The sequence below is a fragment of the Pseudomonas pergaminensis genome (assembly GCF_024112395.2).
Classification (GTDB): Bacteria; Pseudomonadota; Gammaproteobacteria; order Pseudomonadales; family Pseudomonadaceae; genus Aquipseudomonas; species Aquipseudomonas pergaminensis.
This window is the reverse complement of the sequence record NZ_CP078013.2, coordinates 3,498,389-3,554,702: the sequence shown is the minus strand read 5'-3', so window position 1 is coordinate 3,554,702 and position 56,314 is coordinate 3,498,389. Positions and strand designations below refer to the sequence as shown.

Sequence of the window (56,314 nt, the reverse complement as noted above, 5' to 3'; positions counted from 1 at the left end):
CTGTTGAGCAGCCTGCAAGCCCGCGCCGCCAGCGAGCCGGATGCACCGGTACGCATCGGCTACCTGCCGATCACCGACGCCACGCCTCTGCTGGTTGCGCACAACAATGGCCTGTTCGAAGCCGAAGGCATCAAGGCCGAGCGCCCGGTGCTGCTGCGCAGTTGGGCGCAGGTGATCGAGGCGTTTATCTCGGGCCAGGTCAACGTGATTCACCTGTTGTCACCGATGACCGTGTGGGCGCGGTATGGCAGCAAGGTACCGGCCAAAGTGGTGGCCTGGAACCATGTGGGCGGCTCGGGCTTGACCGTGTCGCCGGGCATTACTGATGTGAAGCAACTGGGCGGCAAATCGGTGGCCATTCCGTTCTGGTATTCGATCCATAACGTGGTGGTGCAGCAACTGTTCCGCGACAACGGCCTGACCCCGGTCGCGCGAGCAGCGGGCAGCGCGATGGCGGCCAATGAGGTCAACCTGATCGTGTTGCCACCGTCGGACATGCCACCGGCCTTGGCCAGCAAGCGCATCGACGGCTACATCGTCGCCGAGCCGTTCAATGCCCTGGCAGAAAACCTCAAGGTTGGCCGGGTACAGCGCTTTACCGGCGACGTGTGGCGCAACCATGCGTGCTGCGTGGTGTTTATGCACGAGCACGATTTGGCCAACCGCCCGGAGTGGTCGCAGAAGGTGGTGAATGCCATCGTCAAGGCACAGGTCTGGACCCGCGACAACCGTGAAGAGGCGGTGAAGCTGTTGTCCAAGGACGGCCCGAACCGCTACACCCCGCATGCCGAGCCGGTGTTGAGCAAGGTGCTGGCGCCTGCCGCCGCTGACCGTGCTGCCTACCTGGCCGACGGTGCGATCCAGCATGGGAACTGGGATGAGCACCGTATCGACTTCCAGCCCTATCCCTTCCCGAGCTACACCGAGGAACTGGTGCGCCGCCTGAAGGACACCCTGATCGAGGGCGACAAGAAATTCCTCGTCGACCTTGACCCGGCGTTCGTCGCTAAGGACCTAGTGGATGACCGCTTTGTGCGCAACGCCATCGAGGCGGTGGGCGGCATGCGGACCTTTGGTTTGCCGGACGGCTATGCGCGACGCGAGGAGATCGGCGTTTGAAAAACCGTGAAATCCCGGGCTGGTTGCTTGGGTTGAGTGGCCTGGCGGGGTTGCTGCTGCTGTGGTGGCTGGGGGTGAAGGTGTTTGGCGCATCTGATGGGTTGTCCGTGCGTTTCTCCCTGGCCGCCACCTTCAGTAGCCTGTGGGAATTGCTCGGGCGCGGTGAGCTGTACCTGCACATTGCAGTAAGCCTCAAGCGCATTGTTGTCGGGCTGTTCCTGGCCTTGCTGGTCGGTGTCCCGCTGGGCTTGCTGGTCGGCAGTTCGCGCAAGCTGGAGGCGGCGACCACGCCGGCCTTCCAGTTCCTGCGCATGATCTCGCCGTTGTCGTGGATGCCCATCGTGGTGATGCTGATGGGGGTAGGGGACCAGCCGATCTATTTCCTGCTGGCCTTTGCCGCCGTGTGGCCGATCATGCTCAACACCGCCGCAGGCGTGCGCCAATTGGACCCGCGCTGGTTGCAGTTGAGCAGCAGCTTGAGTGCGACCCGCTGGGAAACCTTGCGCCGGGTGATTATGCCTGGCGTTGTCGGGCATGTGCTGACGGGCGTGCGCCTGGCGATTGGTATCGTGTGGATCGTGTTGGTGCCGTGCGAGATGCTCGGGGTCAGCGCCGGGCTGGGTTATTACATCCTCGACACCCGTGATCGCCTGGCCTATTCGGAGCTGATGGCGATGGTGCTGCTGATCGGGCTGTTGGGCTTTGCCCTGGATGCGTTTGCGCGCTGGTTGCACCGGCGTTGGGTGCATGCCGGCTGACTCATCAAACGACGGCCAGAGACCCTCCTCGAGCCGTCGTGTGCGAAAGGGCGGTGAGCAAGTCTACGGTTGTACGTAAATTTGCAGATCGCCCGGAACACCGCCGTCGAAACCTACTGGTTTTTTTTTGTTCTGGGGGCGACCCACTACTTTCGTCCCGTACGCTCCTTGGATACCTGCTTTGTTAGACACAGCGATGCCGATAGCGCCTGTCAATTCAGCGAGGCCTGGTACGTTCTCGGAAGTATTCATATGCGAATTCCCCACCAGCGCGACCCACTTCTCAGTCCCGGAATTCGCCAGGATGGTCTCTGAGGCAAAGTAGTTGAATTCTTCGAGGCGGGTTTTCGTGCCTATGGGCGTTGTCAGCTGCGGCCGCAGGTGGCGGGGAAGATCTTTGTGCCGTGTGAGGTAGAAGTGATCCAGGGGAATGACTTGTATGTCATTGGCCTGTAGTTCCTCGCACAGCTCTTTAAACGTCGGGTCAGTGCGTTTCGTTTTGCCATCTCCGAGAAAGCCAATACCGTCATCCAAAAAACTTTTCGGACACGGAAATTCGATAAACCCTTCGAAATACACTTTCTTGACGCCTTGCTTCTTTAATGTGTCTATGTTTTCAAACAGCACCTTAAAACTGGCCATCTCTTTATGTGACTCTCCCAAGACTACGCCATTTGAGGCCTTGAAAGACTTTACGAACGTTTCTTGCACCGTGATGGGTTCGGGCACTGATGGGATAACAGGACGCGGCGGCAATCCTGTTTCGTCAAGGGCCTCATAGCTTTCTCTCATTTCCTTGTTGAACTTTTCCTTGGTTGCCATCTTGGTGTGAGGTTTGAAATGGTCAGGTTCGAATGTGCCTTTCAGGCTTTCTACGTAGGCGCCCTTGGGTAAGGGTTCTGCGAGGCGAATTGGACGAGCGTCGGTATTCATGGGGTTGTATCGATGGCGCCTGTTCGACTGTCTGGGGGAGTGCGTGTCTGGAGACTTGGGGCTCAAGGTGTCCAGTACGTCGGGTTGTGCCAGGGGGGAGCCATAAGGCCTCCTCTTGACCGGGTCGTACGCATAAGTTTTACCATTCACCAGAACGGTGCTGGTCTCCAGAGTACGGTCCCCGACCTTGAAAGAACTCCAAGTGACAGTGCCGTAGGTGGGGCTGGTCAACCCTGCTGCGATCTTGGCCTTCGTAATGCCTTTACTCACGAGGCGAGTGCCTCCCACTAATAGATCGCCTACCCCGCTGAGCGGGTTGAGCTCACTGATCACCGTGGTCCCGACAATTTTCGACAGATGCAAAGCCTTGTTCGACAGGCTGACAGCCTTGGTGGCGATTTTGGCGGCTTTCGCAGCAGCCCCTAAGCCGGCCGTGACGAAGCTGAAGATGTCCATCACCAGGTCTATCGCGCCATCCAGGTAGTCACCGTTGCGTAAGTTGCGAATCGCCGATCTGAGGGGAATGAAGTCCAGGAAAAAATGGGTCACGCCCCATTCGGCGTCCATCTGCCTATCGAAGGTGGAGGCGCCCTTGGCCTGCTTGATCACGTACCGGTTATCAATATCAAGGTGTTCAACGAAGGCATCTGCGATGGCCTTGGTTCGAGCGCTTGTGAAGCTGGAGGGGGTAGGCAGTGGCACTTCGGCTTGTGTGTTCTGGCTGAAGTCGGCATGAGCAGGCGGTGTGAATTTTTGAATGGGATAGACCAGACTGCCATTACGTTGGCGCTCGCGGGTCAGGTCGTTGTCATCGACCTGGGTGATGGATTGCCGCTTCAGGTCCAGCTCATACACGGCGTCGCCATTCGCGCCCGAGGCTTTAACGTACAGTTTTTCATTCTTTGTCTCGAGAGTCCGGCCGGTGAAACCCGTGCCAAGCCGATAGGTGTCGAGTTGATAGAATTCAAGCTGCCCGTACTCGAGGTTCTGCCTGTCTGCCAGTGGAAGCTGGGCAATCATATGTTTGATCGCTACGCCAATGCCCTTTTTCTTGTCGTCGATGGCTTGAGCCAGTTGGTAGTCAAATTCGGCCTTTACATCGAATTTGAGCGACTTGCCCTGCAACGCAGTGTTGATGCGTTTATCTTGGCTTATCCAGTCGTAGTTGTGTAACCCGCTCATGGCGATGTCCAGCAGCGAGAACAGGCCGGCAGGGGCTCGATTAGGGTCGTAGACCGGCTGGGCGAAGGGTTGCTTGGTGTCATAGACCTTCAGCAGTTTTTCTTCAAACGGCACGTCTTCGCCAAACCGCTCTTTAAGACGAGCGAGGGCGATATCCTTACGGCTGGGCATTTCAGCCTGGATCAGACTGGAGGCCTCTACCTGATCAAGGGTCTGTTGATTGAACGCGTTTCTGGCCACCTCGATATCGGCTGTGTTGTACCGCCCGGCCTGCGCCGGAGAAAGAATGCCGTTGGCCAAACCCCATACCCGCAGGGCCGCAATCTGCGCGTTTTGAGTGGCGCTTAGATCGGCGAGGCCGGCACTATCAGCCTCGGCCATGACCTGGGCAAAGGTCATGTTTTGTACTTTTCCAGGTGTCTGGGCTTCTATCGATGCTGCAGCGACCGCCAGCCTGACCCAAGCTGCGCTGCCGTATACCACCGTGCCTGGAACATCCTTTATCAGGAGTTCGGGGGCCTTCATTGACAGCAGGAGGTGTGCAGCCGTTTTGGCCATCTCGGTCGACGTTTTGTCGATATCGCTCAGGTAAGTGCTCAAGTCGTCCACAATGGTCGACAAGGGTTTGCCCCAATGTGCGTCGCTGGACACATCGAAACCAGCCACTTTATTGGGGTGAGTTTCGGTGAAGTATTGCGGGTCCAACTGCAGAATCATGGCCGCCATGAGGTAATCGTTCGCACTGTCTTCAGTGCGAGCCCCGTTCATGCGTTGCTGCAGGGCTGCTCCCATCAATTGCCCTTGGGCCGAACCGACCAGGGCCTCCAACACTTTGATGGGATCATTCAGTACGCCTTCAAGAAGTGGCGCCTCATAGCGCAAAAACTCCAGCAACCCCCCTTTGGATTGCACGACCGAGCGCTTATCCCCGAGGTGGTGCTTGTGGTACATGGCATTCAGGCGCAGGCGCTGTTGTTCATCTGTGTTTAAGGGCAGGGGCCAGCTCAAGGCACCACCAAAATTGCCCAGAGGATGTTCCAGAGCTCTGTCGATCAAGGCATTGGCCAATTCGGTCAAGGAAGAACGGCTGTCAGGTAGGGGTAGGCCGTTGGTGGCAATGTAGTTTTCCAGCGTGGTGCTGCTACCCGCCTCATCCGAGGAGGTCGAGCCGGGGGCGACACTCATCGGCGTGGCCTTGAGCGCAGTCAGGATCGCATGTGGGGGCACGGTTTCATCCAGGCACCTGGCCAGCTCAATGAGTTCGCGTGCCAGGGTCCTGAAGTTTTGCTGGTCTGCCAGTTGTTGTTTAAAGCCCCCGGTACCTGGGCTTTCATTCGGATTCGGATGGAGTGGGGCGCCTGCTGAGTCGACGCCATTGGTGGCAGTGCCTTGCAGGGTGGATAGGGAGCGCTCCGGTTGGAGAGAAGGGTGATAGCTGTAAGGGGTGGGAGGCAGTTGTCCAGAAGGGCGAGTATCAAGATTAGTCAACTTCGGGTACCTATTCAGACGTGCTGAGAGTAAGCGCCTGTTAACGGGGGGCTTTCCCTTGGCGCATTGCTAGGTGCGGAAAACGCCCGTTCACGTTCCGTCTGTAGGTACCGTGGTTTGCAAGATCTGATGTAGATGAGAGCCGATGAAGCGGTTGTATGCAGTGAGTCCCGTGCCCGCTACAGCGTCAGCGTTGTAGTGTGAGGGAATATTTTCAGCTTTACCGGAGGGGAAGGTTTATCGAGGTGCGTGTCAGACGCGCCAAAGTTTTTCATCGTCTGTAATATGGGCGCCTATTTATCCCGATCCATGCCACGTCTACAGGACCCCGTCATGACACAAAAGCAGCGCTTGAAATATTCGATTCTGATTGCCCTGGCCGTACTGGCGACGATGTTTGGCCTGTCCTACTTGCAGAACACCGGGGTTATCAGTGAGAAGACATTCCAGACCATCGCCATCGCTGTCGCAGTGGTTGTGGTGGTGATCAACGGCATCATGCGCCGCAAGGTCAAGCTCTAAGCGACAGGTCGCCCCTCAGGCGCGACCGTCGAGCACCTTGGCAGCCTCTTCATGGAGGCTGTAGCTTTTATCCGTATTGAGGGTGATCACGCCCTCGCTGCACAGGCGCTTGAGCACTTCGCGCACGCTCAGAAACGACAACGGGATGCCCAGCTCCATCAAATGGCTGTGCACACCGCGCACGCCGAGGGTGCGCTGGTTGTCGGCAGCGGTGAGCAGGGCGTCGATGACCTTCAGCCGGATCAGGCTGGTGCGCAAGCCAAAACACTTGAGCAGGTGGCGAATACGCTGGTTGCCTTGTTGTTCGGGCGCTTTGCCGAACGCTTGTGTGCCGTTGCCAAAATTGGCCTCGGCAGCCGATGAATGTCCATCCGTGGGCACTTGCGGGTTGTACATGCAAAAACTCCTTTTCAGAGCCTGATCAGGAAAAAATGAGCGCTCTTACTTAATAAGACGAACGAGCGTGCAAAATCATGAAGTGCCGGATGTAGAAATTTTGTCGGTATCGGTTTTGTCACATTCGCGCTGCCTTAAATAATCCTGCCCTCGCGCTAAATTATTCCCGGTGATTTGCGTTCTTACGGTGGGGTTGTTACCCCTTGTGAGACGGTTAAATCTGACGGTGGAGTCTGCGTGATTATTTCCAATGGGTTGTCCAGGGTGTGTGTGGCCGGGGTGTTGCTGGGGGTGAGCCTGGCCGCCTCGGCGCGGGAACACGTGACGCAAGCGTCGGCCGACATCCGTCGTACCAGTTACGGCGTACCGCATATCCGCGCCAATGATGAGCGTGGCCTGGGCTTTGGCATTGGCTACGCCTACGCCCAAGACAACCTGTGTCTGCTGGCCAACGAAGTGGTTACGGTGAATGGCCAGCGCGCGAAGTATTTCGGCCCTGAGCAGGCGACCCTGGAAGAGCGCAATAACCTGGCCAGTGATGTGTTTTTCACGTGGCTCAATACGCCGGAATCGGTCGCCGCGTTCTGGAAAGCGCAAAGCCCGCAGATCCAACAGCGTATCGAAGGTTACGTGGCCGGCTACAACCGCTACCTGAAAGAGCAGGGCGCTCCCGCACAGTGCCAGGCGGCCTGGGTGCGACCACTGGTGGCGGCGGATTTGGTCAAATTGACCCGTCGGCTTTTGGTAGAAGGCGGGGTAGGGCAATTCGCCGAAGCCCTGGTCGGCGCGACGCCGCCTCAAGCGAACGCCCGTGTGGAAACCAACGCCAAGGCTTTTGAGCTTGCCGCCGCCAACCAACAGCGCTTCGCCTTTGATCGCGGCAGTAATGCGGTGGCGGTGGGCCGTGATCGCTCGTTCAATGGGCGCGGCATGCTGCTGGCCAATCCGCATTTCCCTTGGGTGGGGGGCATGCGTTTTTATCAGATGCACCTGACCATCCCCGGTCAGTTGGATGTAATGGGCGCTGCGTTGCCGGGCCTGCCGGTGATCAATATCGGCTTTAACACGCATGTGGCGTGGACCCATACGGTGGATACGTCCAAACACTTCACGCTTTATCGCCTGACCCTGGACCCCAAGGATCCCACGCGCTACCTGCTCGACGGCAAATCGGTGCCGTTGGATAAAACCACGGTGACCGTGCAGGTCAAACAAGCGGATGGCAGCCTCAAGGACCAGTCGCGCGCGGTGTACAGCTCGCAATTCGGTCCGGTGGTGCAATGGCCGGGCAAACTCGACTGGGACAGCCAGTACGCCTTCAGCCTGCGTGACGCCAACCTGGGCAACGACCGCGTGCTGCAACAGTGGTACGCGATGAACCGCGCCTCCAGCCTCGAACAGCTGAAAACCTCGGTGCACACCCTGCAAGGCATTCCGTGGGTCAACACCCTGGCCGCCGATGACCAGGGCCAGAGCCTGTATATGAACCAGTCGGTGGTGCCCAACGTCAGCGCGGCCAAACTGGCGCAGTGCAGCGACCCACGCGCCGGCCTGCAGCTGATCATGCTCGACGGCGCCCGCAGTGCCTGTGCCTGGGACATCGACCCGCGCGCCGCCCAGCCCGGCATCGTTGCGGCTGACCAGTTGCCGCAACTGCAACGCATCGACTACGTCCAGCACTCCAACGATTCGGCGTGGCTGGCCAACCCCGAGGCGCCGCTCACCGGGTTCTCCCCGGTGATCAGCCAAGACCACATCGGCCTCGGCCCGCGCGCGCGTTTCGCCCTGCAGCGCCTGCAATCGTTGACAAAACCGATCAGCGTCACCGACCTGCAAAACATGGTGATGGACAACGAGGTGTACCTGGCGGGCCAAGTCCTGCCCGACCTACTGCAGTTCTGCGCCAAACACCTCGGTGCCGACGCCGCCACCCTGCAACCGCTGTGCAGCAGCCTGAAACACTGGGACCAGCACGCCAACCTCGACAGCGGCATTGGCCTGGTGCACTTCATCAACCTGGTGGAGCACCTGCAGCAGATCCCCGACGCCTGGCGTGTCGCCTTCGACCCGGCCCAGCCCCTCACCACCCCACGCGGCCTGGCCATCGACCGTACCGATGTCGCCAAGGCCCTGCGCGAAGCCATGTTGGCCTCCACCGCCGACGTCGCCAAACGCGGCTTGACCGCCAGCAGCACCTGGGGTGAGGTCCAAGTCGCCGGGCAAACCCCGATCCACGGCGGCCCGCAGGAACTCGGCATCTACAACGCCATGCAAACCGTGCCCCGCGCCGACGGCAAGCGCGAAGTGGTCAGCGGCACCAGCTACCTGCAAATCGTCACCTTCGACGACCAAGGCCCGCATGCCCAGGGCGTCCTCGCATTTTCCGAGTCCGCTAACCCGGCTTCCGCGCATTCTAAGGACCAGACCCAAGCGTTCTCCCAGAAAAAACTCAGCCCATTGCCCTTCACCGAAGCCCAAATCAAGGCCGACCCGCAGTACCAACAACTGCGCATCAAGGAGTAGGGCAGGCGCGCAACCCCTTGATGCCAATACGAAATATTTTTGAAATCAAGGGGTTGCACGCATACGTAAATACGTACATAATGGCGCCCATCGAACGCAACGAAGCATTAAAAACTTCAATGTATTCAATGAGTTAGAGTAGAGGCAGGGTTATACAGCCCACTCAAGTTTTTATGCGGTGAGTGTCAGCAGTCGGGACATTGATCGTTTGAGGCCGAGTAGCAAAATGGTTATGCAGCGGATTGCAAATCCGCCTACGCCGGTTCGATTCCGACCTCGGCCTCCACTCTTGAAAACCCCGTAGATTAACGTCTACGGGTTTTTTTATTGCCTGGGCGAAAGTACGGGCGTGCCGATCAAGGTTTTTGCATTGTCCGTCCCGCAGGCGTAGAAAAGCCCGCAATTGCGGGCCTCTCGCACACGACTTTCCGGCTTATTTAAACAGCCCACCGATTGCATTGATCGCATCCGCTGCCTTGTTCACGTTTTGTTGGTGCTGCGGGTTGGTATCCACTTGGGCCTGGGTGTTGTAACTGGCGTTACTGCAGCTCTTGTTTGTCTGGGTCAGCGCAGCTTGATAGGCGGTTGCGCGCAAGGTATCGCCCTTGGCATTGGCTGCATTGATGTTCGCCTGCAGGTCGCGGACCTGTTGCTGGCAGGAGGAGGCGTTATTGGAGTAATTGGTGTTATTGGTGGTGTTGTTTGCACCACCCAGAGCAGAGGACAGAGCTCCCGTCAGGGCACTCAAGTCAGCGGCTTGTGCGGATAGGGCGATCAGACTGAACAGGGCGGCGGATGGAGCGAGCTTGGAAAGACGCATGGCAAACCTCAATGTTTTATTGTCTGCACGCGCGTGGCTCCCGAGCTGGTGCAGAGCAATATCCGTATAAAGGTGTGTGCTCGGTTGCGGCAAAATACTATTTGGTCAAATTTTGAGCTTCAATGTTCAATGTCAATAAATGTGAATTCTTTCACGTTGTTCGTCGGCGGCGCGCCATTGGGATATGCCCCCTGTGATTACAGGATGTCAGACCTGGCGATGCGCTGGTCTTTCACCTCACCTGCATAAGCGTGAAGCCTTTCCTGTTGCGCTGCCAGCAACGCGCAGATTTTCATCAGCGCCAGCGCCTCATCCGGCGTGCGACCGCTGGCGGCCAAAGCGGTCAACTCAACCACCGACCACCCAATCACAGCGGCGGCGTCCTCAAGGTCGTAGAACAATTCCTGCTGTGCCGTTCTGGGGCCGTCGAGCCCCTGGATCAATTCTTTCATTTATTGCCCCTCCCGCTTCAGGTCAAACCCCATGATATCCATCCCGATCTCCGCCAGATCGGTCTTGAATGGAATTGCTCCCATCAAACGCCTGATATTTCACAACGTCCAGCCCAGCCCCAATGCCTTGTGCAGTGAAGCAAAATCCTTGAGTAACTCCGCGTCCCCGGAAATCCGGCTCTCCTGGGCCTGGTAGCGGGTACGCTCCGCATCCAGCCAATCCAAGGTGCTGGCGGTGCCCGCACGGTAGCGCTGGCGAGTCAGGTCCGCCGCGCGTACCGCCGAGGACTCCACACTGCGCAACAGCACTACGTTCTGGCGTTGATGGCCGTACCGCGCCAGGGCCACATCGGCGTCGCGCAGCGCACTCAGTACCACACTTTTGTACTGCGCGAGCGCTTCGTCGCGACCGGCTTCGGCGCCTTTGACGCTGGCGGCCACGCGGCCGAAGTCCAGCGCGTTCCAGGTCAGGCGCGGCAGGATCAGCCAGGTGCCGTTGTCCTTGCGGGCGAGGTGGCCGGGGTCGCCGGCGGAGAATGACAGGTCGCCCATCAGGCTGAGCTTGGGAAACCAGTCGGCGGTTTTCTCGCCGATCTGCGCGTTGCTGGAGGCCAGTTTGCGTTCGGCGACGCGGATGTCGGGGCGGGCCTTGAGCAGGGCGGCGGGGTCGGCCACGGGCACTACGCCGGGGATGGCGGGCAGGGCCTTGGCGATGGCGAGGCGGCTGTCCAGTTCACCGGGTTCCTGGCCGCAGAGCAGACCGAGCTGATCCAGGGATTCGACGATGGCGGCTTGTAAGGGCAGGCGTTGGGCCTGAGTGTTTTCGGCCTGGGTGAGGACTTGTTCGAGTTGCAGCTGTGAGGCCACGCCGCGACTGCGGCGTTGCTGGGTCAGGTCAAGGGCCTGGTTTTCGATGTCGACACTGGCGTCGACCAAGGCCAGTCGCGCTTGCTGGTCGCGCAGGTCGGTGTAGGCCTGCACCACTTCGGCCGCCAGTTGCACCTGGGCGTCGGCCAGTTGTGCCTGGGCCGCATCGGCTTCGGCCTGCGCCGCTTCGACTGCGCGGCGCGTGCCGCCGAACAGGTCGGCTTCCCAGCTGGCGTCGAAGCCGGCGAGGTAGAGCGTCAGTGGACCTCGTCCGCCACCACCGCCGCCGAGTGCGGAGGTGTCGGGTGAGCGCAGTTTTAGCATCGCCGCGTCGCCGGTGACTTTGGGCATGGCGTCGGCACGCGCACCGCTGAGGCTCGCGCGGGATTGCTTCAAGCGTGCCTGGGCGGTGGCGATATCCGGGCTGTTTTTGAGTGCCATGTCGACCAGCTCATTGAGTTGCGGGTCATTCAGTGTTCGCCACCACTGCGCCACAGCCGGCGTGCTGGGGGCTTGGCTGTCGGCATGGGGCAAGCGCCCGGCGGCCAGGGTTTTGGGCGCGGTATCGGGCGCGCCTTGGTAATCCGGGCCTACGGTGCAGGCGGACAGCAGGCCGACGGTCAGGAGCGGGAGCAGAGAGCGAGCAAGAATCATGGCTGTACCGTGCGCTTTTTCAGGATGAAGATCAGGGGCAGGCACGCCAGCATTGCGAGTCCCAGTACATAAAACGAGTCGTTATAGGCCATCACTGACGCTTGCCGCGCGATGTCATTGGCCAGTTGAGCCATGGCTTGCAAAGAGGCGGTGGAGGCATCGCCGGTTTGTGCCAGGTAGCTGGCGGTGTTGCTGGCCATGTGGTCCTGGGTCAATTGGCTGTTGGCCAGGATGCCTTCGCGCAGCCGGTCGTCATGGAAGTGGCTGCGCCGGTCCATCAACACGCCGAGTAACGCCAGGCCGATGGTGCCGCCGAGGTTGCGCGACATGTTGTAGAGCCCGGCCGCGTCGCCGGCGTCCTGGGTGTCGACCGAACGCATGGACAGTTGGCTGAGGGGCATCATCACCAGGATCTGCCCGAAGCCGCGCAGCAGTTGTGACCAGATAAAGTCATGGCCGACGCTGTCGGCGGTCAACAGGGTGTCTACAAAGCAACTGGCCCAGTACAGCAGCAGGCCTGCGCCGACCATCCAGCGCAGGTCGTAGCGGCCGAGCATCCTGGGCAGGATCGGCATCAGCAGGAATGCAGGAATGCCCGACAACAACATGATCGAGCCGGACTGTTGCGCGTTGTAGCCGGACAGAATCCCGAGAAATTGCGGCACCAGATACGCCGTGCCATACAGCCCCGCACCCACCGCCGTACCGATCAGCAACACGCTGCCAAAGCTTTTGTTGAGCACCAGTGGCAGGCGCAGGATCGGGGTACTGGAGCGCAATTGCCCCACGGCAATCAGGAAAAAACCGGTGACCGTGGCAATGCTCAGCCACACGATCAGCAGCGAATCGAACCAGTGCTCGCGCTGGCCTTCTTCGAGTACCACGGTCAGCGAACTCAAGCCCATGGCCAGCCCCAGAATGCCCAGCCAATCCGCGCTGATAAAGCGTTGCAGGTTCATGCGCTCGCTGGGCAGGCCGGTGATCAGCAGGGTAATCAGCGCGATGCTGATGGGCAGGTTGAGAAAGAAGCACCAGCGCCAGTTGATGTTTTCCGTCAGCCAGCCGCCGATCACTGGACCGAGCAATGGGCCGAGGATCACGGTCATGCCGAACATCGTGGTGCCAATGGCGAGTTGATGCGGTGGCAGGCGCGTGCGCACGATGGTCTGGGCGGTGGGGATCATCGCGCCACCGGCGAAGCCCTGGCCGATGCGCCCGGCGATCATCGCGCCGAGGCTGGTGGACAGGCCGCAGAACATCGAGAACAGGGTGAACATCAACGCGGTGCCGATCAGGAACCGGCGCAGGCCGAACACCCGGGTCAGCCAGGCGGCGAGGGGGATCATGACGATTTCCGACATCAGGTAGCCGGTAGCGATCCAGGTGCCCTCGGTACCGGTGGCGCCGATCTGGCCCTGGATCTGTGGCAGGGCCGAGTTGGTGATCGACACATCCAGGGTGGCCAGCAGTGCGCCCAATGCACCGGCGGCGACGGCAATCCAGTCGGTCAGCGAGGCGTTGCGCGGTTTCTCGGCGGCCACCCCGGCCATGATCGCCTCAGCCATGGTTGGCGTCCGCAGCGTGGGTGCGGGTGTCGACTTCGACGGTGGCCGACAGGCCAGGCATCAACGCGGCCCGCAGGTCATCCGGCACGTCCAGGGCGATGCGCACCGGTACGCGCTGCACGATCTTGGTGAAGTTACCGGTGGCGTTCGACGGCGGCAGCAAGGCGAACTGCGCGCCGGTGCCGGGGGCCAGGCTGTCGATGTGACCTTGCAGGTCGCGGCCGGGCAGGGCGTCCACGTGCACGGTGACGGTCTGGCCGGGGCGCATGCCACCGATCTGGGTTTCCTTGTAGTTGGCGGTCAGGTAGATCGCGCTGATCGGCACCACCGTCAGCAACCGGGTGCCGGGTTGCACGTACTGGCCCACGCGCACGCCCCGGTCGGCCGCGCGACCGTCCAGCGGGCTGCGGATGACGGCGTCGTCCACGTCCAATTGGCTTTGCGCCTCGCTGGCCTTGGCCACGCCCAATTGCGCCTGGGCCTGCTTGAGCTGGGCCTGGAGCGTGCCGTAGCGGGTCTGGCTGGAGCGCAGCGCCGCCTGTTTGGCCGCCACCGTGCTGCGCGCTTGTGCCAGTTGGTTGTTCAGTTGCGCCAGGCGTTCTTCTGGTTCGGCGCCGGAGCGGGCCAGTGGCGCGTAGCGCGCGACTTCGGTCTGCGCATGCCGCGCATCGGCTTCGGCGCCCTGCAACTGGGCACGGGCTTCGGCGATGGTCGAGTCCTGCTGCACCAGGTCGGCTTGGGCCTTGGCGTAGTCGGCGTTGCGCGCGGCAATGGTTGCGGACGCTTCGTCACTCACCGCCTGGTATTTGCGCGCATCCAGGCGCACCAGCACGTCGCCGCGCTTGACGTTCTGGTTGTCGCTCACCAGCACTTCGGCCACGTAGCCATTGATCTTGGGCGCCACGCTGATGCTGTCGGCTTGCAGGTAGGCATCGTCGGTGGTCTCGATGAAGCGCCCGGTGATCCACCACCAAGCGGCCCATGACACACCGACCAATAGAGCAATGCCGGCCAGGCTGAGCAGGATGCGTCGGGCTTTACCGCGCTGACCGTTGACGGTTTCTTCAGGCATGACCTGAGGGGAGGGAGGTGCAGCCGACATCGAGGTCACTCCAGATTTATAGCAGGTGGAATAAATTCCTTTTTTCGCGAATTTTTGTCAACTGGTATATTTTGGTCCGGTATTCGAATGGAGCTGCACATGGCACGACACAAACCTGCCGCCGAGGGTGGCTATCAGCGCGGCGAAGAAACCCGCGCCCGCATTATCGAGGCGGCCGTCGAGGTATTCGGCGCGCGTGGCTACGATGGCGCGTCCACGCGTGATATCGCCACGGCTGCGGGCGTCAACGCACCTGCGATCCAGTACTACTTCGATGGCAAGGAAGGCGTGTACCTGGCGTGCGTCGAGCACTTGATCACGCTGCTGTGGCGCAAGATGTCGCCGCCGGTGGAGGCGGCGGAAAGCGTGCTGGCCGATGCCGATTCCGGCGACAACGCGCTGATTGACGCCTCGCTGGGCATCCTGGGCACCGTGGTTTCAACCATCCAGGACAGCCCGCAAACCACGGCATGGCGTGCGTTCATGGATCGCCACCAGGCCGGCTTGTGCCCGCAAAGCGCAACGATGGCGTTCGAGGAGCGTTTCAAGGCGCGTATTGCGCGGGTCATCCGCCAACTGATCGCACGCGTGGCCGGCCTGGCGCTGGAGGATGAGCGCACGGTGATCCATTCCATGGCGCTGTTTACCCAGGGCCTGGCGTTCCGCATCCAGAAGCCCAAGCTGCTGGAGGCGTTGAAGTGGAGCGAAGTGAACCAGAAGGAAATGGAACAAGTGCGGGAGGTGGTGCTGATGCAAGCGCGGTTCACCCTGGAAGGGCTGGCCCGGCACCGGGACCAGCACGCCTCCCGTTAATCGGCGGTTACCGCCTACTTGCCGCCTGTCACATCCAGAAAGGTCCCGGTGATGAACGACGCTTCCTTACCGGCCAGCCACAGGATAGCGCGGGCCACCTCTTCGGGTTCGCCGCCACGGCCCATGGGAATGCTGTCCTTGACCCGATCCACACGCCCTGGTTCGCCGCCGCTGGCGTGCATGTCGGTGTAGATGTGCCCAGGCCGTACGCAGTTGACGCGTATGCCTTCGCGCGCGACTTCCTTGGACAGCCCGGTGGTGAACGTCTCCAGGGCACCCTTGGAGGCGGCGTAATCGACATACTCGTTCGGGCTGCCCAGCCGGGCGGAGGCCGAGGACACGTTGATCACGCTGCCACCCTTGCCATTATGGCGCAGCGACATGCGTTTCACCGCGTGCTGCGCGCACAGCATCGGGCCGATGGCATTGATCGCGAAGATGCGCTGCATGCGGGCAAAGTCGAGGTCTTCAAAGCGTGACTGCAGGGCAATGATCGCGGCATTGTTGACCAGCACATCGATACGGCCAAACGTCTGGTCAATGGCTGCGAACAGCTGCGCGACCTGTCCGGGGTCCGCACTGTCGGCGCGGATGGCCAGGGCGCGGCGCCCCAACGCTTGCACATCCGCCACCACGCCGAGCGCGGCCGCCTCGTTGCTGACGTAGCTGATCGCGACATCGTAGCCTTGCGCCGCTGCAAGGCGCGCGGTTGCCGCGCCGACACCGCGGCTGCCGCCGGTAATCAGAATCAGCGGTGTCGAAGACACAGTACTCATTGCTTGAACCTCCTTTGAGGGGTGAACGATCAGCCTATCAGCATCGTGCCGGTCGCAATGACCACGCACGCCAGGACTTTGCGGACAGTCAGCGACTCGCCCAAAAACAAATAACCGATCAATGCCGCGAACAGCACGCTGGTTTCGCGCAGGGCCGAAACGGCGCCCATCGGCGCGTGGGACATGGCGTAAATGACGATGCCGTAGGCCAGGAGGGACACAAGCCCCCCGATCAAGGCTGTGATGACACCGGGGCGCGGGGCGAAGAGGCTGCGTGTATCGCGCAGGCCGATATACACCAGGGGCATCAATACGCCCCAGAGCGCACACATCCATACGGTGTAGGCCATCGGTGCGCCGGACAGCCTCGCGCCAACACCGTCCGTGACGCTGTAGGCCGCGATGAAAAAACCCGTGCCCAGGGCGTAGGGCAGGCTGGGCACCGCCAGTCTGCGCTGTCTGAAGGCCAGAGAAATAATGCCGCCGGAGACCAGCACGATGCCGATGAGAGCGTTCGTGCTGACCGTTTCACCGGCAAACACCAAGGCGCAAAGCGTGATCAGAATGGGTGAGGAGCCGCGGGCGATCGGGTACGTCTGCCCCAGGTCGCCCACCTTGTAGCTTCGCACCAGGAACAGGTTATAGCCCACGTGCAACACGCCCGACAGGACAGCGTAGGGCCAGCTGGCTGGCGCGGGAGGGGCGAGAAACACGGCGATGACACTGCTGGCGATGGCGACCGCCACGCACATCACGGTCATTGACCACAGCCTGTCGGCGCCGACACGCAACAATGCGTTCCAGCTGGCATGCAAGAGGGCGGCGAAGAGGATGAGTAGAACGATGGGTAAAGGCATGCGCCATGTTAAACACCGCAAGGGCGTGTTTAACAGCGAAGTCCTTTCATCCTGTCATGAGTGATTGTTCATGTATCACTGATAATTTTGCTGTGCCTGCATCGACTCGGCCAACAGCCAGTTACGAAAGCTGATGATGTGTGGCTGGGTTTCAATCCCTTTGGGGCAGACAAAGTAGTAGCCGACCGGCGACGCGAACGGCAGCTCAAACAGCCTGATCAGGCGACCGTCATTGATTTCAGCTTCAACGTGGCCGCTTCGCGCCAGCGCAACACCTTGGCCCAGCAGCGCCGCCTCGATGGTCATGTTGGTATCCGCGAACCTGACGCTTTCCTTGAGTGGCGCAATGCTGACGCCGATATGTTCGAACCAGGCTTCCCACTTGGGCACCAGGTCTGCGCCGTCGCGCGTCAGCAACGGGTAACGCAGCAGCTCAGCGGGCTCGTGGGGCGCGCCGAAACGGTTGAGCAGATCCGGGCTGGCCACCGGGAAGATCTGCTCGCGGAGCATGACTTCCGAGTGCAGGCCGGGATAATTGCCGTTGCCCAGCCGGATGGCCACATCCGGGTCTGAGCTGGAGAACTTGATGGCCTTGTCGCTGGTCTCCAGCGTAATCAGGATTTCCGGATGTTGCTGCGACAGGCTGGGCAACCTGGGCAGCAGCCATTTCAAGGCAAACGAATACGTGGTGCTGACCTTCAGGCGAACCCGGCCTTTTTGTTCCCTGAGGTCAGCCAGCGTGACCTCAAGGTTCATGAAAAACTCGCGCACAATGGGCGCCAGTGCGGCCCCGGCCGGGGTCAGCCGCAACGCCTTGCCACGCTGGAACAGCTGCAGGCCCCACAGGTCCTCGAGGTGCTTGAGTTGGTGGCTGACGGCGCTCTGGGTCACATGCAGTTCTTCTGAGGCCGATGTGAACGTCGCGTGCCGGGTCGCTACTTCGAAAGCTCGCAGCGTGGCGGTGGGCGGTAGATCTCTCATGACTGGGGTCCGGGTCGGGGGCTGGCAATTAATCAGCATGAATACAGGTTCATGGTAATGGATTGGCAGGCTTTCACAGAAGCCGCAGATCATGGCCTTGTGAATTGTTGTGAAGCACAGATTAATGGCCCATTGCCCATGCTAACGTCGGCGCCAGGCTATCGTCAGCACGACGATTTCATTCGTACCTTCAGGGGAGCAGCGCCGATGTCTACTACCGTAACGCCCGCCGGCAGCGGGGCAAACACGCCTAAAGCGTCACCTTCGGCGTTCGATGACAAGTTGAACATTGCCAAGTCCAGCAAAGTGATTGCCGACTATATGCGCCAGACCGGCAAGTCGGCCATCACCAAGCAGGAGCTGACCCAGCTGGCCAACAATGCCTCGGGCAAAGTGCCTGCCGAGGTGTCCGATGCTGCCAAGTACATGGAGCGTCACCCCGATGTGTTCACCGCCATCGAAACCCACGACGTGGCCGGTGCCGATAACCTGTCGGGCGTGTGGAACTTCGACTGGGCGGCCAACGGTGGGCTGAAAGGCACCGCCACCGATGCCATTGCCAAGATGCAGGATACATTCGATTTTGCGATCGCCAAGTCGGCGCAAATCACCGAAATCAGCACTGCCAAAAAAGCCGAGCTGGACTCGACCAAACAGCGGCCGCAGAACTGACGGCAGCTTGTACCGCCGGGCTTACAAACCTTACCAACAGGTTACACGATAGCCGTGACGCATTTGAGTTGGCACTGTCATACCCAGCGAGAAGTCAATCTCGTCAAGTAAGAGAGTGTGGTCATGAAGTTGAGTTATGTAACCAAGGCGGCAGTGGTTGTCGCGCTGTTGTCGACCTTGTCGGGCTGCTGGATGTTCATGCCTCCCGGTGGTGGCGGCGGCGGTGGTCATGGTGGCGGGCACGGTCAGGGCGGCGGCCCTGGCGGTGGCGGCCCGCGCTGACGGGTAGAAACTGGAGGCAAGCCTTGATGAAGGGCTTGCCTCTTTTTTTGCCTGCGATAAACCCCAGGCAAAGAAAAGCCCGCGTGGGGAGCGCGGGCTAAAAGGATGTTCATTAGGAGCTGGATTCACCATAGGCCTTCATCTGTGAAAGGTTTGTGAAAGCCTTGGTAAAAAAGTGTATGCCTCAATCTGCCCATGGCTGTACGGGGCAGGGCGGTCGTTAACCCTCTACTGTCGCAGGCATACCACCCCGTTCGGATGCCGCTTCATGATCATGTCTACCAGCCTGTTGTCAGCCTTTGTACTGTTCGCTTTTGTATCTTCGATCACACCGGGGCCCAATAACACCATGTTGCTCGCCTCGGGCGTGAACTTCGGCTTCCGCCGCTCGATGCCCCATGCCCTGGGGATCAGCATCGGCTTCATGCTGCTGGTGATCTCGGTCGGCCTGGGATTGGGCGAGGTGTTCAAGGTCTTCCCATGGGCCTACACGTTGTTGCGTTACGTGGGGGCGGCGTACTTGCTGTACCTGGCGTGGAAGATCGCGACGGCGGGCGGTATGTCCGACAGCAATGACGCGCATGGCAAGCCCATGACCTTCCTCGGCGCGGCGGCGTTCCAGTGGGTGAACCCCAAGGCCTGGATCATGGCGCTGGGGGCCATCACCACCTATACGCCGGCTGAAGGCTACGTCACCAATGTGCTGGTGATTGCACTGGTGTTTGCCGTGGTCAACCTGCCCAGCGTATGCGTGTGGGTCGGCTGTGGCAGCGGCTTGCGCAATGTGTTGCGTGAACCTCGCTGGTTGCGGCTGTTCAATTGGTCGATGGCGGCGTTGCTGGTGCTGTCACTGTACCCGATGCTGTTTGTCAGCTAAGGGCCGCTTCAAACCGGTGAGATGGTTGCCAGCAGGCCGATGCCGATGGTGAGTACCAAAAAGCCGAACAGGAAAAGTGCCATCTTGGTCATAAGGCCTCCGAAGGGAAGGGGGTGGGGATGGCGCTATTGTCCGTCCAGGTGGCTTTTCGATACAGATGCAGATGGCAAAGAAAAAACCGTATCAGATACGCTTGCGGCTGTTCTGCCGGGGGCTTTGAAGGGTTACGGTTTTTTCAGGCTCAGTGCCTGAGACAGGCAACGCGTTTGCCCCTAAGATGGCGCCCAGTGCATCAAAAACAAAAGTGGGCCAACCCTCGATGGAAAGACGTCAATTCAGCGGTGGCATGAAGGGCAAGAACCTGCGCTACCTCAACGAAACCCTGCAGCCGGCGTCGGTCACCCGCGTTGGCTTCCTGTTGCTCGAACACTTCTCCCTGCCGGCCTTCACCCAGACCCTTGACACCCTCGTCACCGCCAACCTGCTGCGTCCTGACCTGTTCGCCACGCGCACTTTCGGCTGGGACGATGGCGAAGTCATCAGCGACCTGGGCCTAGTGATCCGCCCCGACGCGCGCCTCGACGTAGCAGCGCTGCAAGACTTGGAACTGCTGGTGATCTGCGGCGGTTTCCGTACCGAACTCAAGGCCAGTGAAGACTTCATCCACCTGCTGCGCAGCGCCGCCGAACATGGCATTTGCCTCGCGGGGTTGTGGAACGGTTCGTGGTTCCTCGGCCGCGCCGGGCTGTTGCAGGGTTACCGCTGCGCCATCCACCCCGAACATCGCCCGGCGCTGGCAGAAGTGTCCAAGGCCACCCACGTCACCAGCGAGCCCTATGTGATCGACCGCGATCGCCTGACGGCGTCGAGCCCGTCGGGCGCGTTCCATATGGCGCTGGACTGGATCAAGGGCCTGCATGGCAAGGCCCTGGTCGAAGGCATCGAAGACATCCTGGCCTTCGAAGAATCCCGCTACCGGCGCATCAAGCCCACCGAAAACGTCAGCGTCAGCGCGCCCCTGCGTGAAGTGGTGAAGCTGATGGACGCCAACCTCGAAGAACCCCTGGAGCTGGACCAGTTGGCCGTCTACGCCGGCCGCTCGCGGCGCCAGTTGGAGCGCTTGTTCAAGGAACAACTGGGCACCACCCCGCAGCGCTACTACATGGAGCTGCGTGTAACCGAGGCGCGGCGGCTGTTGCAACACACCGAGTTGTCCCAGGTGGAGGTGCTGGTGGCCTGTGGGTTTGTGTCGCCGAGTCATTTCAGCAAGTGTTACAGCTCGTATTTCGGATATCGCCCCTCCAAGGAGAAGCGCTTGGTCAAGTGAGGTATGGCTGATCCATCAACTGGGGAGCATGCATCTACCTGTAGTGAGCAGGCTTGCCCTGCGCTGGGCCGTGAAGCGACCCCACTGCAGGCACCGCAGTTCTTCAGTCCAAAATCGGCCGTCTGGGTTTAGGGCTGCTTCGCAGCCCAGCGCAGGGCAAGCCTGCTCACTACAGAGATTTCAGAATCGGTCTAGGCGATAAGGTGTCAGTAACTGCGCTTGATCCTTGCTCGCTAACTCACCAACCCACTCCGCCGTCACCGCCGCCTGTGTCAGCCCTAAATGCTGATGCCCAAACGCAAGCAGCACCTTCCCGTCACACACCCGGTCAATCACTGGCAGCGAGTCCGGCAACGACGGACGAAACCCTATCCACGGCGTTGCACCTTCTGCACTCAAGTCCTCGCGAAACAACCCCTTGCTCAGCCGATGCAGTTGCCAGGCACGCTCCATATTCGCAGGGCGATCAAGGCCAGCGAATTCCACCGTGCCGGCCAAGCGCAAGCCGTCGGTCATGGGCGTCATGATGAATTTACGCTCCAGGGAGGTGACCGCAAACGGCAGACGGTGGTGTTCATGGGGCAGCATCAGGTGGTAGCCGCGCTCGGTGTCCAGCGGGACTTTTTTGCCGGTCAGGGCAGCGGTCAGTTTGGCCGAGTGGGCGCCACAGGCGATCAGCACCTGGCTCGCCAACAAAGGGCCCTGGTCGGTCGTCAGGGAAACGCCGTCTCCTTCAACGCGCCCATCCAGTACCCGACGCTTGAGGAATTGCACGCCGCTGGCCTTGGCGGCCTGGACCAGTTCGCACACCACCTGATAAGGATCGAGAAAGTGCCCGGTGCCGGGAAAAAACAGCCCGCCCTGGATGTTGTCGCTCAATTGCGGTGCGGCTTGGCGTATGGCCTCGCCGGACCAGTAGTCCACGGGCACCTGCTGTTGTTGCATGCGCTGTTGCAGGGCCTCCAGGGCGGGGCGTGAGTCGGCCTGTTCATACACCAGCAACGAGCCATCCTTGCGCAGCAACGTCGGGCGCCCAATGCTGTGCAGCAAGCGCTGCCATGCGCCCAGGCTGCCTTCGTTGAGCGTGCGGATCCCGGCGACCGTGCGCCGGTAGCTCGCCGGACGCAGGTTGAGCAGCAGGCGCAGGAACCAGGGCAGTGCGCGCGGCAGGTATTTCCAATCCAGGCGCAGCGGGCCCATGGGGTCCAGCAGCATGCCGGGCAAGCGCTTGAGGATCGACAGGTCGGCAATCGGGAACACCTGCTCGGTCGCCAGGTGCCCGGCGTTGCCATAGGAGGCACCCATGCCGGGATCCTGGGGGTCGACCACCAGCACGTGCCGGCCTTGACGCGCCAGTTGCAGCGCGCAGGCGACGCCGATAATGCCGGCGCCAACCACTACGGTATCGGGTACGGACATCGCCTATGCCTCTCTCTGGCCGTCGAGCAGGCGCCGCAACAGCAGCCGGTTGCCGTGCTGGAGCGCTTCGGGCAGCAACGCGTCAGGGAAGTCCTGATAACACACCGGCCGCAAAAAACGCTGGATCGCCGCCGTGCCCACCGACGTGCTGCGCGAGTCCGAAGTGGCCGGAAAGGGGCCGCCGTGGATCATGGCATCACAGACTTCCACGCCTGTCGGCCAGCCATTGACCAGCAGGCGACCGGCCTTGCGCTCCAGAACCGGCAGCAGGGCTTTGGCGCTTGGCAGATCGTCTTCGTCCAGATGCAGGGTGGCGGTCAGTTGGCCTTCCAGGTGTTCGGACACCTGGCGCACTTCTTCATTGTTGGCGCAGACGACTATCAGCGACGCCGCGCCGAAGACTTCGGCCTGCAGGTGTTGATTGGCCAGGAACGCTTGCGCCTGGGTCACAAACACATGGGCCTGGCCCTGGTTCGGGCCCATCGCCGGTAAACCCTGTGCGACAACCTTGGCGTGTTCGGTCAATGCGCCCACGCCGGAAGCGTAGGCACTGGCGATACCGGGGGTGAGCATGGTCTGCGCCGCGCAACTCGGCAGCAACTCACTGGTGGTGCGGATGAAGCGATCCAGGGCCGGCCCTTGCACCCCGATCACCAACCCTGGGTTGGTGCAGAACTGCCCGGCACCCTGGGTCAATGACGCGACGAAACCCTGGGCCAATGCTTCACCCCGGGCGGCCAGTGCCGCCGCAAACAGGTACACGGGGTTGATCGAACTCATTTCCGCATACACCGGGATCGGCTCGGGCCTGGCCTGCGCGGCCTGGGTCAAGGCAAGGCCACCGCTGCGCGAGCCGGTAAAGCCAACTGCCTTGATGCGTGGGTCGGTGACCAGCGCAATGCCGACTTCAGGGCCCGAACCGTACAGCAGCGAAAACACGCCGTCTGGCAGGCCACACGCCTTGACTGCCTGCGCTACCGCCCGGCCCACCAGTTCACTGGTGCCAGGGTGGGCACCATGGGCCTTGACCACCACCGGGCAACCGGCGGCCAGCGCGGAGGCAGTGTCGCCGCCGGCCACGGAGAAGGCCAGTGGGAAGTTGCTCGCACCAAACACCGCCACCGGGCCCAACGCGATGTGGCGCTGGCGCAGGTCGGGGCGCGGCAGGGGCTGGCGTTGCGGCTGTGCGGTGTCTACCCGCACATCCAGCCATTCCCCGGCGCGTACGGTGCGGGCGAAGGTCCGCAGTTGCCCGCAGGTGCGCCCGCGCTCGCCCTGGATACGTGGGCGGGGCAGGCCGGTTTCGGCGACGGCGCGGTCGATCAATTCATCGCCCAGCGCTTCGATGTGCGTGGCGATGGTTTCAAGGAACGTGGCGCGCGCCTCCGGCGATGTTTCGCGATACCCATCGAACGCCGCCCACGCCAGTGCGCACGCCTGTTCGACATGCTCGCCTTTGCCGCCCAGGTAAGCAGGCTCCAGCGGCGTTTGGGTGGCCGGATTGATGGCCCGGATTGCCTCGCGATTACCGGTAATGGCGTGCTGACCGATCAGCATCTTGCCCGTCAGAGTCATGGGGTCGTCCTGGAAAAAGAAGGTGGGCCGCTGCGAGAGCCGCAGCGGCGCGCAAGGCATCAAGCGACGTTCTGTTCCGCCGACCAGTTGGCGTACCACTGGCGGAACAGCGCGTATTGGTGTTCGGCGTAACGACGTTGCGCGTCGCTGAGCGCGTCGGTTTCATTGAAGTGCAGGGCGTAGCCTTTATCACCGTTGAGCACCATCAAATGCTTGTAATACAGCACCAGGTCGCAGCCTTCATCGAACGACGACAGCACCGCCAGCGCCGCTTCCAGCTCACGGGCCTGGCGACGGGCCTTGGCATCGCCCTTGGCGGCTTTTTTGCTCAGCGCGACCAGTTGCAACACTTCCCGAGGCAGGGCGTTACCAATGCCGGTAATGGCGCCGGTGGCGTTGCAGTTGACGAAACCGTGCACCACCTGGGTGTCGACGCCGACCATCAGGGTCACGTTATCGTCCTGGGAGGTGATGTGCTCTGCGGCGTAGCGCAGGTCGGCACCGCCGCCGAATTCCTTGAAACCGATCAGGTTCGGGTGTTCGCGACGCAGTTCGAAGAACAGGTCGGCGCGGGTGGCGAAGCCGTAGTAGGGGCTGTTATAGATCACCGCTGGCAGGTTTGGCGCGGCCTTGAGGATCGCCGAGAAGTGCGCCTTCTGCGCGGTAGCGGAGGCACCACGGGACAGTACGCGCGGAATCACCATCAAGCCATGGGCGCCGACCTTGGCCGCGTGGGCAGCATGGGCCACGGCTTCGCGGCTGTTGACCGCGCCGGTGCCAACGATGGTCGGCACACCGGCAGCCACCAGCCGCGCCACGCCTTCCTGGCGCTCGGCCTCGGTGAGCAACGGCCAGTCGCCCATGGAGCCGCAGTACACCACGGCGCTCATGCCGATATCGATCAGCTCGCGGCCTTTGGCGACCAGGGCGTCGAAGTCGGGCTTGCGCTCAGGCGTGCACGGGGTCATCAGGGCGGGGATGCAGCCGGTGAAGATGTTTTCGCTCATTGTTCTAACTCCTTGGAACGTTCAGTACAAACAGGGAAGGGCTCAGATGCCCCAGGCAAAAGGGTCACGCTCGTCGATCAGCAAGGTGCTGTCGGCGGTCATGTAGGCGCTGCCAGTGATGAAGGGGCGGATGTGCTCGCCGTCCCATTCGTAGCGGCCTTCGAATTGGCTGCCGGTGATGCTGGCTTGGGTCCAGGTTTCACCCGGCTGGAGTTTTCCATCGGCGGCCAGGCAGGCCAGCTTGGCGCTGGTGCCGGTGCCGCAGGGCGAGCGGTCGTAGGCTTTGCCGGGGCACATCACGAAGTTGCGGCTGTCGGCGTGGTCGTCGTCGGCGAACAACTCGATGTGGTCGATCAGTGCACCGTCTGCACCGTGAATGCCTTGCTCTTCCAAAGCCTTGAGCATCGCCCAGGTGTAGTCGGTAAGCGCATCCACGTTGTCCATCTGCAAGCGTTGGCCATGGTCCGACACCAGGAAAAACCAGTTGCCGCCCCAGGCGATATCGCCGTAGGCCACGCCATGCCCCGGCACTTCCACCGGCACCTGCTGGCGCAGGCGATAGGCGGGCACATTGCGCAGGGTTACGCTGCCGTCTTCGTGCAGCGTGGCCGCCACCGGGCCAACGGGCGTGTCGATCGTGTGCACGCCGGGCTGGATACGCCCCATGTGGTGCAGCGACGCAACCAGGCCGATGGTGCCGTGGCCGCACATGCCGAGGTAACCGGCGTTGTTGAAGAAGATCACACCACAGATCGCGCCTGGCGTAACGGGCTCGCAATACAGCGCGCCCACCAGTACATCATTGCCACGCGGCTCCAGCAGGCAGGCGCGGCGCCATTGATCATGCTCAGTGCGCAGGCTGTGCAGTTGATCGGCAATCGTGGCGGCGTTCAGCGCCGGGAAACCGCTCATGACCAGGCGTGTCGGTTCGCCGCCGGTGTGGGAGTCGATCACATGCAGTCGCTTCATATAAGGCTCCTGAATCAGTAAGTCGCGGGTGTCAGCGGCGCGTGAGGTTCGTCGACCGCTTCGCTTTCATCGGCTTCGTGTTCCAGCCGTACCAGATGAGCCGGCACGCCAGTGGCTGCGCCCCAGTAGTAAATGCCGAGTGCGCAAGCGGCGACGACAATCGTGTCGAGCGGGTGGCTGATCACGCCGATGCCACCAAAACTGCCGAGCTTGGACAGCAGGATGGTCACCGCGTAGAAGCCGATCAGCCAGGCAGACGAGCGCACTTGCTGCTTGAGGTTGATGTGTGCGGTCGGCACCCAGCGTGCGCACAGCAGGTACACCACGAACATCAGGATCTGCAGGCCGAGCAGCCAGGACACCGTGCCCCAGCCAGACCAGTACACGATCAGCGCGGCGATGATGAACGACAGCGGGCCCAGCACCGCCATGCCCTTGACCCGGAACGGGCGCGCCATCTGTGGTGCGTTGCGGCGCAGTGCGGCGACGGTGACCGGGGCGACGGCGTAGCTGAGGATCAGCGCCGCCGACACCACGTTGATCAGTGCTTCCCAGGACGGGAACGGCAGGGTCCAGAACACCGACAGGCCAAAGGTCAGCCACAGCGCGGGCCGTGGAATGCCGGACTTCTCATCGATACGCGTGAAAATCTTGAAGAACGTGCCGGTCTGCGCCCAGCCATACACCACACGGGGCGTGGCATTCATGTAGATATTGCCGCAGCCGCTGGGGGAGATCACCGCGTCGGCCACCACCAGGTACGCCAGCCAGCCCACGCCCAGCGCCAGGGCGATATCGCGGTAGGGCAGCGCGAGTTCCTTGCTGATCCCGGCCCAGCCATTGGCGAGCATTTCCGTGGGCACGCCACCAAGGAAGGCGGTCTGAAGCAGCACGTAGATGGCCGTCGACAGCAGCACCGAGAGGATCAGCGCAATCGGAATCGTACGTTGCGGGTTCTTCACTTCGCTGGCCACCGAGATGATCGGCGTCAGCCCCAGGTAGGCAAAAATCACCCCGCCGGCCGACACCGCCATCTCAATGCCCGACAGGCCAAACGGCGCGAAACCCTGCACCTGGAAGTTCGCCGGTTTGAAGAAGCTGAACAGCACGCCGATCACCAGCAACGGTACGATGAACTTGAACACGCTCACCAGGTTGTTGGCGATGGCGAAGGTTTTGACACTGCGGTAATTGAGGATAAAGAACAGGCACAGCAGGGCGAATTGCACCAGCCAGCCGAGGGTGGTCGGGTCACTGGAGCCGACTTTGGTCAGCTCGGGAAACCATGCCGCGGCGTATTGGCGCGAGGCGACCACTTCAATGGCCACCAGGCTGGAAAACGCGATCAGCGTGATAAATCCCATCAGGTAGCCCAGCAGCGGACCGTGGGAGTAGACCGGGTAACGCACCACGCCGCCGGCACGCGGCAATGCGGCGCCCAGTTCGCAGTACACAATGCCCAGCAGCAGTACCGCGAAACCACCGATGAGCCAGGAAATAATGCCCGCCGGGCCTGCGATTGCGGATACGTGGCTGGCTGCGAACAACCAGCCCGAACCAAAGATGGCACCCAACCCGATAAAGGTCAGGTCCATCAGGGAAAGCTGTTTCTTGAACTTGCCTTGAGCTGACATAGCGTCGCCTTCTTGTGAGTTATTGGATAGGCATGCAGTGGCCATACAGTGAACTCATGAACGGCGGCGCGATTGATGTTTTTTGCTGGCATCGATGACGAAATCAGCACAGTTTTGGTGGCTCGACAGGGCGCCGGGCATCGTGCAATCTGCTATCCGTCCAGGCCAACAATGGGGATCAATCGTCATGATGCAGAGCGCGTTTGCGAGCCTTTGCCAAGGGAGCAACCCCAAAGACATCGAACAGTTATTAGGCAGTGTCGCGCAGCTATTGCCGATGCTCGACGTGATCCCCAATGCGGCGATTTTCATCAAGGACACCCAGGCCCGCTATGTGCTCGCCAACCGCACCCTGGTGCAGCGCTGCGGCCTCAAGCAGCTGCAACCGCTGCTGGGCAAGACCAGTGCCGAAGTCTTTCCTGCGCAACTGGGGCCGGGCTACACCGAGCAGGACCGGCGCGTGCTGGAGCAGGGCTTTGTGCTGGAAGATCAGCTGGAACTGCACCTGTACGGCACCCGCGAACCCGGCTGGTGTTTGACCCACAAGTGGCCGCTGTACAGCCATTCGGGCGCGATCATTGGCCTGGCCGGTATCTCGGTCGACCTGCAAACCGCCAGCGAAAGCCACCCGGCGTACCAGCGCCTGGCCGCCGTGGACGCGCACATCCGCGCGCACTTCAACCGCCGTGTCACCCTGGGTGAACTGACGCGCATTGCCGGGATTTCCGTGGCGCAACTGGAGCGTTATTGCAAGCGCGTGTTCCACCTCACGCCCCGGCAGATGATCCAGAAAGTGCGGCTGGAGCATGCCCACCGCTTGCTCCACACCGACCTGCCGATCACCGAGGTAGCGCTGCAGTGCGGGTACACCGACCACAGCGCCTTCACTCGGCAGTTCAAGGCGTCGACGGGGTTTACGCCGAGGCAGTATCGCGACACCCACTGACGATCACCGCCTACAGTGGGCGATGCCCAGCCATCGCCTCATCGCAATGCAACGAATGGCCCGCACAAGCCTCATATGTTCACGAGCAATGCTTCACGACGACAGGTACCAAGCTTATGACGGCGGCTGAAAACAACCATGTGAACTGGCTGGTGGAACAATCGATGCTGCACGCGGCACGCCAGCGGGCCAAGCTCTATTCGGGCCAGGGCCGGTTGTGGCAGCAGCCTTACGCGCAGACCCGGCCCCGTGATGCTTCGGCGCTGTCGTCGGTGTGGTTTACCGCGTACCCGGCCTCGATCGTGACCCGCGAAGGCGGCACGGTGTTGGAGGCGCTGGGCGATGAGGCGCTGTGGCACGCCTTGTCGAAGATCGGCATCCAGGGCATCCACAACGGCCCGCTGAAGAAGTCCGGCGGCCTGAGCGGCATGCAGCACACGCCGACCATCGACGGCAATTTCGACCGCATCAGCTTCGAGATCGACCCGCAGCTGGGCACCGAGGCACAGTTGCAGGCGTTGACACGCATGGCGGCGGCGCACAACGCGGTGATCATCGACGATGTGATCCCGTCCCACACCGGCAAGGGCGCGGACTTCCGCCTGGCCGAGATGGCGTACGAAGACTATCCCGGCCTCTACCATATGGTGGAAATCCGCGAAGAAGACTGGCCGTTGCTGCCCGACGTCGCCGAGGGCCGCGACGCGCAGAACCTCAGCCCGGTGCAGGTCGATGCATTGCGCGACAAACACTACATCGTCGGCCAGTTGCAACGGGTGATCTTCTTCGAGCCCGGCGTCAAGGAAACCGACTGGAGCGCGACGGACGTAGTGCTGGGCGTGGACGGCAAGCCGCGCCGCTGGGTGTACTTGCATTATTTCAAGGAAGGCCAGCCGTCGTTGAATTGGCTGGACCCGACCTTCGCCGCGCAGCAGATGATCATTGGCGATGCGCTGCATGCCATCGACGTGATGGGCGCGAAGATCCTGCGCCTGGACGCCAATGGTTTCCTCGGCGTGGAGCGCAAGCTGGACGGTACGGCCTGGTCCGAGAGCCATCCGCTGTCGATCACCGGCAACCAGTTGCTGGGCGGGGCGATTCGCAAGGCGGGCGGTTTCAGCTTCCAGGAGTTGAACCTCACCGTGGATGACATCGCGTCCATGTCACACGGCGGTGCCGACCTGTCCTACGACTTCATCACCCGCCCTGCATACCAGCACGCGTTGCTGATGGGCGATGCCGAGTTCCTGCGCCTGATGCTGCGTGAAATGCACCGCCAGGGCATCGACCCCGGCTCGCTGATCCACGCGTTGCAAAACCACGATGAACTGACCCTCGAACTGGTGCACTTCTGGACCTTGCATGCCCACGACACCTTCCTGTACCAGGGCCAGACCTTTCCCGGCAACATCCTGCGCGAGCACATCCGCGAGCAGATGTACGAACGCCTGGCCGGCGAACATGCGCCGTACAACCTCAAGTTCGTGACCAACGGCGTGTCCTGCACCACGGCCAGTATCATCACGGCCGCCCTGGGCATTCGGGACCTGGACGCGATCACCCCCGCGGACATCCAGCAGATTCGCCAGATCCACTTGCTGCTGGTGATGTACAACGCCATGCAGCCAGGGGTGTTTGCCTTGTCGGGCTGGGACCTGGTGGGCGCGCTGCCGCTGGCGGCCGAAGAGGTCGAACATTTGATGCAGGATGGCGACACGCGCTGGATTCATCGTGGTGCCTATGACCTGGTGGACCTGAACCCGGACGCCGAATTATCCGCCGGCCATATGCCGCGCTCGAAAAGCCTGTATGGCAGCCTCAACAGCCAATTACAGGACCCCGAGTCATTTGCGTCGCAACTGCAGAAAATCCTCGCGGTACGCCGTGCCTACGACATTGCGGCCAGCCGCCAGATTCAAGTGCCGGAAGTGCAAAACCCAGGGCTGCTGGTGATGGTCCATGAATTACCCGCCGGCAAAGGCATACAAATCACCGCGCTGAACTTCGGCGCCACGCCGATCACCGAGACCCTGAACCTGCCGGATATCGCGGCGGGGATGGTGGTGGACATCATCAATGAACGGGTCGAGGGTGACCTGACGGCAGACGGCGAGTTCACCATCACGCTGGATGCGTATGAAGGGTTGGCGCTGAGGGTCGTCAGCAGCGCTCCGATCTGACCCCGCCGGAACTCGGTCACCTTGCGCCTGGCAGTGCAAAGTAACCGGGTGACTCCGTGCAAGGGACTTGCGAAGGGTTGTCGCAAGCCTGCGGCAGGCTGCGCCTGGAGCGGGCCATGAACCACTCCAGCACGAGGTATTCCGGCAAGCCGCAGCGCCAGTAACGCTCACCGTGGCTGGCCAGGTTCACCCGTTCGCTGTCGGCAGGCCGGCCATAGATAAACACGTTCGCGATGGCGTAGGCGTCAAACGCCGACCCGCCCACGTCGGGCTTGCGCACCATGTGATCGGCGGCCAACAGCACATCGAAACGCCTCAGCCCGGCACGGCTCAATTGCCGGCCTTCCCGGTCGCTGCTGGCGGTGGCGATACAGTGATAGCCCATGCGGTTGAGCATTTTTTCGATCTGCATGACATGGGCATGAAGGGAATCCACGATGAGGATCCGCAGGTGTTTGTCGATCATGGCGGGGTACCTGTCAGCTGTGCGCCGGGCGCATTCCACAGAGGGGTAGGGAAGGGGCCAGCGTATCGCTGTCAGGCACGGGATGATTTAAGACGGGTCTGAAAAAAAACAGGCAGGCGGGCGAACAACCGTATGCGAGATGCCGCCTGCCTGCCCGTGTGGGTGATCAGTAGCGCTGCGGCACAATGAGTTCCGGCGGCGTCGGGCTGCGCGAATAGTCTTCCTGCCTGACGCGCTGCGGCAACTCGATCACCGGCAGCTCGACCTCTTCATACGGCATCTGCCCGAGCAAATGGTGGATGCAGTTGAGGCGGGCCTTCTTCTTGTCATCGGCTTGCACCACCCACCACGGCGCCTCGGCGATGTGGGTGCGTTCGAGCATGATTTCCTTGGCCTTGGTATAGGCTTCCCAGCGCCGACGCGACTCCAGGTCCATGGGGCTGAGTTTCCATTGCTTGAGCGGGTCGTGAATGCGGCTGAGAAAACGCAGGTGCTGTTCCTGGTCGGAAATCGAAAACCAGTACTTGATCAGTTGAATACCGGAGCGGGCGAGCATCCGTTCGAACTCCGGCACCGTGCGGAAGAACTCTTCGTACTGGTCCTCGTTGCAAAACCCCATGACCTGCTCGACCCCGGCGCGGTTGTACCAACTGCGGTCGAACAGCACGATTTCACCGGCGGCCGGCAGGTGCGAGACGTAGCGCTGGAAATACCACTGGGTCTGCTCGCGGTCATTCGGCGCGGGCAGGGCGGCAACGCGGCAGACCCTGGGGTTCAGGCGCTGGGTAATGCGCTTGATCACACCGCCCTTGCCGGCGGCATCACGCCCTTCGAACAGGATCACCACCTTGTGGCCGGTCTTGACCACCCAGCTTTGCAACTTCACCAATTCGCCCTGCAGGCGGAACAGTTCGCTGAAATACACCCGCCGTGCGGCCTTCTCGCTGCTTTCTCCTACGTGCTCGTCAAACAGCGCGTTCAGGTCATGCCCGTCTTCGGATAATTCCAGTTCCAGCTCTTCGTCACTGTGATCCAGCAACTCACGGTGGATGCGCTGCATCAAGGTGTCTTCTATTGAGGACATGGGCGGAACTCGCGTGGTGGGAGATGGCAAAGTCTTAGTCGCATTTTGTTACTAACCAATGACACCAAATCGCGCGATTGCGGTGGGAGATGGGGACAACAAGGCGTTTTGCCATTCCACGTTCATAAAACCGTAACAAGATTGTTGCAGAGTTCCCGAGCCCGTAATTCACAAGGATTTTCCTGAATGAAACGTCTGATGAAGTCTGCTGCACTCGCCGTTGCGGTTTCTCTCAGTGCCACCTCGGTGTTTGCTGCCGAAAGCATCCGCCTGACCGGTTCCGGTGCGAGTTTTCCAGCCCCGATCTACCTCACCTGGTTCAAGGATTTCAGCAAGAAAACCGAGGGTGTCACCGTTGATTACCAATCCAAAGGTAGCGGTGCGGGTGTACAGGACTTCCTGAACAAAACCGTCGACTTCGCCGCCAGCGACTCGGCCATGAAAGACGAAGACATCGCCAAGGTTGCCGAAGGCGCGCAACTGCTGCCGATGACTGCCGGTGAAATCGTGTTGGCGTTCAATCTGCCGGGCAATCCTAAAGAGCTCAAGTTGCCTCGCGATGTGTACTCCAACATCTTCCTGGGCAAAATCACCAAGTGGAACGATCCGAAGATCGCTGCCGCCAACCCAGGCCTGAAACTGCCAGACATGCCGATCACCGTCGTCGTACGTGCAGACTCCAGCGGCACCACCGCTGTGTTCACCAAGCACTTGGCTGCGATCAACCCTGAGTTCCAGAAAGACCTGGGCGAAGGTAACACCGTCAACTGGCCCGCCAGCGACAAGTTCATCAAATCGCCGAAGAACGATGGTGTGACCGCCACTGTGCGCCAGACCCCAGGCGCGATCGGCTACATCGAATACGGCTTCGCCAAACTGGCCAAGGTTGACTTTGCCCAACTGCAGAACAAGGCCGGCAAGTACGTGGTACCGAACGCCGAAAGCGGCGCCGAAGCCCTGGCCGCGGTGAAAATGCCGGAAAGCCTGGTGGCCTGGCTGCCGGACCCGGATGGCGCCAAGTCCTACCCGATCACGTCCTACACCTGGATGATCTTCCGCAAGGACAACGGCAACCCAGCCAAAGCCAAAGCCATGCGTGAAATGGTCGAGTACAGCTTGACCGAAGGTCAGAAAATCGCTGATTCGATGGGCTACATCCCACTGCCGCCATCGGTTGTCGACCAGGTTCGCAAAGCTTCCGCCAACATCCAGTAAGGCTCGCCAGGCCGCTTCCGGCATGGGCTGTCAGCCATGCCGCAAGCGTTCCCCCCTTGTTCCGGAATTAGCCAATGAACACACCTTTTGTCGTACCGGTTAACCCGGATTCTGCGTGTCAGCCGCCGTCCACGAAGGACTTTGTGGTTGACCGCACCTTCCGTGCACTTGCACGCATAGGCGTAGTGCTGGTGCTGGCGCTGGTTTTCGCGCTGGTCTTCGAAGTAGGGCGCAAGGCACTTCCCGGCATGGAAAAGCATGGCTTTGACGTGCTGTTCGGCAGTGTCTGGGACGTTAACCAAGGCAAGTACGGGATTCTGCCCGCGATTTGGGGCACGCTGTACAGCGCCCTGATTGCGTTGCTGATCGCAGGCTTTTTTGGCGTCAGCATGGCTATTTTCCTCACCCAGGATTTCCTGCCAGCAAAACTCGCGGCGGTGTTTCGCACCATCGTCGAATTGCTCGCAGCCATCCCCAGCGTGGTCTACGGCCTCTGGGGCATTTATGTGGTTATCCCGGCCATCCGCCCGCTCACCGCGTGGCTGAACAGCGAACTCGGCTGGATTCCTTTTTTCGGCACGTCCCTCAGCGGGCCGGGCCTGTTACCAGCTGCACTGGTGCTGGCCATCATGATTCTGCCGACCATTGCTGCCGTGTCCCAGGACGCCCTCACGGGTGTCCCGATGAAAACCAAGCAAGCCGCCTACGGCATGGGCACCACTCACTGGGAAGCGATTCTCAAGGTCATGGTGCCGTCTGCCGCCACCGGCATCTTCGGATCGCTGGTGCTGGGCCTGGGCCGCGCCTTGGGTGAAACCATGGCCCTGGCCATGCTGGTGGGTAACGCCAACAACATTTCCCTCTCGCTGTTCGCCCCGGCCAACACCCTGGCGGCCTTGTTGGCGCTGAACTTCCCCGAAGCCGGCCCGAACGAGATCGAAGTGTTGATGTACGCCGCACTGGTGCTGATGTTCATCACGCTGCTGGTGAACATCATCGGTTCGATGATCATGGTCTACGCCCAGCGGGGTACCAAGTAATGACTGACCTCTCGTCTCCAATCACCGCCATGCCTAGCCTGCAGCGCCGGTTTGAAGGGCGTGCCCTGCGCAGCCTGGTGCTGACCACCCTGGTGTGGTTCGGCGCGCTGCTGGCCAGTGTGCCGCTGATTTCCGTGCTCTACATGCTGATCACCCGTGGCGGCGCGCGCCTGAGCCTGGAAGTGTTCACCGAGCTGCCACCCACCGGCTTCGAGACCGGCGGTGGCTTCGGCAACGCCATGGCCGGCACCTTCGTGATGGTCGGTATTGCCGCCGCCATCGCTGTGCCGGTCGGCATCCTGGCGGCGATTTTCCTCGCGGAACTGGGCCCGGACAGCAAGCTGGCGAACGCCTCGCGCTTTGCCGCCAAGATGCTCACCGGCTTGCCCTCGATCCTGGCCGGCGTGTTCGCCTACGCCCTGGTGGTCATGACCACCGGCACGTACTCGGCACCCGCCGGTGGCGTGGCGCTGGCTGTACTGATGTTGCCTATCGTGGTGCTGACGGCTGAAGAGTCGATGAAGATGGTGCCCAAGATCATGAAGGACGCGGCCTATGGCATGGGCTGCACCCGTTCGCAGGTGATCTGGAAAATCGTTTTGCCCACCGGCATGCCCGCGATCCTGACGGGCGTCATGCTCGCCGTGGCACGCGCCGCCGGCGAAACCGCGCCGCTGTTGTTCACCGCGCTGTTCAGTAACTACTGGATCTACCACGACGGCAGCCTGGCGGTCATGAATCCGACGGCGTCGCTTGCCGTGTTGATTTACAACTTCTCCGGCATGCCTTTCGACAACCAGCTCGAGCTCGCCTGGGCGGCCTCGTTGGTGCTGGTAATGATCGTGCTGGTTGTGAATATCGTGAGCCGTATTTTCGGCAAGCCCAAGTACTAAGAACGGGAGCACCTGAATTTTGAACATGTCATCTGCGCAAGTAGCCGCTCCGTTTATCACCCAGTCGCCTGTGGTCATGGACTGCAAGCTGGACAAGATTTTCTACGGCAACTTCATGGCGGTGCGTGACAGCCATGTGCCGATCGAAAAGAACAAAATCACCGGGTTCATCGGCCCCTCCGGCTGCGGCAAATCCACCGTGCTGCGCAGCCTCAACCGCATGAACGACCTGGTGAAGGGCTTCCGTTTCGAAGGCCATGTGCACTTCCTCGGCCAGGACGTCTACGGCAAGGGCGTTGACCCTGTGGTCGTGCGCCGTTACATCGGCATGGTGTTCCAACAGCCGAACCCGTTCTCGATGAGTATCTTTGACAATGTGGCCTTTGGCCTGCGCTTGAACCGCTACAAGGGCGACCTCGGCGATCGCGTCAAGCACGCCCTGCAAGGCGCGGCGCTGTGGGATGAGGTCAAGGACAAGCTCAAGGTCAGCGGCCTGTCGCTCTCTGGCGGCCAGCAGCAACGCCTGTGCATTGCCCGTGCCATCGCCACCGAGCCGGAAGTGCTGTTGCTGGACGAACCTTGCTCGGCACTGGACCCGATTGCCACGCGCCGGGTCGAGGAACTGATGGTCGAGCTGAAAAAGGACTACACCATCGCCCTGGTGACGCACAACATGCAGCAGGCGATTCGTGTGGCCGATACCACCGCGTTTTTCTCGGTGGACATCTCCCAGGGCACTCGCACCGGCTACCTGGTGGAAATGGGCGCGACCACCCAGATCTTCGAGAACCCGCGCGAACAAATGACCGGGGACTACATCAGCGGCAAATTCAGCTGATCCGCCTTCCACCGTTTCCAGGATTGCCAATGACTGCAACACGTCGTCTTGATTTGCTCGCGATCGAACGCGCACTGCGTGAGGTACAGGGCCGTTTTGCCCAGCTCAGCCGGGACTTCACCGAGCCACGCGACCCACTGACAGACGAAGTGCTGCAGAATGTACTTGAAGGCTATGCCCTGATTGACGACTATGTGGCGCGCGGTGTTGACCTGTTCGACCTCCAGCAGTTGAACCTGATGCTGGAGATCAATGCCACCGTGCTCTGCGGCACAGACCCGGTACGCAGGCGGGAATATGCCCAGCACCTGGCTGCCACCGAAGTGCATTTTTTCAACAATGTCGAGGGCGGCATCAAGGACCTGTACAACTGGTACTGCAAGCACCACAACGAATCAGTGTGGAAGCGGGCCGCCGGTGTCTATGTGCGGGTCCTCAGCAAGCCGCAGTTGTTCATTGAGGGCAACCACCGCAGTGGGTCGTTGATCGTCAGTTACCTGCTGATGCGCGAGGGGTTGGCGCCTTTCGTGTTGACGCTGGACAACGCCGAGGGCTATTTCAACCCGTCCTCGGTCATACGCAACTCGGCCAAGCACGGTGTCATGGCGTTGTACGAATTGCCCAAGATCAAGAAAAAATATGCGGCGTTCCTGGAAGATAAGGCCCCTGACCCCATGGGTTTTTTCCTCCGCGACGCACCAGCGCCCGCCTACCAGGGGGGCCAATGATGGGAAGGTTTTCAGTGCTCGACACAATCACGCGTGTGTTCAAGCGTCAGCGCATTCGTATTTCATTCGATATCGATGACACGTTGGCCTGCCAACTGCACCACAGCGCGACCGAACACAGCCGCTTGCCGGCCTGTGTGCACCGTTGGCTGGGTGAGCCGCTGCGCAGCGGCACCCGCTCCCTGACCCGCGAGCTGCGTCGCCAGGGCTGCAGTGTCTGGGTCTACACCTCGTCCGGTCGCACCCCGTCCTACATCCGTCGCTGGTTGCTGTTGTATGGCATCCACGTCGATGGCGTGGTCAACAGCGTGCGGCATAACCAGGCCCTCGCCGAGCGTGGGCTGACCAGCACGCCGTCGAAATTCCCACCGGCCTTCGACATTGACCTGCATGTCGATGACTCCGAGGGTGTGCAGCTTGAAGGCGTCGATCACGGTTTTCGCGTGGTAGTGGTGGACCCGCAAGACGAGCAATGGGCACAGCGTGTGCTGGATGCCGTCGCACAGGTCCAGGCCCAGCTTGCACGCCAGCAACCGCAGCGCCACAGGGTGCCGGTGCGGGCTTATCCGGGGCTGACGTTGAACGGTTGAGCGCAATAGCAGGCATCCAGCAAAAGGGGCGACTGATTGATCGGTCGCCCCTTTTTTTGCCTACTTGGCGCTCAAAGCGCCCAGGAACTCGGTATGCCGCAGTGCCTGGGAAAACATTGGCAAGGTGAAGTTCTCGGCAGCCTTTTGCTGCTCCTCGGTGAATGTCGCCGTGCAGTCGGTCAAGGTCACGACGTTGTAACCCTTCTCGTAGCCAGAGCGCACGGTGCCCTCGACACAGCAGTTGGTCAGAAACCCTGCCACCACCAGGTTGTGGATCCCGTTGTTGCGCAGCACCAGGTCCAGTCCCGTGGTCGCAAACCCATCCAGCCCGCGCTTGCCTTCCACGACGATGTCACCGGTTTCACGCGTAATTGCATCGGTGATCTCGGCCCCCCAACTGCCTGCGCGAAACGCGCTGCCGTCGGCAACGCCTTTGAGAATCCCATAGTCACGCGTGGTCAGTTCGGGGTAGCCATCGGCGAACTGGATCGGCAGGTGAATGATCTTGACGCCCAACTTGCGCGCCTGTTGCACCGTGGTCGCGGTGTTGGCCAGCATGTCGGACTGATGCATCACCTCTTTGACGGCGTCATGGAACACGCCCCCTGGTGTGGTGAAGTCGTTCTGGAACTCGATCAGGACAAGGGCGGTGGCGTTTGGATTCATGTCGGGTCTCCGATAGGGGGGATCATTGCGGGGTTTGGGCGTCTCGCTCCAGCATAGACGGGCTACAGCAGGGGTTCGACAGGCAATCCCTCTAGATCATGGCGTGTGGCCATTAGATTGGAATAAGGGTTATTACCAAACGTCAGTAGCCAAACATTACGTGTTCGCAGAGCATGAGTCGACGCCCGATCCTGTTGTAAGCGAATCGCGGCGCAGGGAACAACATACACTCCGGAAAAAGGAATCTCCGCATGGAACAAGACCAGATCAATGTGCTTTGGAGTTTGTTCGGTTTTATCGGCCAGAAGTGGGGCACCGCCGCCGATTGCCAAATGCCACAGCAGCAGTTTCAGCAAGCGCTGCAATGGCAAATGCAACGCGACCCCGCTTACCTGGGTTATTACCGGCAAACCATTGCCGAATACCAAGCGCTTCTCCAGCAATACCACACACCTACCTTTGCCCTGGCGGCGCTGATCAATCAAAACCCTTATTCATCCAGCAATCCTTCGCCGGTGGCCAACTACGTGCTGCTTGAATTCATGCGCTGGAATATCGCATTTGGAGGCTTCAAGACGTTCGGCTACATGAACTACAACGGCTGGATGGGCGGCGGGTCGTTTCTGAATAAACCACCACCTTATCGCGCGCTTAACATTCAGGCGCAGACCCAACCAGTGGGAGGCGATCATGGCCAAGGTGCGTAATGAATCAGCCAATATCGTGATCGTCGGCTCCGGCGTGGCTGGCAGCCTGATGGCAAGCCGGTTTGCAAACCACCCGGGCGTGGTCATTTTAGAAACCGGGCCAAGCATTCCCATGGGCGATCCCGGTTGGTGGTTTCATCATGTTGCACGAGGTGGCGGTACTGGCAATACCCCCTATGCCGCCTTTTACGACCAGGCGGCAGACTTCGATGCCACCGGAGCCAACCCCTGGAATATCCAGGGTGGGCGAATATTCGGCGCCGGCGGCACCATGCTGCATTGGGGGGGCTGGGTACCGCGCTTCAAACCTGAAGATTTTGCGCTTTACAGCAATACCGGGCAGGGCATCGATTGGCCATTTGGCTACGATCAGTTGGAACCGTTCTACAACCAGGCCGAGCGGTACTTGGGCGCCAGTGGTGACTCCAGCGACAATAATCCGCCCCGCAGCCAACCCTATCCCTATGGCGCAGCGCCTTATCCGATTTCGGCAGGGCCATTCATTCAGGCGTTTGCTCGCGTTCGCCCAGCCATAGGATTTGGGCATTTACCGGTGGCGCGCTATGGGCAGGCCAATGGAATGGGTGGCCCATGCCGCACCACAGGTACCTGCGACTACTGCCCGGTAGCGGGCCGTTTCACAGGTGACCAGCCGCTGGCCCTGCTGGCCGACAACCCCAACGTGAGCCTGCGCCTCGGAGCGGCTGTTACGGCGATCCGCATGGTCAACCGGCAACAGGTGGCGGGTGTTACCTACACAGATATGAACACGGGTGACACCGTGCTGTTGGACGCCCAGAACGTAATCCTGTGCAACGGCGCGTTTGAGATTCCCAAGTTGCTCCAGGCGTCCACATCGAGTTACTGGCCCAAGGGGATCGGTAACGACCGCGATCTGGTTGGCCGTTTTGTCAGTGCGACTCAATTTTTTTATGCCTCAGGTACTGCGCCCAACCCCCAGAAGTTTGAGGAAGAGTTGGGGTTCCCCAGCCTGTGTTCACGGACCTTCGACGCACCTCAGTACCAGAAGGACGGCAAGTTTTTCATATCGATGAACTATGAAACGCCCAATATCGATGTGGGCCTGATGATGGCTCAGGGCTATAGCGCCAGCCAGATTCGCGACGCTTGCACCGCGCCCGCCAAGTATCAACTGTATGGCAACCTGTCGGCGATCCCGCAGTTCAACAACCGGGTCTCCTGTGCAGTGGGTACTACCCGTTTCGGGTTGCCGCGCACCTCAATCTACACGCCTGACCCGTTGTTTGATCCCCTGAAAGCACAGATCTACGTGGATAAACTCAAGACCGTCCTGGCGCAAATGGGTTGCACCGATGTGGGGTGGGGCACTTACCCCCAACGGGGCGATCATGTGGCCTGCACCACGCGGATGGCCAACGACCCCAACCTGGGGGTGGTTAACCCTCAGTTGCAAGTGTTTGGCGTGGATAACCTTTACATCGTCAGCAACAGTGTCATGCCCACGCTGCCTGCGGCCAATCCAACGCTGACCCTGGTGGCTTTGGCGATGAAGGCAATGGGCAGCGACACTGCGCTGGCACGCTTGGCAAAATCGGCTTGATCGAAAGGAGTCTGAGCATGTGGCAGTTCCAGAGCATCAATAACCCGTCTGGCGCGGCGCTGTGGTTCAGCGACGGCGAGCCGTTGAGTGTGATTCGCGGAGGTAAAGGTGTATCCAGCCGCTTGATCGTGGAGGGGCAGGGCTTTCTTGACGTGACCGACTTCCAGAATGGCTTTCCGAATGGGCCGGTCATGGATTTCGTCAACCTCAATGGCCAGGTCGTCGACTACACACCCAGCCCCAGCGTCGATCTCACGCTGAGCCTGCCTGGAAATGGCGTATTCAGCGTCACCCAGGCCAGCAAGGGCATCACGTTGTCGGGTCAGTTGAAACCCTTGCCGGATATTGCCGCAGCCGACGTCGCATATTTCAACCAATTGATCGCGGACAACTACGTTCCTTATCAGAACATTCCCGATGCGCCTGGCAAAACCACCGCGCAGATAACGGCGCTGGGGCTGCAACTGTTTCCGTTCACGCCTTATAGCTTCCAGCTCGCGATGGCCGTGTATGACTGGACGACGGCGTCTTTTACCCGCCTGGTGCTAATGAAAATATTTGAATACACCAGCGTCGGTACCGCGCCTTATCCGCTTGATCAAGCGAGCATCGCCGAGGCGATCTGGGCGTCCAACTGGGGGACTTATACGCCTCAAAATGTGGACTACATGAGGTCGTTCTTGATGGTGCCAGCCAACTCCCTGCAAAACGTCGAGAGCCAGTTGGCGCAAGTCGCCACTGCCTTGCAAACGTTCAGTGCGGTCGAAAACCGCCTGCTGTGTGCTGCGTTCCAGTCCTTGCCACGCACCAGTATTGTGAGCGAGCCCCAGTTGTTCAGCGGGCAAGTCGATATTGCTCAGTTGGGCACCGAACATTTCGGTATTGAGTTCCAGCAATGCCCACTTAACGAGGGGCCCGTGGGCACGCCTTTGCAGATCCCGTTGGAAGCCGCATTGGACACGTATATCCAGGTCGGCCAGGTCATCACCACCAAGATGGTCTGGAGTTTCGGCAGTTCGCTGACGGAAGCGATGCAGTACCAGAACGGCATCATTCTGATCGCGAACCCGCCGAATAATGCCTGGGTCTGGGACACGGTCAGTTACATCACCGCGCTGTCGGATGACCCTATCAAAATTGAATACACCTTCGCCCCGGGCAGCTCGTTTGAAGTGCTGGCTGTTGCGCAGGCGACCGTGCAGGGCAAAGAGGTCTGGAGTATTACCTTGCAACCACTGGTTTGACCTGGGGCCGTGTCTTTTCACCATTCGTCTAATGCTGGGCACTCCGGCTGCCGTGACGCCTCTGACTAGTAAGCGCGGATAACCCGAGCGTCTGAGTGGAGAGCCAGTATGGACATCAATGAAAACGCCCCAGGGAACATTTCACAGCAGGCCGTGACCCGCGGCACAGACAACGAGACCGGGCATGATCCAAAGCGTGACGAGGATAATATCCCGCTCCCGCCGGACGACGATGCGCCACTCGAAGAAGACATGTCGGACGTGGATGCTGCCGACTCGGTTGCGAGCGAGCATCCCGAGAACTGATAAGCCTGTGGACACAAAAATCCCGACCTTGACGTCGGGATTTTTGTGTCCACAGGGCGGCTGCTCTTCAGCGTACAGCGACGGCGGCCTTCGGCGGCTCAGTCATCCACGGTAAACGTCACCCAGCCAGGGCCATCGGCTGATTTTTCGATCTCGGCGATCACACCGCCGACCGACGTACCGTCCGGCAAGGTGACCACCACAGCGTTGGGGTGGGCGGGCCATTGAAGGGGGGCGTCGAAACTCAGGCGCGCGATGGTCGGCTTGCCGCTGCTGGTCAGTTGAATATTCACCGCCTCATTGAGCAGTTCGTCCGAGTGCGTACCCATGTGACGGGATGCAGTGATGACGCTGGCAATACCCTGGTAATCGTAAGACATGACGGCTGACCTTTCTGGGTGGGTCGCGGACTCATCCGCAGGGGGGGCTGGAGAAGGCAACGGGTGCGGCCTGGGCAGTTGGCTGCTGATGAGTAGAGGGTGCCGGGCTTCAGATCGTTCCCTTGCGTCCAACCCGATTCAGGTTCCAGATCACCCGAAAGCAGTGCAACGCTGCTAGCCTTTTGCCTTTAACCAAGCACTGATGGCCTCAACCAGTTCTGCCTTGCACTCCACCGGCAACCAGTGCCCGCCGGGTAGGCTGGTCACGGTGAGGTCTGCGCAGGCCGCGCGCATTGGCTCGCCCAACTGATTGCCCTTGATGGTATTCATCGGGTCGTAATCGCCGTTCACAAACAGGACGGGCAACGACAGGCGGCCGCCATTGAGTGACCGATTGGCATAATCGACGTTGGCTGCGTCGTTTAAATACCATGCGCAGGGCGCGCGGAAACCATGCGTCTCGAACGTCTGGACCAGTGCAGCGAAGTCCGCCGCGGGCCAGAGCGCGAGGTCTGGTTGAGTGGGTGGGGCCTGGTGCGCTTGGCCAAACCGCCCACCTTTGCGGGTCACTTCGGCATTGGATGCAACCTTGGCGATGCTTGCCGGATCGCCTCGCCGATAAATCGACGCCAACGAGGCAGCTTTATCCGCATCCAGGTCAGCGACAGCGGACGCAAAGTGCGTGTTGTAGTAGCGGTAATAGTCCCATTGACCGTCTGGGTACAGGTCCTCTGGATAGATCGCGCGATCAACCAGAGGGACCAGCGTCGGCAACGCGTTCGTCGTCGGGAAGTAGGGCACCGATACCAGCACAACGCCGCGGCTGCGCTGCGGCTTCATGAGCGACCAGTTCGCCCGCTACGACACTGCCCCAATCGTGGCCCACCCAAATGGCGGGCAGGCCACCGAGATGGTCATGCAGTGCTGCCATGTCCGCCACGATGTTTTCAAGGGTGTACGCTTTGACGTCTGCTGGCGAAGATGAACGACCATAGCCGCGCATGTCCGGTGCAATGCAATGCCATCCTTCGGCAGCGAAGGCTTCCATCTGCGCGCGCCAGATCAGGCTTATCTCCGGCCAGCCGTGCAGGAATATCATCAACGGCCCCTCGACCGGGCCCGACGCCAGATAGTGCGTCGTATGGCGAGGCGTGCTGAAGATGTGCGAAGTCAGTGTGGAAGTGGACAAAGGATCTCCTCAGGCTACGCCGGTAGCTAATCGCGAGGCGGTAGGCGGCATAAGCGTACTACTTTTTAGCACTCTGTCTTCCACCCGAAAACCTACCCTTGGACTCAGCAGAGAGCCGATGGAGTGCCAGAAACGAAAAAACCCGCCAAGCGGCGGGTTTTAAAGGGTTTCACGGACTTTACTGGCTGTCAGTGAAACAAGAGATGGTGCCCGAACCCGGAATCGAACCGGGACGCCCTTACGAGCGGGGGATTTTAAGTCCCATGCGTCTACCAGTTTCGCCATTCGGGCGGCAGCGCGTTGTTGCAGGGTTGGGAATATATAGATCCAGGCGCTTAGGCGCAAGGTCGAACGGTGGCTTTGTTGCATTGCGAGGCCGACGAAAAAGCTTGCTAGATCAGTGATCTAGCAAACTTTTCGGCGGTAGATCGGATAATGCCTATTGTCCCGCGCAAATGCGCTTGGTCTCACAGGCCAATGCGACATCGCTCGTCGAAGGCAGTTTGGGTGTGAGGGCGCAAGTGCCCTCACTCCGGGCCAATGTGCATCAATGGCCTAAACGAATGGCTGCCCACTGAAACCACGTGGCAGGCGCTGCAAGCCAGGCAGGTCGGTGAGGCGTTGTGTCCAGGCACTGCGCCAATCAATTGCGGTGTGGGTCTTGGCTTTGCGGTTGGCGCGGCGGGCGGCGTTGCGCTGGGTGCGGCGCGCTTCCTTGTAGGCTTCGGTGTTGCGGCAGGTGCGGCATTTGACCCGGTTCAGCTCGGTGCTGGAAGGGAGGTTGGTGCCGTGGTGGCCACAGGCTAAGTGTCCTGCGACCTTGAAGTGAATGACCATGTAAGCGTCTCCTTCTTGGGGTACGCGCATCGGTAGACCCACAATGCGCGCGGGGAGGGCGGGAGGTAATAATTCCCGGCACCTGGGATTTCGACCCCTGCGGCGAGACAGGGTTCGGTTTTGTTTTGCAAGCCTGTTCAACCCTGGGGCGGGACGCTAACCTGCCACGCACCCCCATCAATAAAAAGGAAGCCATGATGAGCGTCGACACCCCGCCACGTGAAGGCAGCTGTCGCTGTGAGCGTGTGCGTTTCAGCGTGAGTGCCGCCCCGGTGATGACCATGGCGTGCCATTGCACCGGTTGCCAGAAGATGTCCTCCAGCGCGTTTTCCCTGAGCGCGTTGATTCCCGCCAGCGCGTTCACGGTCACCCAGGGTTGCCCGGTGATTGGCGGCCTGCACGGCGCAGACCGCCACTAATTTTGCCCGCACTGCATGAGCTGGCTGTTCACGCGCCCTCATGGCATCGATGAATTCGTCAATGTGCGCGCCACCTTGCTGGATAACGCGAACAGTTACGTGCCGTTCATGGAGACCTGGACCCGCGAAAAACTGCCCTGGGTCTCCACGCGGGCGGTTGAAAGTTTTGAACAGTTGCCCGAGCCCCAAGCATTTGCGCGCTTGCTGCAGGCGTATGCCGAGTTCAGTCAATCAGCGCCAGTAAATCCGTAGTCCCCACATCCAGCCCCGCCTGGGTCAGCAAGGTGGTTGCCTGGCCCCGGTGGTGGGTCTGGTGATTGAAGAAATGCACCAGCAGGCTGAAGAAGTCTTTATCGGCCGCGGTACCGCGCATGTTGTGGTAGTGCAAGCGATGATCCAGGTCGGATTCTTGCACGCTCTGGGCCCAGTCGATGATGAGCTGGTCCAGCCAGGCACGCCGGGTGGCAAGCTCGCGGATATTGGCAAACGCCACCTGCTTCAGGTCGACCGGTGTGGCGATGGCACTCAACGGAGCCAGTGCCGGGTAGCCCACCGGATGCTGGGCAAACCGCTTGAGCCAGACCGTGTCGCCCAAGGCCAGGTGGTTGAGCGTGCCGAGTATCGAGCCGAAAAAAGCCTGTCGGTCCATCGACAATTGCGCGTCCGACAGCGTGCTGGCCGCGTCGTAGAGCTTGCGGTTCATCCACTGGTTGTAGCTGGCCATCAATCCGATGTGCTCAATGCGGTTCACTTGGGTGTTCTCTCGAAGGCACGGTGTCGTCATGATAGGCCGTGCCCGCCCGGCGGTCATGGTGTTCCGGCAGTAGCGGGCTATGGTTGTTAGACGCCAATACTGCACCCTGGGAGGGTGACACCATGAACACCAGCGATTTACTCGAGCAACTCTTGCGTGCCGGGCAAGGGAGCGGTGCTTCTTCAGGCGGTTTGGGTGGGCTGCTCGGCGGCCTGTTGAAAGGCACCAGCACCGGCAATGCGTCGGCGGGTGGCGGTTTGGGTGGTTTAGGTGGTCTGCTGGGAGGCCTGGGCGGCATGTTGGGTGGTGCCGCCAATGGCCGTCCTGCCCAGGGGCGCTCTAGCGGCATGAATTACGCGGCGTTGGCATCCTTGGGCATGGCGGCCTTCCAGGCCTACCAAGCCTGGCAGCGCCAGCAAGCCAATGCGCCGCAGCAAGCCTTCCAGACCGTCGACCAGCTTGACGGCCCCGCCGCCGAGGCTCATAGCCATGCCGTATTACGCGCCTTGATCGCTGCCGCCAAAGCGGATGGGTGCATTGATGAAAAAGAGCAGCAACTGATTTCCAGTGAACTGGGCCGGCATACCGACGATCCGCAACTGAAGCAATGGCTTGAAACCGAAGTCGCCAAACCCCTGGATGCCGCGGATTTCGCCGAATTTGCCAGCGACCCTGCCGTGGCAGCGGAAGTCTATCTGGCCAGTGTGATGCTGGTGGATGATCAACAGGATGCCGAGCGCAATTACCTCGACGACCTGGCGGGGCAGCTGCAGATCGACCCGCAGTTGCAGCTGCACCTGGAACAACAGGCCAAGGCCTGACTGAAATGAGAGCGTCCAGATGAAGCCGGGACGAATGTGGGTGCTGGTTTGCCTGCGATAGCGGATAAACATCCAACCCTGTCGTTGAATGAACGATCGCCATCGCTGGTAAGCCAGCTCCTACAAAACCGCGTACCCACCCCGTACCCACGATGCGAAGCGAGCCGCTCTTGATCGTGATCTTGATCTGGCTTTTGATCTCGCTTTTGATCTTGTTTTTGATCTTAGGCGCCCCGTCAAACACGCTGGCCGGAATTCGACAGGGATTTGGGGGGTAAACCGGCAGGGATGCCGGTTTAGCCGCCCCGCGCCATGGATGGCGCGTGGCGGCGGCCCCCCAAATCCCTGTCGGATTACGGGCACACCGAGCCTAAGCGAGGTGCCGAGTGTTGGGGCAAGAGCCTTTTGCTTACTTTTGGGCTTTTCAAAAGTGAGCCGCTGTAAGAGCGGAACCATAAGCAGCCGTTACCCAAATAACGGATATGTACACCGCACCACCGCCTTCGCAGGCAAGCCAGCTCCCACATTTTTGGATCGCGGGGTGACAGTTAGTTTGTGGTCGACTGTCACGTCGCTTTCGCAGGCAAGCCAGCTCCCACATTTTTGGATCGCGGGGTGACAGTTAGACTGTGGTCGGCTGTCAGGCCGCTTTCGCAGGCAAGCCAGCTCCCACATTTTTGGATCGCGGGGGTGACAGTTAGATTGTGGCGGCTGTCAGGCCGCTTTCGCAGGCAAGCCAGCTCCCACATTTGGATCGCGGGGGTGACAGTTAGATTGTGGTCGGCTGTCAGGCCGCCTTCGCAGGCAAGCCAGCTCCCACATTTTGGATCGCGGGGGTGACAGTTAGATTGTGGCGGCTGTCAGGCCGCCTTCGCAGGCAAGCCAGCTCCCACATTTTGGATCGCGGGGGTGACAGTTAGATTGTGGTGGCTGACAGGCCGCCATCGCAGGCAAGCCAGCTTCCACATTTGGATCGCGGGGTGACAGTTAGATTGTGGCGGCTGTCAGGCCGCTTTCGCAGGCAAGCCAGCTCCCACATTTGGATCGCGGGGTGACAGTTAGAGAGTGCGCCTTCGCGGGCAAGCGAGCACACAGGTGCTGCCAAGCCACTAGAAACGCAACGTAGCACCGGTGGTCAACCACTGCGCGCGCTCGCCGATCAGGCTTCGCCCGACCACCAGGTCAATGTCGACAAACTCGCCCAAGTGAAACCTAGGTCCGGCCTGCCACGCCTGATCGCCGCCTTCCTGGCCATAACGCTCGGCGATCAGCGTCAACACCGGTGCCACCTGGTACTCAACGCCGCTGCCCCAGGTCAGGCGATGTTGTTGGTCACCGTCGTTATAGGCATGCGACCAGCCGGCGTTCAGGTTCAGTCGCAGGGCCTCCAACGGCTGCCAGGTCAGCGGGACGTTGAAGTCGGCGCCATCAAAACCGTGCCGGCGGTCCAGCGCAAAATGCGCGCCGGCTGCCACGGCCATTTCCAGACCCAAGTCTTCCCGTGACCACACCTGGGCCTTGAGCTGCGGGCTCACCTGCGTTTCGCCCTGGCCCGTATGGGTGGCGCGCGACACCGCCGCGCCCCATTGCATCCAGGGCATTGTGGCGAACGTGCAGGCCGGTGACAGCGTTTCAGTGTGGGTACTGCCATCGTGTCGGTTGGCGGTGTACCAGGCATCGACGTTGCATTCGCCTGGCGCGTTGATTGCGCCGTCGTCGACCACATAGGCACCGCCGGCCGCGTGGGCCTTCGACAGCAAGGCAATCGCCAACAGAATGCCCAGGGTCAGCCCGATAAAGATCAAGTTGCGTTGCAGTGCGCGACGTTTGGCCGCCGGCAACAACAATAAGGTGTGGCGTGCGCCTCGATAGTGGCGGGCACGGTATTTGGCAAACCCGTCCTGGCGCTCGGGCGTGTGTTTTTTGTGCATGATGCACCTCGCTTGAATTCAGTTTTCTACGGTCAGCACCGAAATGCCGCTGGCTTTGGCCTGGCAGACCAGTTCGCAGGTGTCGTCCCCGCCCGGCAGGGCGATGACCACGTCGGGGCGGCTATCGGTCAGCATGAAATGGTTGCGCTGGCGTTCAGCCTGCTTGCCGTGGCGTTGCCAATTGGGCGGGTAGCGCACTACGTCGATGCCCAGTTCCCGCGCCCATTCCTCGACGTCACTGCCAAGGAATTGGTTGCCGCCGTGGATCAATACCTGCACCGGGCGCAGGCGGTGGTAAGCGTCCAGCACCTGGCGGGACATTTTGGTGTCGGCGTAATGACGACCTGCACAGATCAAGACGCGCATAGGGTGTTTCCTTGTAGTGCACGGTGGCGGCCGGGCGACCGCCACCGTTTAAACGGCGGGGGAGATCAGTACCACTGCTTGAAGCGGCGGATGTAGATCGTCTTCATCAGTTGGGCCACGCAGCAGTAGCTGAGCAGGGTGCCCACCAGCCATGGGAAGTAGGCCATCGGCAACGGTTGCAGGCCCACCAGGGTGCCCAGCGGCGAGAACGGCACATAGATCCCCAGTACGATCACCACGCAGGTCATCATCAACACCGGCCACGCGGCGGTGCTCTGGAAGAATGGGACCTTGCGGGTGCGCAACATGTGCACCACCAGGGTTTGCGAGAGCAGGCCCTCGATGAACCAGCCGGACTGGAACAGGGTCTGCATCTCGACGCTGTTGGCGGCGAACACGTACCACATCAGCGCAAAGGTGGTGATGTCGAAGATCGAGGAAGTCGGCCCGATCCAGATCATGAAGCGGCCGATGTTTTTCGCATCCCACTTGCGCGGCTTGGCCAGGTATTCCTTGTCCATCTTGTCCCATGGCAACGCCAGCTGGGAGATGTCGTACATCAGGTTCTGCAGCAGCAGGTGGATCGACAGCATCGGCAGGAACGGAATGAACGCACTGGCCACCAGCACCGAGAACACGTTGCCGAAGTTGGAGCTGGCGGTCATGTTCAGGTACTTCATGATATTGCCGAAGGTTTCGCGGCCCTTGAGCACACCTTCTTCCAGCACCATCAGGCTCTTTTCCAGCAGGATGATATCGGCTGATTCCTTGGCGATATCGGTGGCGGTGTCGACCGAGATTCCCACGTCGGCATCACGCAGCGCCGGTGCATCGTTGATCCCGTCACCGAGGAAGCCCACGGTGTGGCCGTTGGCTTGCAGCGCCTTGAGCACCCGGGATTTCTGCAGCGGTGTCAGCTTGGCAAACACGGTACGTTCTTCCACGCGGCGCAGCAGCGTCGCGTCGTCCATCGCTTCGATTTCGGTGCCCAGCAACGGCTGGCCTGGATCGAGGCCGACCTGGCGGCAGATCTTGCTGGTGACCACGGCGTTATCGCCGGTGAGCACTTTGATCGCCACGCCAATCTGTTGCAGCGCGGCAATCGCAGGGCCGGCGGTTTCCTTCGGTGGATCAAGGAAGGTCAGGAAGCCCTGAATCACCAGGTTGCGCTCATCGGCCGTGGTGTACTGCTGACGCGCCAGGGATTTAGGGATGTGACGGGTCGCCACTACCAGCACGCGGAAACCGTCCTCGTTGTAGTCGTTGGCGATCGCCAGCAGTTCCTCGCGGCGACGATCATCCAGTGGCACCGCAGCGCCGGCTTCCATCACATGCGTGGAAATGCTCAGCATCTCTTCCACGGCGCCTTTGCACACCAGCAGTTGATCGTCGGCGGCATCCTTGACCACGATCGACAGGCGACGGCGGACGAAGTCGAACGGCAACTCATCCACTTTGCTATAGGCAAACGGCACCTGGAACTTCGGATTACGTTCCGAGAACTCCACCACCGCCTGGTCCATCAGGTTTTTCATGCCGCTCTGGTGATGGCTGTTGAGCCAGGCCAGGGACAGCACGGCGTCGTCACGTTGGCCGAAGGCGTTGACGTGGTGTTCGAGGATGATCTTGTCCTGGGTCAGGGTGCCGGTCTTGTCGGTGCACAGCACATCCATCGAACCGAAGTTCTGGATCGCGTTGAGGCGCTTGACCACCACTTTGCGCTTGGCCATGGCCGTGGCGCCCTTGGCCAGGTTGGCGCTGACGATCATCGGCAGCATTTCCGGGGTGAGGCCTACGGCAACTGCCAGGGCAAACAGGAACGCATCCCCCCAATCACCCTTGGAGAAGCCATTGAGCAGGAACACGATCGGCACCATCACCAGCATGAAGCGGATCAGCAACCAACTGACGCTGTTCACGCCGCGGTCGAACGCGGTTTGCACCCGCGAGCCGACAATCGCCTTGGCCAGGGAGCCAAAGTAGGTGCGTGCCCCGGTGGCCACGACGACAGCCTGTGCCCGACCGCTGACCACGTTGGTGCCCATGAAGCAGATGTTGGGCAGGTCCAGCAGGTTGCCCTGGTCGGCGGCCATGGCGCTGGCGGATTTCTGTGTGACATCGCCGAGGGTGTCGTACTTTTCCACCGGCAAGGCTTCGCCGGTCAGCACCGCCTGGCTGATGAACAGGTCACGGGACTCGATCAGGCGGATATCGGCCGGGATCATGTCGCCGGCCGACAGCTGCACGATATCGCCGGCCACCAGCTCGCGCATCGGCACTTCACGCAGGGTCGGTTGCGAGCCCACTTGCTCACGGCGCAGCACGGTGGCCGTGGTGCGGACCATGGCCTTGAGGGCTTCGGCGGATTTGGCCGAGCGGTGTTCCTGCCAGAAGCGCAGCAGGCTGCTGAGCAATACCATGGTCATGATGATGATGACTTTGGTCGGGTCGGCGTCTTCGCCTTCCTGCATCGGCAGCCAGCAGTCAGTGAAGAAGCTGATACCGCCCAGGGTCAGCAGCACATAGATGAATGGGTTGTTCAGTGCCTGCAGGAACTGCACGATGGCGTGAGGCGGCTTGTCATGGGCAACTTCGTTGTAGCCTTCGCGTTGCAGGCGCGCCTGGGCGTCCAGCTCGGTGAGGCCGTCCTTGGTGGCGCGGACGTTGGCCAAGGTGGCCGACAATCCGTTCTGGGCTTCGCGGGCGGCGCGCATCGACAGTCTGGTGTCGGTGTGGCTGCTGCTCTTTTTGTTCAATGGGGCGTTTTTTACGGCGCTCATGGTGTGTGCTCCTGTCGCCAATTTTTCGACAAAACATACCCGTTACCGGCCTGATGACAGGCGAGCGAAAGCATGCCGAGTCGCTAACTTCGCGATCGGTTTAAATAAGGTGTTCACATAACTTCTACAGTGCCCGCTAACAGCGCGTTAATTAATTAGCGCGCAGCGGGCTACTACTGGACGTGTTCATAAAAGAACGCCAGAACAATAATCAGGAAGTTGCTGTTTCCAGCCGGGTCAGGCGGCGCGAGCGCTCACATACAGACCGAGCATCAAGCTGGCCTTGGCCAGGCTGGAAACCTTGGGTCTCTGTGGGTCTTGAGGGTCGGCGTGATCCCAGTGCTGGACCAGTTGGCCACTGTCAGGGCAGATACGCCAATGCGCCAGCGGGTAGGCCGGGCGCACTTGGGGGGAGGGTGCAGCAAAGGTTGAGCGGGTAGGCGAAAAACCCACAGGCTCACGGCACAGCTTGGCACGCAGGGCGGCCGCGAGTGTGCGTACATCGGGCAAAGCAAGGGTTAGCAAGGTCATAACACACCTCGGGACCGGACAAGCGACCGGCGAGGCAGTTACGGTGGAGCATCAAGCTCTAGCGCAGCTTACCGGACCGGGGAGGCGAGTCCTGTCATGTTCTGGGTTTGGCGCCCGATGCCCGCCAAGGCGGTGCTCGGACAGCGACTAGATACTGTGTCCATTGGCTTCTTTTGTGAGGTTTAAAAAAGGCCCCAGTTGCAGGCACGGGCAATCTACTCAGGGCGATGCAGGATGTCAACGCTTAATGTATTAATTCATTACAAGTTCAGAGTCTGTTCAGATAGAAGGCCTGTTTCAGTTCTGCTTCGGTTGTATCGTTACTTGCACTTCTTCAGCGTTGTGAGCGGGAAGTAGTTGTTTTTGAAGGTGGAGATGAACGGGCTTGCCTGTATCCTCCAGGGGGGGATACGATCAGGCATCCTCGAAGGAGCCTCTCAATGAGCGAACATGTCCACCAAACCCATGACGCCATCGTCAAACGCCTCAAGCGTGCCGAAGGCCATTTGCGCAGCATCACCAGCATGATCGAGGCGCGGCGCCCGTGCGTGGATATCGCCCAGCAACTGCATGCGGTGGAGAAGGCGATCTGCCAGGCCAAGCGCACGCTGATCCAGGACCATCTCGACCATTGCCTGGAAGACAGCGTGACGCTGGATAGCCTGGCCTCGCTGGCTGAGCTCAAGCAACTGACCAAATACCTGTAGGCAACACGCCAGGGGGCTCCCATGTTCGACGTGCTCAGCAATAAAACCTACCGTCGCCTGTTCTTCGCCCAGGTGATAGCCCTGATCGGCACCGGCTTGACCACCGTCGCTCTGGGGTTGCTGGCGTTCGAGCTGGCAGGTGACCAGGCCGGCACCGTGCTGGGGACCGCATTGGCGATCAAGATGGTGGCCTATATCGGGGTGGCGCCAGTGGCGGCCGCCTTTGCCGAGCGCTTGCCGCGCCGGGCGATGCTGCTGGGCCTGGACCTGACACGCGCGCTGGTCGCGCTGGCGTTGCCCTTCGTCACAGAGGTGTGGCAGGTCTACCTGCTGATTTTTGTGCTGCAGTCGGCTTCGGCGGCCTTCACGCCGACCTTCCAGGCGACCATCCCCGACATCCTCACCGATGAGGTGCAGTACACCAAGGCGCTGTCTCTGGCGCGCCTGGCCTATGACCTGGAAAGTGTGGCCAGCCCGATCCTGGCGGCGATGCTGTTGAGCGTCATCAGCTTTCACAGCCTGTTCGCCGGGACCTCGATAGGGTTTCTGGTCTCGGCCCTGCTGGTGTCGTCGGTGCTCTTGCCCCAGGCGCGGATGGCGCTGCGGCGCGGTATCTATGACCGCACCACCCGTGGCCTGCGGATATTCCTGGCAACGCCGCGCCTGCGCGGTCTGCTGGCACTGAACCTGGCGGTGGCGGCTGCCAGTGCGATGGTCATCGTCAACAGCGTGGTGTTGGTGCAATCCGGGTTTGCCTTGCCGCAACGCTTCACGGCGTTTGCGCTGGCCGCGTTCGGCACCGGCTCGATGATGGCGGCGCTGGTGTTGCCAAGGTTGCTTGCGCGTCTCAACGACCGCGCGGCCATGCTGTCGGGCGGTGGGTTGCTGATCCTGGGGCTCAGTGTGGGCGTCTACCTGTCTGAATACCGGCAAATGCTGGTGCTGTGGTGGGTGCTGGGGCTGGGCTATTCCCTGGCGCAGACCCCGGGCGGGCGCTTGCTGCGCCGCTCAGCCCATGCCGAGGACCGGCCGGCGCTGTTTGCCGCGCAATTCGCCTTGTCGCATAGCTGCTGGCTGGTGACATACCCCTTGGCCGGTTGGCTCAGCGCCAACTTCGGCATGGCGCAGACATTTGCCAGCCTCGCCTTCGTGGCCACCCTGGCTTTGATCGCATGCGCCAGTCTGTGGCGACCGGAACACGAGCAGGCAAGCGTGGCGCACGAACACCACGACCTGCCCGCCGGCCATCCGCACCTGCTGCACCATCACGCCGGCGTGCATGGGCATGCCTATGTGATCGATGACCTGCACCGCCGCTGGCCGGCCTGATCAGAGGCCTTGCCAGGCCAGCAGCGCCAGGTAGATCAGCACCAGCCCACAGGCGGCATAACTGATGCGCTGCCAAGTGGGCGAGGCGTTCTGCCGCAACAGGTTCACCAGAGCGGCAATCAGAAAGCATGACAAGATCGACGCGAGCATGAACCCGGCAAAGAACATCAGCGTCTGCCCGTGGCTGGGCGTGGTGCCGACAATCCCCGACAGCGCACTGCCCAGTGCGCCCCAGTAGACGATGTTCTTCGGGTTGGCCAGGGAAATTGCAGCGCCTACCGCCAGGGCATTTTGCCGAGTGCTGGCCGGCGCGCTGTCCGGTTGTGGCAGGTGCCAGGCATCGATCAGGCTGCGTACGCCCAGCCAGGCCAGGTACAACGCACACACCACCGTCAACGGCACACGCACCGTGTCATGCTGGATCAGCAGGGCGATCCCGGTCAGGCCGATCACCGCCCACACGGCATCGCCCACCAATGAGCCGAACTGCACCAGCAGGGCGGGTGTAAAGCCATGCAGCAAGCCACGGCGCAGGGTCTCCGCGAGCACGGCGCCGGGGGAGAGGCAAAACACAAAACCGAATATCAGTGCATAAAAAAAGATCGTCAGCATGCCCGCATTTCCTTCAAGTGAGGTGGGGCAGTGTGAGGATGTGCAGGTGCGGTGTCTTGGACCAGATTGCGCTGTTCAGCGCTTCACGGTGCTTTGATAGTGGCCAGGAGTGATGCCGTAGGCCGCCCGGAAATGCCGGTTCAGGTGACTCTGGTCGGCGAAGCCCAGGTCGTGGGCCGCCTCGCCGGCGGGAACCCCTTTGCGCAACAGGCCTTTGGCGCGACGGGTACGCAACTGCATGGCCCACTCCCGGGGCGTCAGCCCGGTTTCTTTCTGGAAGGCACGCAGCAGGTGGAATTTGGACAACCCCAGTTCGCCGCCCAGGTGGTCCAGGGTCAGGGGTTGATGCAGGTGTTCGGCGAGTAATGCCTGGGCGCGGCTGATCAGGGGTTTGCCGGGGCTGGCGGTGCCGGGCAGACGTACGCCGCTGATGTTCACGACCTCTGCCAACAGCAGCACCAAGGCATCTTCATTCACGTCGCGAACCAGCGTGTCACCGTTTAGCGCCCCCTTGATCGCGGCGGCCAGTCGCAGGGCAAGCTCGGGCTGAACACATAAGGCACGGTCAAATTCCAGATGCATCAGCCCCAGGTCCGCCGCCAATTGATCCGCCGTGGCGTACAGGCTCACAAAGTGCCAGGGCGCACCATCGGCCGCACCGCCGCCTTGAATCTGACCGGGGTTGTACAGGGTGATGGAGCCTGGGCCGGCGTGGAACTCGCGACGATCCAGCCAGACCTTTTCCTCGCCTGCCAGGTTCACGCCGATCACACATTCATCATGGCTGTGGCGGGCAAAAGTCAGGCCGGTGCAGGTGGTGCTGCTGACTTCATAGTTGCCCAGCCAGGCGTGTTGCACGGCGCTCATCGATTTCACTCAGTCGGGGACAGGCACGAGCATACGCTGGCAAGGGTGATCAAATCGACCGTTGATTGACCCGGCGCGACAGTTCACCGGCGCTTTCCTTGCGTTCCGAGTAACGGTCCACCAGGTCGGGACGGTCGCGCAGCAGCAGGGTGAAGCGCACCAGTTCTTCCATTACATCGACGACCCGATCATAAAGCGCCGAGGGTTTCATGCGGTCCTGTTCATCGAACTCCATGAAGGCCTTGGGTACCGAGGACTGGTTGGGGATGGTGAACATGCGCATCCAGCGCCCCAGCACCCGCAGCTGGTTGACGGTGTTGAAGGACTGGGAGCCGCCGGACACTTGCATCACCGCCAGGGTCTTGCCCTGGGTCGGGCGGACCGCGCCCAGGGTCAAGGGCACCCAGTCCAGTTGCGCCTTGAACACCGCCGACATCGAGCCATGCCGCTCGGGCGAGCACCACACCTGGCCTTCGGACCACTGCATCAGTTTCAGCAGTTCCTGCACCTTGGGGTGGTCGCTGGGCGCGTCATCCGGCAATGGCAGGCCGCTGGGGTTGAAGATGCGGGTATGCGCGCCGAAGTGCTGCAACAGCCGTGCGGCTTCTTCCACCAGCAGGCGGCTGAACGAGCGTTCGCGGGTCGAGCCGTAGAGCAGCAGGATGCGCGGCGGCTGGTCCGGGCTGGCCGGTTTTGAGTCGACCAGGGACAGGTCCAGATTGGGCAGCGTCGTCAT

52 protein-coding genes, 2 tRNA genes and 2 pseudogenes (1 of these 56 only partly in view) are annotated in these 56,314 nt (G+C 61.0%); 26 read left to right on the top strand and 30 right to left on the bottom strand.

Annotated elements, in window-relative coordinates:
- Positions 1 to 1,119: the 3' portion of an ABC transporter substrate-binding protein gene (locus KUA23_RS16060; RefSeq protein WP_078048608.1), read on the top strand. It extends 81 nt beyond the left edge of the window; 1,119 of the gene's 1,200 nt are visible here — the last part of the coding sequence; its start codon lies off the left edge, out of view; the stop codon is at positions 1,117 to 1,119.
- 11 nt (positions 1,120 to 1,130) lie between these two features.
- The gene (locus tag KUA23_RS16055; protein WP_178076788.1) at positions 1,131 to 1,877 is read left to right on the top strand and encodes an ABC transporter permease; all 747 of its coding nucleotides are present in this window, start codon (positions 1,131 to 1,133) and stop codon (positions 1,875 to 1,877) included.
- Between the two features lie 63 nt (positions 1,878 to 1,940).
- Here the strand turns inward: KUA23_RS16055 and KUA23_RS16050 are convergent, their stop codons facing one another.
- Positions 1,941 to 5,480: a membrane-targeted effector domain-containing toxin gene (locus KUA23_RS16050; protein ID WP_252992390.1), complete on the bottom strand. Its 3,540-nt coding sequence runs from the start codon at positions 5,478 to 5,480 to the stop codon at positions 1,941 to 1,943.
- A 333-nt stretch (positions 5,481 to 5,813) separates the two neighbouring features.
- Here KUA23_RS16050 and KUA23_RS16045 point away from each other — a divergent pair, with 333 nt between their 5' ends.
- A complete protein-coding gene (locus tag KUA23_RS16045; RefSeq protein ID WP_010210250.1) occupies positions 5,814 to 6,002 on the top strand; it encodes a hypothetical protein in 189 nt (62 codons plus the stop codon).
- A gap of 15 nt (positions 6,003 to 6,017) precedes the next feature.
- Here the strand turns inward: KUA23_RS16045 and KUA23_RS16040 are convergent, their stop codons facing one another.
- Positions 6,018 to 6,398 carry a fe2+ zn2+ uptake regulation protein gene (locus KUA23_RS16040; protein ID WP_252992389.1) on the bottom strand — a complete coding sequence of 127 codons (381 nt, stop codon included), beginning with the start codon at positions 6,396 to 6,398 and terminating at the stop codon, positions 6,018 to 6,020.
- Between the two features lie 237 nt (positions 6,399 to 6,635).
- On the opposite strand from KUA23_RS16040, the gene pvdQ reads away from it, so the two are divergent.
- Positions 6,636 to 8,921 carry a bifunctional acylase PvdQ gene (pvdQ, locus tag KUA23_RS16035; RefSeq protein WP_252992388.1) on the top strand — a complete coding sequence of 762 codons (2,286 nt, stop codon included), beginning with the start codon at positions 6,636 to 6,638 and terminating at the stop codon, positions 8,919 to 8,921.
- Between the two features lie 212 nt (positions 8,922 to 9,133).
- A tRNA-Cys gene (locus tag KUA23_RS16030) sits at positions 9,134 to 9,207 on the top strand.
- A gap of 147 nt (positions 9,208 to 9,354) precedes the next feature.
- Here KUA23_RS16030 and KUA23_RS16025 read toward each other — a convergent pair.
- The 5 genes from KUA23_RS16025 to KUA23_RS16005 form a co-directional block, all read right to left on the bottom strand.
- The gene (locus KUA23_RS16025; RefSeq protein ID WP_078048590.1) at positions 9,355 to 9,741 is read right to left on the bottom strand and encodes a DUF1090 family protein; all 387 of its coding nucleotides are present in this window, start codon (positions 9,739 to 9,741) and stop codon (positions 9,355 to 9,357) included.
- 197 nt (positions 9,742 to 9,938) lie between these two features.
- Positions 9,939 to 10,193: a hypothetical protein gene (locus KUA23_RS16020; RefSeq protein WP_252992387.1), complete on the bottom strand. Its 255-nt coding sequence runs from the start codon at positions 10,191 to 10,193 to the stop codon at positions 9,939 to 9,941.
- 99 nt (positions 10,194 to 10,292) lie between these two features.
- Complete coding sequence (locus KUA23_RS16015) at positions 10,293 to 11,711, bottom strand: efflux transporter outer membrane subunit (protein WP_252994288.1); 1,419 nt, start codon at positions 11,709 to 11,711, stop codon at positions 10,293 to 10,295.
- A complete protein-coding gene (locus KUA23_RS16010) occupies positions 11,711 to 13,279 on the bottom strand; it encodes a DHA2 family efflux MFS transporter permease subunit (protein WP_252992386.1) in 1,569 nt (522 codons plus the stop codon). Before KUA23_RS16010 ends, KUA23_RS16015 begins: the two co-directional genes overlap by 1 nt.
- Positions 13,272 to 14,381, bottom strand: coding sequence for an HlyD family secretion protein (locus tag KUA23_RS16005; RefSeq protein ID WP_252992385.1), 1,110 nt, complete (start codon positions 14,379 to 14,381; stop codon positions 13,272 to 13,274). The genes KUA23_RS16010 and KUA23_RS16005 overlap by 8 nt, the downstream gene beginning before the upstream one ends.
- Positions 14,382 to 14,480: 99 nt before the next feature.
- On the opposite strand from KUA23_RS16005, the gene KUA23_RS16000 reads away from it, so the two are divergent.
- On the top strand, positions 14,481 to 15,194 hold the full coding sequence (locus KUA23_RS16000; RefSeq protein ID WP_071488191.1) for a CerR family C-terminal domain-containing protein: 714 nt from the start codon (positions 14,481 to 14,483) through the stop codon (positions 15,192 to 15,194).
- Between the two features lie 14 nt (positions 15,195 to 15,208).
- Here KUA23_RS16000 and KUA23_RS15995 read toward each other — a convergent pair whose 3' ends face one another.
- The 3 genes from KUA23_RS15995 to gcvA form a co-directional block, all read right to left on the bottom strand.
- Entirely contained in the window at positions 15,209 to 15,970 is a 762-nt protein-coding gene (locus KUA23_RS15995) for an SDR family oxidoreductase (protein ID WP_214496954.1), read from the bottom strand.
- 29 nt (positions 15,971 to 15,999) lie between these two features.
- The gene (locus KUA23_RS15990; protein ID WP_252992384.1) at positions 16,000 to 16,827 is read right to left on the bottom strand and encodes a DMT family transporter; all 828 of its coding nucleotides are present in this window, start codon (positions 16,825 to 16,827) and stop codon (positions 16,000 to 16,002) included.
- Positions 16,828 to 16,902: 75 nt separating this feature from the next.
- On the bottom strand, positions 16,903 to 17,808 hold the full coding sequence (gene gcvA, locus KUA23_RS15985) for a transcriptional regulator GcvA (RefSeq protein WP_252992383.1): 906 nt from the start codon (positions 17,806 to 17,808) through the stop codon (positions 16,903 to 16,905).
- Positions 17,809 to 18,015: 207 nt separating this feature from the next.
- Between gcvA and KUA23_RS15980 the strand changes: the two genes are divergently transcribed.
- From KUA23_RS15980 to KUA23_RS15965, 4 genes are all read left to right on the top strand, one after another.
- Entirely contained in the window at positions 18,016 to 18,480 is a 465-nt protein-coding gene (locus KUA23_RS15980; RefSeq protein WP_028616267.1) for a hypothetical protein, read from the top strand.
- Positions 18,481 to 18,603: 123 nt separating this feature from the next.
- A complete protein-coding gene (locus KUA23_RS15975) occupies positions 18,604 to 18,762 on the top strand; it encodes a hypothetical protein (RefSeq protein ID WP_177409453.1) in 159 nt (52 codons plus the stop codon).
- A 268-nt stretch (positions 18,763 to 19,030) separates the two neighbouring features.
- Entirely contained in the window at positions 19,031 to 19,639 is a 609-nt protein-coding gene (locus tag KUA23_RS15970) for a LysE family translocator (RefSeq protein WP_078048582.1), read from the top strand.
- Between the two features lie 346 nt (positions 19,640 to 19,985).
- Entirely contained in the window at positions 19,986 to 20,966 is a 981-nt protein-coding gene (locus KUA23_RS15965; RefSeq protein WP_252994287.1) for a GlxA family transcriptional regulator, read from the top strand.
- A gap of 180 nt (positions 20,967 to 21,146) precedes the next feature.
- Here KUA23_RS15965 and KUA23_RS15960 read toward each other — a convergent pair whose 3' ends face one another.
- The 5 genes from KUA23_RS15960 to KUA23_RS15940 are packed head-to-tail and all read right to left on the bottom strand — an operon-like array spanning position 21,147 to position 27,570.
- The gene (locus KUA23_RS15960) at positions 21,147 to 22,385 is read right to left on the bottom strand and encodes an NAD(P)/FAD-dependent oxidoreductase (RefSeq protein WP_252992382.1); all 1,239 of its coding nucleotides are present in this window, start codon (positions 22,383 to 22,385) and stop codon (positions 21,147 to 21,149) included.
- 3 nt (positions 22,386 to 22,388) lie between these two features.
- The gene (locus tag KUA23_RS15955; protein WP_252992381.1) at positions 22,389 to 23,960 is read right to left on the bottom strand and encodes an aldehyde dehydrogenase (NADP(+)); all 1,572 of its coding nucleotides are present in this window, start codon (positions 23,958 to 23,960) and stop codon (positions 22,389 to 22,391) included.
- A 59-nt stretch (positions 23,961 to 24,019) separates the two neighbouring features.
- A complete protein-coding gene (locus KUA23_RS15950) occupies positions 24,020 to 24,967 on the bottom strand; it encodes a dihydrodipicolinate synthase family protein (protein WP_252992380.1) in 948 nt (315 codons plus the stop codon).
- Between the two features lie 42 nt (positions 24,968 to 25,009).
- Positions 25,010 to 25,936, bottom strand: coding sequence for a 4-hydroxyproline epimerase (locus KUA23_RS15945; RefSeq protein WP_252992379.1), 927 nt, complete (start codon positions 25,934 to 25,936; stop codon positions 25,010 to 25,012).
- 14 nt (positions 25,937 to 25,950) lie between these two features.
- Positions 25,951 to 27,570, bottom strand: a complete 1,620-nt coding sequence (locus tag KUA23_RS15940; RefSeq protein ID WP_252992378.1) for an APC family permease — start codon at positions 27,568 to 27,570, stop codon at positions 25,951 to 25,953.
- A 187-nt stretch (positions 27,571 to 27,757) separates the two neighbouring features.
- Here KUA23_RS15940 and KUA23_RS15935 point away from each other — a divergent pair, with 187 nt between their 5' ends.
- Both KUA23_RS15935 and treS read left to right on the top strand, forming a co-directional pair.
- Positions 27,758 to 28,516, top strand: coding sequence for an AraC family transcriptional regulator (locus tag KUA23_RS15935; protein WP_078048574.1), 759 nt, complete (start codon positions 27,758 to 27,760; stop codon positions 28,514 to 28,516).
- A gap of 116 nt (positions 28,517 to 28,632) precedes the next feature.
- Positions 28,633 to 30,696 carry a maltose alpha-D-glucosyltransferase gene (treS, locus tag KUA23_RS15930; protein ID WP_252992377.1) on the top strand — a complete coding sequence of 688 codons (2,064 nt, stop codon included), beginning with the start codon at positions 28,633 to 28,635 and terminating at the stop codon, positions 30,694 to 30,696.
- Between the two features lie 16 nt (positions 30,697 to 30,712).
- On the opposite strand, the gene KUA23_RS15925 is transcribed toward treS, so the two are convergent.
- Positions 30,713 to 31,162 (bottom strand): ANTAR domain-containing protein, encoded by a 450-nt coding sequence (locus KUA23_RS15925; RefSeq protein WP_252992376.1) that lies wholly within the window; start codon positions 31,160 to 31,162, stop codon positions 30,713 to 30,715.
- 166 nt (positions 31,163 to 31,328) lie between these two features.
- Positions 31,329 to 32,246 (bottom strand): polyphosphate kinase 2, encoded by a 918-nt coding sequence (gene ppk2 / locus KUA23_RS15920; protein WP_252992375.1) that lies wholly within the window; start codon positions 32,244 to 32,246, stop codon positions 31,329 to 31,331.
- Positions 32,247 to 32,432: 186 nt separating this feature from the next.
- On the opposite strand from ppk2, the gene pstS reads away from it, so the two are divergent.
- The 6 genes from pstS (at position 32,433) to KUA23_RS15890 (ending at position 37,550) form a co-directional block, all read left to right on the top strand.
- Positions 32,433 to 33,461 (top strand): phosphate ABC transporter substrate-binding protein PstS, encoded by a 1,029-nt coding sequence (gene pstS, locus KUA23_RS15915; protein WP_016978033.1) that lies wholly within the window; start codon positions 32,433 to 32,435, stop codon positions 33,459 to 33,461.
- Between the two features lie 74 nt (positions 33,462 to 33,535).
- The gene (pstC, locus tag KUA23_RS15910) at positions 33,536 to 34,501 is read left to right on the top strand and encodes a phosphate ABC transporter permease subunit PstC (protein ID WP_078048570.1); all 966 of its coding nucleotides are present in this window, start codon (positions 33,536 to 33,538) and stop codon (positions 34,499 to 34,501) included.
- Positions 34,501 to 35,394: a phosphate ABC transporter permease PstA gene (gene pstA, locus KUA23_RS15905; protein ID WP_078048569.1), complete on the top strand. Its 894-nt coding sequence runs from the start codon at positions 34,501 to 34,503 to the stop codon at positions 35,392 to 35,394. The genes pstC and pstA overlap by 1 nt, the downstream gene beginning before the upstream one ends.
- 76 nt (positions 35,395 to 35,470) lie before the next feature.
- Entirely contained in the window at positions 35,471 to 36,232 is a 762-nt protein-coding gene (gene pstB / locus KUA23_RS15900) for a phosphate ABC transporter ATP-binding protein PstB (RefSeq protein ID WP_217649954.1), read from the top strand.
- Between the two features lie 29 nt (positions 36,233 to 36,261).
- Positions 36,262 to 36,960: a hypothetical protein gene (locus KUA23_RS15895; protein WP_078048567.1), complete on the top strand. Its 699-nt coding sequence runs from the start codon at positions 36,262 to 36,264 to the stop codon at positions 36,958 to 36,960.
- Positions 36,960 to 37,550: a hypothetical protein gene (locus KUA23_RS15890; protein WP_252992374.1), complete on the top strand. Its 591-nt coding sequence runs from the start codon at positions 36,960 to 36,962 to the stop codon at positions 37,548 to 37,550. Before KUA23_RS15895 ends, KUA23_RS15890 begins: the two co-directional genes overlap by 1 nt.
- A 60-nt stretch (positions 37,551 to 37,610) precedes the next feature.
- Here the strand turns inward: KUA23_RS15890 and KUA23_RS15885 are convergent, their stop codons facing one another.
- The gene (locus tag KUA23_RS15885; RefSeq protein WP_214496966.1) at positions 37,611 to 38,216 is read right to left on the bottom strand and encodes a cysteine hydrolase family protein; all 606 of its coding nucleotides are present in this window, start codon (positions 38,214 to 38,216) and stop codon (positions 37,611 to 37,613) included.
- Between the two features lie 251 nt (positions 38,217 to 38,467).
- Here KUA23_RS15885 and KUA23_RS15880 point away from each other — a divergent pair, with 251 nt between their 5' ends.
- The 4 genes from KUA23_RS15880 to KUA23_RS15865 all read left to right on the top strand — a co-directional run bounded on the left by KUA23_RS15880 (position 38,468) and on the right by KUA23_RS15865 (position 42,055).
- Positions 38,468 to 38,923 carry a hypothetical protein gene (locus KUA23_RS15880; protein ID WP_078048564.1) on the top strand — a complete coding sequence of 152 codons (456 nt, stop codon included), beginning with the start codon at positions 38,468 to 38,470 and terminating at the stop codon, positions 38,921 to 38,923.
- Complete coding sequence (locus KUA23_RS15875; RefSeq protein ID WP_252992373.1) at positions 38,907 to 40,505, top strand: GMC oxidoreductase; 1,599 nt, start codon at positions 38,907 to 38,909, stop codon at positions 40,503 to 40,505. Before KUA23_RS15880 ends, KUA23_RS15875 begins: the two co-directional genes overlap by 17 nt.
- A 17-nt stretch (positions 40,506 to 40,522) precedes the next feature.
- Entirely contained in the window at positions 40,523 to 41,749 is a 1,227-nt protein-coding gene (locus KUA23_RS15870) for a hypothetical protein (RefSeq protein WP_252992372.1), read from the top strand.
- Between the two features lie 108 nt (positions 41,750 to 41,857).
- Positions 41,858 to 42,055: a hypothetical protein gene (locus KUA23_RS15865; protein ID WP_252992371.1), complete on the top strand. Its 198-nt coding sequence runs from the start codon at positions 41,858 to 41,860 to the stop codon at positions 42,053 to 42,055.
- Positions 42,056 to 42,153: 98 nt separating this feature from the next.
- Here KUA23_RS15865 and KUA23_RS15860 read toward each other — a convergent pair whose 3' ends face one another.
- From KUA23_RS15860 to KUA23_RS15845, 4 genes and pseudogenes are all read right to left on the bottom strand, one after another.
- Positions 42,154 to 42,435: a hypothetical protein gene (locus KUA23_RS15860; RefSeq protein WP_252992370.1), complete on the bottom strand. Its 282-nt coding sequence runs from the start codon at positions 42,433 to 42,435 to the stop codon at positions 42,154 to 42,156.
- Between the two features lie 174 nt (positions 42,436 to 42,609).
- Positions 42,610 to 43,624, bottom strand: a pseudogene (locus KUA23_RS15855) (alpha/beta fold hydrolase).
- Positions 43,625 to 43,828: 204 nt separating this feature from the next.
- Positions 43,829 to 43,915 (bottom strand) — tRNA-Leu (locus tag KUA23_RS15850).
- Positions 43,916 to 44,179: 264 nt separating this feature from the next.
- A complete protein-coding gene (locus KUA23_RS15845; protein WP_099492121.1) occupies positions 44,180 to 44,461 on the bottom strand; it encodes a hypothetical protein in 282 nt (93 codons plus the stop codon).
- A gap of 197 nt (positions 44,462 to 44,658) precedes the next feature.
- Here KUA23_RS15845 and KUA23_RS15840 point away from each other — a divergent pair.
- A pseudogene (locus tag KUA23_RS15840) lies at positions 44,659 to 45,132 on the top strand (GFA family protein).
- Here KUA23_RS15840 and KUA23_RS15835 read toward each other — a convergent pair.
- Complete coding sequence (locus KUA23_RS15835) at positions 45,104 to 45,631, bottom strand: DinB family protein (protein ID WP_100490595.1); 528 nt, start codon at positions 45,629 to 45,631, stop codon at positions 45,104 to 45,106. The pseudogene KUA23_RS15840 and the gene KUA23_RS15835 overlap by 29 nt on opposite strands.
- A 125-nt stretch (positions 45,632 to 45,756) precedes the next feature.
- On the opposite strand from KUA23_RS15835, the gene KUA23_RS15830 reads away from it, so the two are divergent.
- On the top strand, positions 45,757 to 46,455 hold the full coding sequence (locus KUA23_RS15830) for a tellurite resistance TerB family protein (protein ID WP_252992367.1): 699 nt from the start codon (positions 45,757 to 45,759) through the stop codon (positions 46,453 to 46,455).
- A 1,109-nt stretch (positions 46,456 to 47,564) separates the two neighbouring features.
- Here KUA23_RS15830 and KUA23_RS15825 read toward each other — a convergent pair.
- The 4 genes from KUA23_RS15825 to KUA23_RS15810 all read right to left on the bottom strand — a co-directional run bounded on the left by KUA23_RS15825 (position 47,565) and on the right by KUA23_RS15810 (position 52,063).
- Positions 47,565 to 48,386 carry a hypothetical protein gene (locus KUA23_RS15825; protein WP_214496973.1) on the bottom strand — a complete coding sequence of 274 codons (822 nt, stop codon included), beginning with the start codon at positions 48,384 to 48,386 and terminating at the stop codon, positions 47,565 to 47,567.
- A gap of 18 nt (positions 48,387 to 48,404) precedes the next feature.
- A complete protein-coding gene (locus KUA23_RS15820; RefSeq protein ID WP_078048554.1) occupies positions 48,405 to 48,752 on the bottom strand; it encodes a DUF2493 domain-containing protein in 348 nt (115 codons plus the stop codon).
- Between the two features lie 65 nt (positions 48,753 to 48,817).
- A complete protein-coding gene (gene mgtA / locus KUA23_RS15815; protein WP_252992366.1) occupies positions 48,818 to 51,532 on the bottom strand; it encodes a magnesium-translocating P-type ATPase in 2,715 nt (904 codons plus the stop codon).
- Between the two features lie 237 nt (positions 51,533 to 51,769).
- Positions 51,770 to 52,063, bottom strand: coding sequence for a hypothetical protein (locus KUA23_RS15810; RefSeq protein WP_071488216.1), 294 nt, complete (start codon positions 52,061 to 52,063; stop codon positions 51,770 to 51,772).
- Positions 52,064 to 52,503: 440 nt separating this feature from the next.
- Between KUA23_RS15810 and KUA23_RS15805 the strand changes: the two genes are divergently transcribed.
- Positions 52,504 to 52,770 (top strand): metal-sensing transcriptional repressor, encoded by a 267-nt coding sequence (locus tag KUA23_RS15805; protein ID WP_071488217.1) that lies wholly within the window; start codon positions 52,504 to 52,506, stop codon positions 52,768 to 52,770.
- Between the two features lie 21 nt (positions 52,771 to 52,791).
- Positions 52,792 to 54,099, top strand: a complete 1,308-nt coding sequence (locus tag KUA23_RS15800; RefSeq protein ID WP_078048551.1) for an MFS transporter — start codon at positions 52,792 to 52,794, stop codon at positions 54,097 to 54,099.
- Here KUA23_RS15800 and KUA23_RS15795 read toward each other — a convergent pair whose 3' ends face one another.
- The 3 genes from KUA23_RS15795 to arsH all read right to left on the bottom strand — a co-directional run bounded on the left by KUA23_RS15795 (position 54,100) and on the right by arsH (position 56,314).
- Positions 54,100 to 54,711, bottom strand: coding sequence for a LysE family transporter (locus tag KUA23_RS15795; protein WP_071488219.1), 612 nt, complete (start codon positions 54,709 to 54,711; stop codon positions 54,100 to 54,102).
- A gap of 75 nt (positions 54,712 to 54,786) precedes the next feature.
- Positions 54,787 to 55,578 carry a helix-turn-helix transcriptional regulator gene (locus KUA23_RS15790; RefSeq protein WP_078048550.1) on the bottom strand — a complete coding sequence of 264 codons (792 nt, stop codon included), beginning with the start codon at positions 55,576 to 55,578 and terminating at the stop codon, positions 54,787 to 54,789.
- Between the two features lie 49 nt (positions 55,579 to 55,627).
- Complete coding sequence (arsH, locus tag KUA23_RS15785) at positions 55,628 to 56,314, bottom strand: arsenical resistance protein ArsH (RefSeq protein ID WP_252992365.1); 687 nt, start codon at positions 56,312 to 56,314, stop codon at positions 55,628 to 55,630.

Coding starts and splice junctions, on each gene's coding strand:
- KUA23_RS15970 (WP_078048582.1), top strand. CDS start 19,031: ATGATCATGTCTACCAGCCTGTTGTCAGCCTTTGTACTGTTCGCTTTT.
- pstA (WP_078048569.1), top strand. CDS start 34,501: ATGACTGACCTCTCGTCTCCAATCACCGCCATGCCTAGCCTGCAGCGC.
- KUA23_RS15955 (WP_252992381.1), bottom strand. CDS start 23,960: ATGACTCTGACGGGCAAGATGCTGATCGGTCAGCACGCCATTACCGGT.
- KUA23_RS16010 (WP_252992386.1), bottom strand. CDS start 13,279: ATGGCTGAGGCGATCATGGCCGGGGTGGCCGCCGAGAAACCGCGCAAC.
- KUA23_RS15820 (WP_078048554.1), bottom strand. CDS start 48,752: ATGCGCGTCTTGATCTGTGCAGGTCGTCATTACGCCGACACCAAAATG.
- ppk2 (WP_252992375.1), bottom strand. CDS start 32,246: ATGTCCTCAATAGAAGACACCTTGATGCAGCGCATCCACCGTGAGTTG.
- KUA23_RS15925 (WP_252992376.1), bottom strand. CDS start 31,162: ATGATCGACAAACACCTGCGGATCCTCATCGTGGATTCCCTTCATGCC.
- KUA23_RS16045 (WP_010210250.1), top strand. CDS start 5,814: ATGACACAAAAGCAGCGCTTGAAATATTCGATTCTGATTGCCCTGGCC.
- arsH (WP_252992365.1), bottom strand. CDS start 56,314: ATGACGACGCTGCCCAATCTGGACCTGTCCCTGGTCGACTCAAAACCG.
- KUA23_RS15880 (WP_078048564.1), top strand. CDS start 38,468: ATGGAACAAGACCAGATCAATGTGCTTTGGAGTTTGTTCGGTTTTATC.
- KUA23_RS15990 (WP_252992384.1), bottom strand. CDS start 16,827: ATGCCTTTACCCATCGTTCTACTCATCCTCTTCGCCGCCCTCTTGCAT.
- KUA23_RS16005 (WP_252992385.1), bottom strand. CDS start 14,381: ATGTCGGCTGCACCTCCCTCCCCTCAGGTCATGCCTGAAGAAACCGTC.
- KUA23_RS15790 (WP_078048550.1), bottom strand. CDS start 55,578: ATGAGCGCCGTGCAACACGCCTGGCTGGGCAACTATGAAGTCAGCAGC.
- KUA23_RS15875 (WP_252992373.1), top strand. CDS start 38,907: ATGGCCAAGGTGCGTAATGAATCAGCCAATATCGTGATCGTCGGCTCC.
- KUA23_RS15805 (WP_071488217.1), top strand. CDS start 52,504: ATGAGCGAACATGTCCACCAAACCCATGACGCCATCGTCAAACGCCTC.
- gcvA (WP_252992383.1), bottom strand. CDS start 17,808: ATGAGAGATCTACCGCCCACCGCCACGCTGCGAGCTTTCGAAGTAGCG.
- KUA23_RS15870 (WP_252992372.1), top strand. CDS start 40,523: ATGTGGCAGTTCCAGAGCATCAATAACCCGTCTGGCGCGGCGCTGTGG.
- KUA23_RS16025 (WP_078048590.1), bottom strand. CDS start 9,741: ATGCGTCTTTCCAAGCTCGCTCCATCCGCCGCCCTGTTCAGTCTGATC.
- treS (WP_252992377.1), top strand. CDS start 28,633: ATGACGGCGGCTGAAAACAACCATGTGAACTGGCTGGTGGAACAATCG.
- pstC (WP_078048570.1), top strand. CDS start 33,536: ATGAACACACCTTTTGTCGTACCGGTTAACCCGGATTCTGCGTGTCAG.
- KUA23_RS15885 (WP_214496966.1), bottom strand. CDS start 38,216: ATGAATCCAAACGCCACCGCCCTTGTCCTGATCGAGTTCCAGAACGAC.
- KUA23_RS15830 (WP_252992367.1), top strand. CDS start 45,757: ATGAACACCAGCGATTTACTCGAGCAACTCTTGCGTGCCGGGCAAGGG.
- KUA23_RS15825 (WP_214496973.1), bottom strand. CDS start 48,386: ATGCACAAAAAACACACGCCCGAGCGCCAGGACGGGTTTGCCAAATAC.
- KUA23_RS15935 (WP_078048574.1), top strand. CDS start 27,758: ATGATGCAGAGCGCGTTTGCGAGCCTTTGCCAAGGGAGCAACCCCAAA.
- KUA23_RS15890 (WP_252992374.1), top strand. CDS start 36,960: ATGGGAAGGTTTTCAGTGCTCGACACAATCACGCGTGTGTTCAAGCGT.
- KUA23_RS15995 (WP_214496954.1), bottom strand. CDS start 15,970: ATGAGTACTGTGTCTTCGACACCGCTGATTCTGATTACCGGCGGCAGC.
- KUA23_RS15950 (WP_252992380.1), bottom strand. CDS start 24,967: ATGAGCGAAAACATCTTCACCGGCTGCATCCCCGCCCTGATGACCCCG.
- KUA23_RS15895 (WP_078048567.1), top strand. CDS start 36,262: ATGACTGCAACACGTCGTCTTGATTTGCTCGCGATCGAACGCGCACTG.
- KUA23_RS15865 (WP_252992371.1), top strand. CDS start 41,858: ATGGACATCAATGAAAACGCCCCAGGGAACATTTCACAGCAGGCCGTG.
- pstB (WP_217649954.1), top strand. CDS start 35,471: ATGGACTGCAAGCTGGACAAGATTTTCTACGGCAACTTCATGGCGGTG.
- KUA23_RS15800 (WP_078048551.1), top strand. CDS start 52,792: ATGTTCGACGTGCTCAGCAATAAAACCTACCGTCGCCTGTTCTTCGCC.
- KUA23_RS15795 (WP_071488219.1), bottom strand. CDS start 54,711: ATGCTGACGATCTTTTTTTATGCACTGATATTCGGTTTTGTGTTTTGC.
- KUA23_RS15980 (WP_028616267.1), top strand. CDS start 18,016: ATGTCTACTACCGTAACGCCCGCCGGCAGCGGGGCAAACACGCCTAAA.
- KUA23_RS16000 (WP_071488191.1), top strand. CDS start 14,481: ATGGCACGACACAAACCTGCCGCCGAGGGTGGCTATCAGCGCGGCGAA.
- KUA23_RS16020 (WP_252992387.1), bottom strand. CDS start 10,193: ATGAAAGAATTGATCCAGGGGCTCGACGGCCCCAGAACGGCACAGCAG.
- KUA23_RS15845 (WP_099492121.1), bottom strand. CDS start 44,461: ATGGTCATTCACTTCAAGGTCGCAGGACACTTAGCCTGTGGCCACCAC.
- KUA23_RS15940 (WP_252992378.1), bottom strand. CDS start 27,570: ATGTCAGCTCAAGGCAAGTTCAAGAAACAGCTTTCCCTGATGGACCTG.
- pstS (WP_016978033.1), top strand. CDS start 32,433: ATGAAACGTCTGATGAAGTCTGCTGCACTCGCCGTTGCGGTTTCTCTC.
- KUA23_RS15975 (WP_177409453.1), top strand. CDS start 18,604: ATGAAGTTGAGTTATGTAACCAAGGCGGCAGTGGTTGTCGCGCTGTTG.
- mgtA (WP_252992366.1), bottom strand. CDS start 51,532: ATGAGCGCCGTAAAAAACGCCCCATTGAACAAAAAGAGCAGCAGCCAC.
- KUA23_RS15965 (WP_252994287.1), top strand. CDS start 19,986: ATGAAGGGCAAGAACCTGCGCTACCTCAACGAAACCCTGCAGCCGGCG.
- KUA23_RS15810 (WP_071488216.1), bottom strand. CDS start 52,063: ATGACCTTGCTAACCCTTGCTTTGCCCGATGTACGCACACTCGCGGCC.
- KUA23_RS15860 (WP_252992370.1), bottom strand. CDS start 42,435: ATGTCTTACGATTACCAGGGTATTGCCAGCGTCATCACTGCATCCCGT.
- KUA23_RS15945 (WP_252992379.1), bottom strand. CDS start 25,936: ATGAAGCGACTGCATGTGATCGACTCCCACACCGGCGGCGAACCGACA.
- KUA23_RS15960 (WP_252992382.1), bottom strand. CDS start 22,385: ATGTCCGTACCCGATACCGTAGTGGTTGGCGCCGGCATTATCGGCGTC.
- KUA23_RS16040 (WP_252992389.1), bottom strand. CDS start 6,398: ATGTACAACCCGCAAGTGCCCACGGATGGACATTCATCGGCTGCCGAG.